The sequence below is a fragment of the Streptomyces sp. NPDC020597 genome, assembly GCF_044335095.1.
Lineage (GTDB): Bacteria > Actinomycetota > Actinomycetes > Streptomycetales > Streptomycetaceae > Streptomyces.
The window spans coordinates 335,889-391,047 of record NZ_JBIRUL010000004.1; the positions used below are offsets into that span (position 1 = coordinate 335,889).

The 55,159-nt window shown below is 71.2% G+C and carries 54 protein-coding genes, 3 tRNA genes and 1 pseudogene (2 of these 58 only partly in view); 30 read left to right on the forward strand and 28 right to left on the reverse strand.

All coding sequences use genetic code 11. The features are described from left to right. Both ACH4ZA_RS10100 and ACH4ZA_RS10105 read left to right on the forward strand, forming a co-directional pair. Positions 1-404, forward strand: partial view of a bifunctional DNA primase/polymerase gene (locus tag ACH4ZA_RS10100; RefSeq protein WP_319277054.1) — the 3' portion only. 262 nt of this gene lie to the left of the window's left edge; 404 of the gene's 666 nt are visible here — the last part of the coding sequence; its start codon lies beyond the left edge, outside the window; the stop codon is at positions 402-404. Positions 405-460: 56 nt separating this feature from the next. Further along, positions 461-1,123 (forward strand): hypothetical protein, encoded by a 663-nt coding sequence (locus ACH4ZA_RS10105; protein WP_398428778.1) that lies wholly within the window; start codon positions 461-463, stop codon positions 1,121-1,123. A gap of 277 nt (positions 1,124-1,400) precedes the next feature. Here ACH4ZA_RS10105 and ACH4ZA_RS10110 read toward each other — a convergent pair whose 3' ends face one another. The 3 genes from ACH4ZA_RS10110 to ACH4ZA_RS10120 all read right to left on the reverse strand — a co-directional run bounded on the left by ACH4ZA_RS10110 (position 1,401) and on the right by ACH4ZA_RS10120 (position 4,356). Next, positions 1,401-2,366 (reverse strand): DUF5926 family protein, encoded by a 966-nt coding sequence (locus ACH4ZA_RS10110; RefSeq protein WP_319282608.1) that lies wholly within the window; start codon positions 2,364-2,366, stop codon positions 1,401-1,403. Between the two features lie 297 nt (positions 2,367-2,663). Then, complete coding sequence (locus ACH4ZA_RS10115; RefSeq protein WP_319282612.1) at positions 2,664-3,302, reverse strand: ATP-binding protein; 639 nt, start codon at positions 3,300-3,302, stop codon at positions 2,664-2,666. A gap of 217 nt (positions 3,303-3,519) precedes the next feature. After that, the gene (locus tag ACH4ZA_RS10120) at positions 3,520-4,356 is read right to left on the reverse strand and encodes a glycerophosphodiester phosphodiesterase (protein ID WP_319282605.1); all 837 of its coding nucleotides are present in this window, start codon (positions 4,354-4,356) and stop codon (positions 3,520-3,522) included. Between the two features lie 245 nt (positions 4,357-4,601). Here ACH4ZA_RS10120 and ACH4ZA_RS10125 point away from each other — a divergent pair, with 245 nt between their 5' ends. After that, on the forward strand, positions 4,602-6,266 hold the full coding sequence (locus tag ACH4ZA_RS10125) for a S1C family serine protease (protein WP_398428779.1): 1,665 nt from the start codon (positions 4,602-4,604) through the stop codon (positions 6,264-6,266). 182 nt (positions 6,267-6,448) lie between these two features. On the opposite strand, the gene ACH4ZA_RS10130 is transcribed toward ACH4ZA_RS10125, so the two are convergent. The 3 genes from ACH4ZA_RS10130 to ACH4ZA_RS10140 form a co-directional block, all read right to left on the reverse strand. Continuing rightward, positions 6,449-7,009 (reverse strand): hypothetical protein, encoded by a 561-nt coding sequence (locus ACH4ZA_RS10130; RefSeq protein WP_319279647.1) that lies wholly within the window; start codon positions 7,007-7,009, stop codon positions 6,449-6,451. A 29-nt stretch (positions 7,010-7,038) separates the two neighbouring features. Then, positions 7,039-7,947 carry an amidase domain-containing protein gene (locus tag ACH4ZA_RS10135; RefSeq protein ID WP_398428780.1) on the reverse strand — a complete coding sequence of 303 codons (909 nt, stop codon included), beginning with the start codon at positions 7,945-7,947 and terminating at the stop codon, positions 7,039-7,041. A 493-nt stretch (positions 7,948-8,440) separates the two neighbouring features. Beyond that, on the reverse strand, positions 8,441-9,076 hold the full coding sequence (locus ACH4ZA_RS10140) for a hypothetical protein (RefSeq protein ID WP_398428781.1): 636 nt from the start codon (positions 9,074-9,076) through the stop codon (positions 8,441-8,443). A gap of 513 nt (positions 9,077-9,589) precedes the next feature. On the opposite strand from ACH4ZA_RS10140, the gene ACH4ZA_RS10145 reads away from it, so the two are divergent. Further along, positions 9,590-9,674: transfer RNA gene (locus ACH4ZA_RS10145), tRNA-Ser, on the forward strand. 136 nt (positions 9,675-9,810) lie between these two features. Here the strand turns inward: ACH4ZA_RS10145 and ACH4ZA_RS10150 are convergent. Then, positions 9,811-10,113: a hypothetical protein gene (locus ACH4ZA_RS10150; protein WP_398428783.1), complete on the reverse strand. Its 303-nt coding sequence runs from the start codon at positions 10,111-10,113 to the stop codon at positions 9,811-9,813. A 194-nt stretch (positions 10,114-10,307) separates the two neighbouring features. Here ACH4ZA_RS10150 and ACH4ZA_RS10155 point away from each other — a divergent pair, with 194 nt between their 5' ends. Next, positions 10,308-11,018, forward strand: coding sequence for an LAETG motif-containing sortase-dependent surface protein (locus tag ACH4ZA_RS10155; protein ID WP_398428784.1), 711 nt, complete (start codon positions 10,308-10,310; stop codon positions 11,016-11,018). 55 nt (positions 11,019-11,073) lie between these two features. On the opposite strand, the gene ACH4ZA_RS10160 is transcribed toward ACH4ZA_RS10155, so the two are convergent. Further along, positions 11,074-12,045, reverse strand: coding sequence for a bifunctional DNA primase/polymerase (locus tag ACH4ZA_RS10160; RefSeq protein ID WP_398428786.1), 972 nt, complete (start codon positions 12,043-12,045; stop codon positions 11,074-11,076). A 178-nt stretch (positions 12,046-12,223) separates the two neighbouring features. Between ACH4ZA_RS10160 and ACH4ZA_RS10165 the strand changes: the two genes are divergently transcribed. The 5 genes from ACH4ZA_RS10165 (at position 12,224) to ACH4ZA_RS10185 (ending at position 17,235) form a co-directional block, all read left to right on the forward strand. Then, on the forward strand, positions 12,224-13,126 hold the full coding sequence (locus ACH4ZA_RS10165) for a bifunctional MaoC family dehydratase N-terminal/OB-fold nucleic acid binding domain-containing protein (protein ID WP_319279641.1): 903 nt from the start codon (positions 12,224-12,226) through the stop codon (positions 13,124-13,126). Further along, positions 13,123-13,518 carry a MaoC family dehydratase gene (locus tag ACH4ZA_RS10170; RefSeq protein WP_319279639.1) on the forward strand — a complete coding sequence of 132 codons (396 nt, stop codon included), beginning with the start codon at positions 13,123-13,125 and terminating at the stop codon, positions 13,516-13,518. Before ACH4ZA_RS10165 ends, ACH4ZA_RS10170 begins: the two co-directional genes overlap by 4 nt. Then, a complete protein-coding gene (locus tag ACH4ZA_RS10175; RefSeq protein ID WP_398428788.1) occupies positions 13,515-14,684 on the forward strand; it encodes a lipid-transfer protein in 1,170 nt (389 codons plus the stop codon). The genes ACH4ZA_RS10170 and ACH4ZA_RS10175 overlap by 4 nt, the downstream gene beginning before the upstream one ends. A gap of 203 nt (positions 14,685-14,887) precedes the next feature. Continuing rightward, complete coding sequence (locus ACH4ZA_RS10180; protein WP_306950374.1) at positions 14,888-15,436, forward strand: SigE family RNA polymerase sigma factor; 549 nt, start codon at positions 14,888-14,890, stop codon at positions 15,434-15,436. 119 nt (positions 15,437-15,555) lie between these two features. Beyond that, entirely contained in the window at positions 15,556-17,235 is a 1,680-nt protein-coding gene (locus ACH4ZA_RS10185; RefSeq protein WP_319279637.1) for a long-chain fatty acid--CoA ligase, read from the forward strand. 397 nt (positions 17,236-17,632) lie between these two features. Here the strand turns inward: ACH4ZA_RS10185 and ACH4ZA_RS10190 are convergent, their stop codons facing one another. Both ACH4ZA_RS10190 and ACH4ZA_RS10195 read right to left on the reverse strand, forming a co-directional pair. Beyond that, a complete protein-coding gene (locus ACH4ZA_RS10190) occupies positions 17,633-22,168 on the reverse strand; it encodes a PAS domain-containing protein (RefSeq protein WP_398428790.1) in 4,536 nt (1,511 codons plus the stop codon). Between the two features lie 271 nt (positions 22,169-22,439). Beyond that, complete coding sequence (locus ACH4ZA_RS10195) at positions 22,440-22,994, reverse strand: SSI family serine proteinase inhibitor (protein WP_398428791.1); 555 nt, start codon at positions 22,992-22,994, stop codon at positions 22,440-22,442. A gap of 158 nt (positions 22,995-23,152) precedes the next feature. Between ACH4ZA_RS10195 and ACH4ZA_RS10200 the strand changes: the two genes are divergently transcribed. Both ACH4ZA_RS10200 and ACH4ZA_RS10205 read left to right on the forward strand, forming a co-directional pair. Beyond that, positions 23,153-23,243, forward strand: a tRNA-Ser gene (locus ACH4ZA_RS10200). Between the two features lie 204 nt (positions 23,244-23,447). Then, a tRNA-Arg gene (locus tag ACH4ZA_RS10205) sits at positions 23,448-23,520 on the forward strand. A gap of 80 nt (positions 23,521-23,600) precedes the next feature. On the opposite strand, the gene ACH4ZA_RS10210 is transcribed toward ACH4ZA_RS10205, so the two are convergent. From ACH4ZA_RS10210 to ACH4ZA_RS10265, 12 genes are all read right to left on the reverse strand, one after another. Continuing rightward, positions 23,601-24,881 (reverse strand): tyrosine-type recombinase/integrase, encoded by a 1,281-nt coding sequence (locus tag ACH4ZA_RS10210; RefSeq protein ID WP_398428792.1) that lies wholly within the window; start codon positions 24,879-24,881, stop codon positions 23,601-23,603. After that, positions 24,881-25,078, reverse strand: coding sequence for a helix-turn-helix domain-containing protein (locus tag ACH4ZA_RS10215; protein ID WP_398428793.1), 198 nt, complete (start codon positions 25,076-25,078; stop codon positions 24,881-24,883). The genes ACH4ZA_RS10210 and ACH4ZA_RS10215 overlap by 1 nt, the downstream gene beginning before the upstream one ends. Positions 25,079-25,256: 178 nt before the next feature. Further along, on the reverse strand, positions 25,257-26,414 hold the full coding sequence (locus ACH4ZA_RS10220) for a DUF3631 domain-containing protein (RefSeq protein ID WP_398428794.1): 1,158 nt from the start codon (positions 26,412-26,414) through the stop codon (positions 25,257-25,259). Continuing rightward, positions 26,411-26,593 carry a hypothetical protein gene (locus tag ACH4ZA_RS10225; protein ID WP_398428795.1) on the reverse strand — a complete coding sequence of 61 codons (183 nt, stop codon included), beginning with the start codon at positions 26,591-26,593 and terminating at the stop codon, positions 26,411-26,413. Before ACH4ZA_RS10225 ends, ACH4ZA_RS10220 begins: the two co-directional genes overlap by 4 nt. 167 nt (positions 26,594-26,760) lie before the next feature. Continuing rightward, positions 26,761-27,690: a bifunctional DNA primase/polymerase gene (locus ACH4ZA_RS10230; RefSeq protein ID WP_398428796.1), complete on the reverse strand. Its 930-nt coding sequence runs from the start codon at positions 27,688-27,690 to the stop codon at positions 26,761-26,763. Between the two features lie 90 nt (positions 27,691-27,780). Further along, positions 27,781-29,565 carry a MarR family transcriptional regulator gene (locus tag ACH4ZA_RS10235; protein WP_398428797.1) on the reverse strand — a complete coding sequence of 595 codons (1,785 nt, stop codon included), beginning with the start codon at positions 29,563-29,565 and terminating at the stop codon, positions 27,781-27,783. Positions 29,566-29,859: 294 nt separating this feature from the next. Next, a complete protein-coding gene (locus ACH4ZA_RS10240; RefSeq protein ID WP_398428799.1) occupies positions 29,860-30,237 on the reverse strand; it encodes a DUF6251 family protein in 378 nt (125 codons plus the stop codon). Between the two features lie 15 nt (positions 30,238-30,252). Continuing rightward, positions 30,253-30,594, reverse strand: a complete 342-nt coding sequence (locus tag ACH4ZA_RS10245; protein ID WP_398428800.1) for an RRQRL motif-containing zinc-binding protein — start codon at positions 30,592-30,594, stop codon at positions 30,253-30,255. Further along, positions 30,594-31,604 (reverse strand): DUF2637 domain-containing protein, encoded by a 1,011-nt coding sequence (locus tag ACH4ZA_RS10250; protein WP_398428802.1) that lies wholly within the window; start codon positions 31,602-31,604, stop codon positions 30,594-30,596. The genes ACH4ZA_RS10245 and ACH4ZA_RS10250 overlap by 1 nt, the downstream gene beginning before the upstream one ends. Next, on the reverse strand, positions 31,601-31,897 hold the full coding sequence (locus ACH4ZA_RS10255; protein WP_398428803.1) for a DUF6303 family protein: 297 nt from the start codon (positions 31,895-31,897) through the stop codon (positions 31,601-31,603). Before ACH4ZA_RS10255 ends, ACH4ZA_RS10250 begins: the two co-directional genes overlap by 4 nt. After that, on the reverse strand, positions 31,894-32,151 hold the full coding sequence (locus tag ACH4ZA_RS10260) for a DUF6284 family protein (protein WP_398428804.1): 258 nt from the start codon (positions 32,149-32,151) through the stop codon (positions 31,894-31,896). The genes ACH4ZA_RS10255 and ACH4ZA_RS10260 overlap by 4 nt, the downstream gene beginning before the upstream one ends. 105 nt (positions 32,152-32,256) lie before the next feature. Further along, positions 32,257-32,676 carry an NUDIX domain-containing protein gene (locus tag ACH4ZA_RS10265; RefSeq protein WP_398428806.1) on the reverse strand — a complete coding sequence of 140 codons (420 nt, stop codon included), beginning with the start codon at positions 32,674-32,676 and terminating at the stop codon, positions 32,257-32,259. A gap of 465 nt (positions 32,677-33,141) precedes the next feature. Here ACH4ZA_RS10265 and ACH4ZA_RS10270 point away from each other — a divergent pair, with 465 nt between their 5' ends. The 3 genes from ACH4ZA_RS10270 (at position 33,142) to ACH4ZA_RS10280 (ending at position 35,011) form a co-directional block, all read left to right on the forward strand. Next, complete coding sequence (locus ACH4ZA_RS10270) at positions 33,142-33,918, forward strand: GntR family transcriptional regulator (protein WP_398428807.1); 777 nt, start codon at positions 33,142-33,144, stop codon at positions 33,916-33,918. A gap of 14 nt (positions 33,919-33,932) precedes the next feature. Next, on the forward strand, positions 33,933-34,481 hold the full coding sequence (locus ACH4ZA_RS10275) for a UTRA domain-containing protein (protein WP_398428808.1): 549 nt from the start codon (positions 33,933-33,935) through the stop codon (positions 34,479-34,481). 353 nt (positions 34,482-34,834) lie between these two features. Beyond that, complete coding sequence (locus ACH4ZA_RS10280; RefSeq protein WP_398428809.1) at positions 34,835-35,011, forward strand: hypothetical protein; 177 nt, start codon at positions 34,835-34,837, stop codon at positions 35,009-35,011. A 247-nt stretch (positions 35,012-35,258) separates the two neighbouring features. Here ACH4ZA_RS10280 and ACH4ZA_RS10285 read toward each other — a convergent pair whose 3' ends face one another. Further along, complete coding sequence (locus ACH4ZA_RS10285) at positions 35,259-35,495, reverse strand: hypothetical protein (protein ID WP_398428810.1); 237 nt, start codon at positions 35,493-35,495, stop codon at positions 35,259-35,261. Between the two features lie 161 nt (positions 35,496-35,656). Continuing rightward, positions 35,657-35,789, reverse strand: a pseudogene (locus ACH4ZA_RS10290) (DUF3631 domain-containing protein); the annotation flags it as partial. A gap of 200 nt (positions 35,790-35,989) precedes the next feature. Between ACH4ZA_RS10290 and ACH4ZA_RS10295 the strand changes: the two are divergent. After that, positions 35,990-36,862 (forward strand): helix-turn-helix domain-containing protein, encoded by an 873-nt coding sequence (locus ACH4ZA_RS10295; RefSeq protein WP_398428811.1) that lies wholly within the window; start codon positions 35,990-35,992, stop codon positions 36,860-36,862. 69 nt (positions 36,863-36,931) lie between these two features. Here ACH4ZA_RS10295 and ACH4ZA_RS10300 read toward each other — a convergent pair whose 3' ends face one another. Further along, the gene (locus tag ACH4ZA_RS10300; protein ID WP_398428813.1) at positions 36,932-38,173 is read right to left on the reverse strand and encodes a PP2C family protein-serine/threonine phosphatase; all 1,242 of its coding nucleotides are present in this window, start codon (positions 38,171-38,173) and stop codon (positions 36,932-36,934) included. A gap of 447 nt (positions 38,174-38,620) precedes the next feature. Further along, entirely contained in the window at positions 38,621-38,884 is a 264-nt protein-coding gene (locus ACH4ZA_RS10305; RefSeq protein WP_398428893.1) for a hypothetical protein, read from the reverse strand. A gap of 824 nt (positions 38,885-39,708) precedes the next feature. Here ACH4ZA_RS10305 and ACH4ZA_RS10310 point away from each other — a divergent pair. The 8 genes from ACH4ZA_RS10310 (at position 39,709) to ACH4ZA_RS10345 (ending at position 46,434) form a co-directional block, all read left to right on the forward strand. Further along, positions 39,709-40,362 carry a DUF5994 family protein gene (locus ACH4ZA_RS10310; RefSeq protein WP_398428814.1) on the forward strand — a complete coding sequence of 218 codons (654 nt, stop codon included), beginning with the start codon at positions 39,709-39,711 and terminating at the stop codon, positions 40,360-40,362. Positions 40,363-40,367: 5 nt separating this feature from the next. After that, positions 40,368-40,568 carry a hypothetical protein gene (locus tag ACH4ZA_RS10315; protein WP_398428816.1) on the forward strand — a complete coding sequence of 67 codons (201 nt, stop codon included), beginning with the start codon at positions 40,368-40,370 and terminating at the stop codon, positions 40,566-40,568. A gap of 6 nt (positions 40,569-40,574) precedes the next feature. Beyond that, a complete protein-coding gene (locus tag ACH4ZA_RS10320; RefSeq protein WP_398428817.1) occupies positions 40,575-41,084 on the forward strand; it encodes a DUF5994 family protein in 510 nt (169 codons plus the stop codon). Positions 41,085-41,613: 529 nt separating this feature from the next. Continuing rightward, positions 41,614-42,909: an ice-binding family protein gene (locus ACH4ZA_RS10325; protein WP_398428818.1), complete on the forward strand. Its 1,296-nt coding sequence runs from the start codon at positions 41,614-41,616 to the stop codon at positions 42,907-42,909. A 216-nt stretch (positions 42,910-43,125) separates the two neighbouring features. Continuing rightward, positions 43,126-43,758 carry a DUF5819 family protein gene (locus ACH4ZA_RS10330; RefSeq protein ID WP_398428894.1) on the forward strand — a complete coding sequence of 211 codons (633 nt, stop codon included), beginning with the start codon at positions 43,126-43,128 and terminating at the stop codon, positions 43,756-43,758. Then, positions 43,748-44,944, forward strand: a complete 1,197-nt coding sequence (locus tag ACH4ZA_RS10335) for an HTTM domain-containing protein (RefSeq protein WP_398428820.1) — start codon at positions 43,748-43,750, stop codon at positions 44,942-44,944. Before ACH4ZA_RS10330 ends, ACH4ZA_RS10335 begins: the two co-directional genes overlap by 11 nt. Before the next feature lie 522 nt (positions 44,945-45,466). Next, a complete protein-coding gene (locus ACH4ZA_RS10340; RefSeq protein WP_319279630.1) occupies positions 45,467-45,634 on the forward strand; it encodes a hypothetical protein in 168 nt (55 codons plus the stop codon). A gap of 134 nt (positions 45,635-45,768) precedes the next feature. Beyond that, positions 45,769-46,434 (forward strand): DUF2637 domain-containing protein, encoded by a 666-nt coding sequence (locus ACH4ZA_RS10345; protein WP_398428821.1) that lies wholly within the window; start codon positions 45,769-45,771, stop codon positions 46,432-46,434. A gap of 32 nt (positions 46,435-46,466) precedes the next feature. On the opposite strand, the gene ACH4ZA_RS10350 is transcribed toward ACH4ZA_RS10345, so the two are convergent. Then, positions 46,467-47,285, reverse strand: a complete 819-nt coding sequence (locus ACH4ZA_RS10350) for an SGNH/GDSL hydrolase family protein (RefSeq protein WP_398428822.1) — start codon at positions 47,283-47,285, stop codon at positions 46,467-46,469. 218 nt (positions 47,286-47,503) lie between these two features. Further along, positions 47,504-47,941 carry a MarR family transcriptional regulator gene (locus ACH4ZA_RS10355; protein WP_319279627.1) on the reverse strand — a complete coding sequence of 146 codons (438 nt, stop codon included), beginning with the start codon at positions 47,939-47,941 and terminating at the stop codon, positions 47,504-47,506. Positions 47,942-48,247: 306 nt separating this feature from the next. On the opposite strand from ACH4ZA_RS10355, the gene ACH4ZA_RS10360 reads away from it, so the two are divergent. From ACH4ZA_RS10360 to ACH4ZA_RS10385, 6 genes are all read left to right on the forward strand, one after another. Beyond that, entirely contained in the window at positions 48,248-48,676 is a 429-nt protein-coding gene (locus ACH4ZA_RS10360; protein ID WP_398428823.1) for an HGxxPAAW family protein, read from the forward strand. Further along, positions 48,594-49,541: a DUF2797 domain-containing protein gene (locus tag ACH4ZA_RS10365; RefSeq protein ID WP_398428824.1), complete on the forward strand. Its 948-nt coding sequence runs from the start codon at positions 48,594-48,596 to the stop codon at positions 49,539-49,541. The genes ACH4ZA_RS10360 and ACH4ZA_RS10365 overlap by 83 nt, the downstream gene beginning before the upstream one ends. Before the next feature lie 260 nt (positions 49,542-49,801). Continuing rightward, positions 49,802-50,542 carry a response regulator transcription factor gene (locus ACH4ZA_RS10370; RefSeq protein WP_319279624.1) on the forward strand — a complete coding sequence of 247 codons (741 nt, stop codon included), beginning with the start codon at positions 49,802-49,804 and terminating at the stop codon, positions 50,540-50,542. Beyond that, positions 50,539-52,161: a sensor histidine kinase gene (locus tag ACH4ZA_RS10375; protein WP_398428825.1), complete on the forward strand. Its 1,623-nt coding sequence runs from the start codon at positions 50,539-50,541 to the stop codon at positions 52,159-52,161. Before ACH4ZA_RS10370 ends, ACH4ZA_RS10375 begins: the two co-directional genes overlap by 4 nt. Before the next feature lie 14 nt (positions 52,162-52,175). After that, positions 52,176-53,822 carry a glycosyltransferase gene (locus tag ACH4ZA_RS10380; protein WP_398428826.1) on the forward strand — a complete coding sequence of 549 codons (1,647 nt, stop codon included), beginning with the start codon at positions 52,176-52,178 and terminating at the stop codon, positions 53,820-53,822. Then, on the forward strand, positions 53,819-55,159 hold the 5' portion of the coding sequence (locus tag ACH4ZA_RS10385) for an ArnT family glycosyltransferase (protein ID WP_398428827.1). Its footprint extends 888 nt past the window's final position; the window shows 1,341 of its 2,229 coding nt (coding positions 1-1,341); its start codon is at positions 53,819-53,821; its stop codon lies beyond the right edge, outside the window. The genes ACH4ZA_RS10380 and ACH4ZA_RS10385 overlap by 4 nt, the downstream gene beginning before the upstream one ends.

Consider the following 55,159-nt stretch of genomic DNA (forward strand, 5'->3'; position numbering starts at 1 on the left):
CGGCCGCACCGATCATCCTGGCCACCGGGGGCGCCGCCCCCTGCGCGGTCAGCCTCCCCGCCCTCGCGGCGTCGCGCGCGCTCGTGGCGCTCGACCAGCAGGGCATGCGCCTCGGGCCGGTCGTCGCCTCGCCCACGCGCTGGTCCATCCTCGTCCGGCCGTACTCGATGGAGCAGCTGGGCGAGCTGCTCTACGCCAAGGACTTCGTGCCGGGCTCCCTGCGCTTCCACGGCGAGGGCGGCTACATCGCCCTGCCCCCGTCGGTGACGGGCGGCGGGGACATCCGCTGGGAGCGGGCTCCGCTGCCCGGCTCGGCCTCGCCCTGGGTGCCCGACGTCGAGGCCGTGGTGGACGCCGTCGTGGACGCCCTCACTCGTACGGGTGTGAGCGCCCCCGAGTTGTAGGGGTGTCGGGCGCGCGCCGGCCGGGGCGTCCGCGTTCGCCCTCTATCTTCCGCTACATGAACCTTCGTCTGCTCGCCCTCGGGGGCGCCGTGGCCTGCGCGATCGCCCTGCCCCTGGCCATGGCGTCCGCGGGGCCGGCCGGCGAGGGCGGACACGCGCCCGACCGGGCCGGCGTGCCGGCGGACGGCAGGCCCCTGTCCGACGCGGCCGGCGGGCCGGCCGAAGGCGAGGCGGACCGGCCCACGGGTCCTGCCGTCGGCGCGGCGGGCGCCGCCGGCGCGGCCCGCGATCTGCGCGCGGCCGGCGAGGAGGACCCCGAGGCGACGTCAGCGGCGCCCTCCGGGCCGCCGCTGACGCTGGGCCTCGGCCTGGCCACTGCCGCCCGCTGCGGCCCCGAGCTGGCCTCCCCCGACGGGGTGGAGGCGCAGACCTGTGTGCTCTCCCGGGGCGAGGACACCTGGGCGCGTACCTACTACCGCAACGCCACGGGGCGCGCTCTGGACGCCTTCCTGAGCCTCATGGGCCCCGCGGGCCGCACCGTGCAGACGAGGTGCGCGGTGGCCGCCGAGGACGAGCCGGAGTCCTGCGAGACGCCCCACGAGCCGAGCCACGGAAAGCAGGCCGCGTACACGGCGGTCACGGAATTCGCCGAAGCGATCGCAGACGGCCCGCTGCTGTTGCGCTCCGGCAGCAACTTCCCTTCGGATACGGGCAGTTGACGTGCGGCGTCGATGCGTGAGCGGGACCGGAAACAGAAGAACCCGGTTGCTGGCGACGGGGGATGCACCAGCAACCGGGCTACTCGAACGGTAACAAGAGAACGGCGCTACGCAAATTCGATCTCTTGTTTTCATCGGCTTTCCGGACACCGGCGAATCGCCGCCCGAGGCCTCGACTCGCCTTGTTTCGGGGGCAGTTGTGAGCGGGCTCACGCCGGCCCCCGGTGTCCGGGCTGCTGACCGGCCGGTCAGCGCGGCCGTCTTTCGTACCTGTGCGTCAGCTGAGCGTCACCTGTCGGTTGGTCAGGCCGCCGCGGGCGCGGCGCTCGTCGGCGGTGAGGGGCGCGTCCGAGGCCAGCGCCCCGGCCAGGCGCTCGGCGAACTCGGCGGCCGGCTTCTCCACGTCGTCCGCGGTGACCGCGCTCGGCAGGTCCCAGACCGGCACCAGCACGCCGTGCGCCCGGAACGAGCCCACCAGACGCGTGCCCTCGCCGAGGCCGGAGGCGCCCGCCGCGTGCAGCCGCGCAAGGGCGTCCAAAAGCCGCTCCTCCGGGTGCGGCATGACCCAGCGCAGGTGGTTCTTGTCCGGCGTCTCGCACCAGTACGCGGCGTCGACGCCGGTCAGCTTCACGGTCGGGATCGCCGCGGCGTTGGCGCGCTCCAGGGAGGCGGCGACGTCCGGCACGGCGTTCTCCGGGTCCGGGACCCAGAACTCGAAGCCGCTGTGCACAACTGGCTCGAACGCGCCTTCGGCGTCGAGCAGATCCTGCATCCGCGGACCGTCCGCCGGGGCGCGCCGCGCCTGCACGGGAGTGCCGGGGTCCGCCTCGAGCGCCCGCTGCAGGGTGTCCGCCAGGTCACGGCTGAGGTCGCCCGACGGCGTGTCGTTCTGCAGGCCGAGCAGCACCGAGCCGTCGTCGCGGCGCAGCGCGGGCCAGGCCATCGGCAGGACGGTGGCGAGCGTGACGGACGGGACGCCCTCGGGCAGGCCGCCCTTCAGGGTCAGCTCCACCGTGGCGGCGGGCACCAGCTCGCGCAGCGCCACCCAGTCGCACTCGCCGGGCAGGCCCTCGAAAGGACGCTGCACCAACTCGGTCACCGCGTGCGCCGCGGCCCGGCCGTGGCAGGCCTTGTAGCGGCGGCCGCTGCCGCACGGGCAGGGCTCCCGCGCGCCGACGACCGGGATGTCCGCGTCGGTGGGCTGCGGCCGCTTGGCCGTCGTCTGGGGTCGCTTCTTGGCCATCTGGGTGTCTCCCGGTTACGGCTCGTCTGGTACGGCGGGAGCCTAGCCGTTCGTACGCTCCGTCACGGGAACCCGTGGGCGACGCGGCGGTCGTGCGCGACGCCCCGCGCCGCGCTCCGGGACCGCGCGGCGACCCCGGACCCCGCGATCCCGCCCCTCACGCCCGGTCGTTGCGCGTCCTGCTCCCGGCCGCCCGGGTCGTCCGCGCCCCGTTCTCGGCGCCCCGGCTCCCGCCGTCCCGGTTCTCGCCGTCCCGGTTCTCGCCGTCCCAATTCTCGGCGTCCCCGGTCCAGGTGGTCAGTCCAGGTCGTCGAAGGCGTCGGCGAAGTCGAGGCCGGGGATCGAGGCCACCGGCGGGGCGGCGACCCGGCTCGCGAAGTCGTCGCGCCGACAGCCGGCGTCCGGGTCGTACACGTCCGCGTGGACGACGGCCCACACCGTCACCTCGCCGCGGGCGTCGTCCCGGACGCCCCAGTCGTCGGACAGCGCCGTGATGATGTTGAGCCCGCGGCCGCCGTGCGCGGTGACCGACGGGGTGGCCGGCGCGGGCCGGGTCGGGCCGCCGCCGTCGGTCACCTCGACCACCAGTCGGCCGCCCGGGTCGACCCGCCACGCGGCCCGGACGTCGCCGTCCCCGGCCAGGTCGTCGCCCAGCGGTCTGCCGTGCTTGCAGGCATTGCTCAGAAGTTCGGAAAGGATCAGTACGGCGTCGTCGATGACCGATTCCGACACCCCGCCCCTGCGCAGCTGATCGCGCATGCGGTGTCTCGCGTTTCCCACGCCCGCAGGGCCATGGGATACGGCCATGCTCGACGACGCGGGCACCTCCTGTGCCACCACCAACGCCACCCCCGAGACCTCCTTCGCCCCACGCCACGGAGTGGATGCCCCATTGGCCTGTACCGGAAACCGGCCAATGCAGGTCCGGCGACGCATTCGGGACGGCCGAACACGCAGCGAACGCGCCGGAGCACTCCCTGTGAGCGCCTGTTCAGTGCGTGGCTGAATTTGGACGGTATGGCTGGAACGGAGAATGCTGTAGGCGTGCTGTGTGGTCAAGAGGTGTGGATGGGGCTTGTGGGACTTCTGTGACTTTCTCCGAATGGACATCGGCCCGTTCTGAGCTCGGAGCGCGGGGGTGTACGGGCCGGGATCAGCGGCCCAGTCGACCGAGCACCGCGCGCGGACGGTTGGTGATGATGGCGTCGACGCCCAGTTCGACGCAGACGTCGACGTCGCCGGGCTCGTTCACCGTCCACACGTGCACCTGGTGCCCGGCCCGCTTCAGCCGCTCGACGTAGCCGGGGTGGCTGCGCACGATCCGCATCGACGGGCCGGCGATCCCGACGCCCGCGGGCAGCCGTCCGTCGCGCAGGCGGGGCGAGACGAACTGCATCAGGTACACCGTCGGCATCGTGGGAGCGGCCGCGCGCACCCGGTGCAGGGAGCGGGCCGAGAAGCTCATGATCCGCACCGGGGACTCGGCCGCCGAGGACGGGGCGTCCAGGCCGAACGTCTTGAGGAGCGCCAGCAGCCGCTCCTCCACCTGTCCGGCCCACCGCGTCGGATGCTTGGTCTCGATGGCCAGCTCCACCCGGCGTCCCGCGTCGGAGACGAGCTCCAGCAGCCGCTCGAGGGTGAGGACGGAGGTCTCCTCGCGGTCCTCGGGCCGGACCTCCCAGTCCGGGTCCTCCTCGCGCGCCTGCCAGGCGTCGCGGGCCTCCTTCGTCTTCCAGGAGCCGAAGTCCAGCGCCGTGAGATCGGCGAGCTCCAGGGCGGAGACCGCGCCGCGGCCGTTGGACGTACGGTTGACGCGACGGTCGTGCACGCAGACGAGATGACCGTCCGCGGTCAGCCGTACGTCGCACTCGAGGGCGTCCGCGCCGTCTTCGATCGCCTTCCTGTACGCGGCCAGGGTGTGCTCGGGGGCGTCCTCGGAAGCGCCTCGGTGAGCGACGACTTGAATGTGGTGCTGCCGTGCGTGAGTCACCGCGTCATCGTGCCACCGGCACGCACTCGTCTGAGAACCCTCTGAGATGTTTCGATGATGCGCGCTTATTGTGCGTAATACCCCTTATAAAGAATGGCCAAGGACCCACAGCCACCGCTTATGGTGCTCTGACGGCCCGTGGGAAAAGCTGAGACGTACACAGGAACACCTGTACCGCTTCAGCGCGCGACGAGCGTGACCTGAGTACGACCGACGACAACAGCCGTGGATCGAGGAGAAGAGCTGTGAGCACCGAGAACGAGGGCAAGAACGAGGGCACCCAGGTACCCCCGGCCCCGTCCGCACCCCCCGTGCCGGTGGATTCTCCCTCGGCCCCCACGCAGCAGCCCGCGCCGGACGCGGCCGCGACCGGCGCCGAGTTCCCGGCGGCGTCCGTACAGGCGCCGGAGGCGCCCGCCCACGCGGCGAGCGCCGCCGAGGCCGGCTGGCCGCCGCCCGCCGCGCCGCAGGGCGCACCCGCCCCGACGGACGGCGACTGGCCGCCGCCGGCCCCGTCGCAGGCGCCCCCGGCCCCGCACACCGCCGCGGCCCCACCCGCCGCCGCCCCGCACGGCTATCCGGCCGCCCCCGAAGGAGACCGGCCGGGCCACGCCCCGGCCGCGCCGGTGTACGCCGACGCGGGCACGCACGCGTACGGCGACGGCGGCACGCACGCGTACGGGGACAGCGGCACGCACGCGTACGGGGACAGCGGCTCCGCGGCTGCCGGCGGCGCCGGTGGAAGTGGGACCGTCTGGGGCGCGTCCTATCAGCAGCCCGCGCCGAAGTCGGGCCGGGGGCGTGGCGGGCTCGTCGCCGCGATCCTGGTCGCCGCACTGGTCGCGGGCGGCCTCGGCGGCGGCCTCGGCTACACACTCGCCAAGAACGACGACGACACCGGCTCGACCACCGTCTCCTCCTCCACCAACGGCGGCGAGGTCAAGCGCGACCCCGGCACCGTCGCCGGAGTCGCCGCGAAGGCCCTGCCCAGCACGGTGACCATCCAGGCCGAGTCCAGCAGCGGCGAGGGCGGCACCGGCACCGGCTTCGTCTTCGACACCCAGGGCCACATCGTCACCAACAACCACGTGGTCGCCGAAGCAGTCGAGGGCGGCAAGGTGACGGCCACCTTCCCGAACGGGAAGAAGTACAACGCCGAGGTCGTGGGGCACGCCCAGGGCTACGACGTCGCCGTCATCAAGCTCAAGAACGCCCCCTCGGACCTGAAGCCGCTCACTCTCGGCAACTCCGACAAGGTGGCGGTCGGCGACTCGACGATCGCGATCGGCGCGCCCTTCGGCCTCTCCAACACGGTCACCACGGGCATCATCAGCGCGAAGAACCGCCCCGTGGCCTCCAGCGACAGCACCGGCAGCTCGGCCTCCTACATGAGCGCGCTGCAGACGGACGCCTCCATCAACCCGGGCAACTCGGGCGGTCCGCTGCTGGACGCCTCGGGCAACGTCATCGGCATCAACTCCGCGATCCAGTCCACCGGTGGCGGCGGCCTGGGCGGCACCACCCAGTCCGGGTCGATCGGCCTCGGCTTCGCCATCCCGATCAACCAGGCCAGGTATGTCGCCCAGCAGCTGATCAAGACCGGCGAGCCCGTCTACGCCAAGATCGGGGCGTCGGTCTCCCTGCAGGACTCCTCGGGCGGCGCGAAGATCACGGACACGGCCGCGGGCGGTGCGGCCGCGGTCGAGGCGGGCGGTCCGGCGGCCAAGGCCGGACTGAAGCCCGGCGATGTCATCACCAAGCTCGACGACATGGTGATCGACAGCGGTCCGACGCTCATCGGCGAGATCTGGACCCACCAGCCCGGCGACAAGGTCACGATCACCTACGAACGGGACGGCAAGTCGCACACCGTCGACCTGACCCTCGGCTCCCGCAAGGGCGACAACTGATCGTTTGCGGTTGCCCCCGGCCGCCCGCGCGCGTGACACCCGGTTCCGACGCCGACCCTCACGCGCGCGTGCGGCTCGTGGTCGTCCCGCCTGGCCGCCCGCCGGTCCTGCCGTCGATCAGCTGGCGCAGGACGTCCGGGTGGCCCTCGCACATGGCGTCTCCGTCGCCCCAGGACCTGCGGTCAGCGGACGTTCTTCATCGTGGAGCCGGCTCCGCCCGGCTCCTTCGGCGCCCACGCGGGAGCACGGGTCGCGTCCTTGAAATCGGACGACTTCATCAGAACCCGCCAGCCGTCGTCGCCCGCGTCCCCGTCGAGCCGAACGGTGAACTCCTTGACCTGACGGCTGTCGTGGAAGTACAGGACCACGACCTGGCGCTCTGAGCCGGCGTCGTAGAAATCGCCTGTCACACGACCCCGGGCGCCGGCGCCGAAGCCCTTGGCCCAGTTCTCGGCGGTCTTCCGGGCCTCCGTTCCGCTGCTGTCGCCGGTCGCCAGCTTGCGAAGGTCGTCCGTCCTGCCGTCGGCGATGTCCCACACGAGCTGCTGCACCACCAGCAGCGAGCCGGTGGAGGGGTAGCCGACCACGTGCAACGGCTCGTGGTCGGCATACGCCTGCTCGTAGGACGCCCCCTGCCCTCCGGCGTCGGCAGTGCTGCTGTCGAGGACAGCACATCCAGACGTCAGCAGCCCTGCTGCCGCCAGCCATCCGGCCGCCATGCGGCGCTGCTTCAACCGGGGCATCTCACATCCCTGCTCACCGCGGGTCTTCGCTAACCGCGGGTCTTCGGCCTGACGATCGTGACCTTCTCGATCGGGTTCGAGGTGTGAGCGTATCGATTGATCACCTCGTTGAGCGTGGTCTCGTTCTTCAGACCGTGCTGCACGATCCTCGCCCGCCCCTGCACCATGGCCGAGACGATCGCCACGTGGTTGTAGATCCTCTCCCTCTTCCACTTGAAGAAGACGAGGTCCCCCACCTTCGCGTCGTACTGGTGCGGAATCGTCTGGGCGTTCCGCCACTTGGTCACATGCCGCCGGAGGTAGTCGGCACTGGTCCAACTCCAGCTCTTGCCGAAGCCGTACCTGCCCTGCCACCAGGCGTTGTCCGCCTTGCGGCCGCCGGGACGCATCTTCATCCCGCCCCCGTTGTACAGGGCCTTGGAGACGAAGTTCGCGCAGTCGGTCCGGTACTCCCACCTGGTGTCCAGGTTGTTGTACGCCCAGTTGGCCGTTCCATGGCCGTTGATCGGCGCGGCGGCTGCTGCGGCCGCGGCAGCCGAATCCGCCGAATCCGCCGCCGCGGGCGCCGGGTTGGCGTCGGGACCGTAGACGCTCTCGTCGATGAGCGGCTGCGGGTCCACCTTCTGGTCGGCGGCGATGTCGCCGTTCGCGTCCGGAAGATGCGGATCGGCTGACGGCGCGGGCCAACCGCCCGAGGTCCACACCGCATCGGGAACAGCCGCGGAGAAACTGTCGGGAAGATCTATGGAGGGGCTGTCGGCAACGTCTGCGGAGACGCTGTCGGCAGCTTCCGTGGTGACGTTCGCCGTCTCTGCGACGGCGCCCGAAGCGCCGGGGACGTCCGTGACGGCGTTCGCCGTCCCTGTGGTGATGACGCCGCCGGCGGCGAGGGCGAGCACTGCTGCGCCGGTGATCGTACGGCTGAGCTTGTTGCGCAAGAATCCGGTTCCTTCCCCCTGTGATGAGTCCCGGCCGCCTGGTCGTGAATCGGTGCGGCTTCGGGACTCGCGATCAGAAGGATGGGGAGGGAGAGACCCGGGTTCCCGGTCGGCTGTTCGAACGACATGTGAGCCGCAGCACCTGAGCGCGTGACAGCGTTCCTGTGGGCCCGGATGCCGACCACGCCGCAGGTCATAGACGTGCTGGTCAGAAGGGGTGCCTCTCACTGGAGGCACCCCTTCCGCGTGCGAGCTGTCTCACCTTGATCAGGCTCTGCCACGGTGTGACTCAGTGCGTGTGGACCGGACGCGGACCGGAGTCCGGCACAAGCGGACCACGTACCCGCTGGTCAGCACCCCTTGCGGTCTGGGGCATGGACCGTTGCCCAGAACCGCCTGAGGCCGGAGGTGCCGAGACGCGGCAACGAGCGGAGGCGGCCTGCCGGAAGTGTGGCTTCCGGCAGACCGCCTCCGCTCGTTGCGAGCTATCGGATCAGAGGAGCGCACCGTCGGTGATCTGAGTGGCTATGCCGTTCTTGACCACGACTTCGGCCTCCACGCCCTTCTTGGCGGCCTTCTCCAGGTCGGCCTCCTCGCAGGGGGCGTCCACCTTCGAGCCGGCGGTGCCGCAGATCTGGCCCCCGCCCAGGATCACGGTGTCCTCGGCGAGGAAGAACGCCTGCTGCTCACCGCCGGAGCCCTTGGCGGCAGGACCGTCGACCAGGTACTTGCCGGGCGCCATGTACCGCACGATGCCGTACCAGGTGCCGCTGACGCCCTTGCCCTTGTTGAGGCCCTCCACGACGGTCTCGCCGGAGTCGGATGTGCTCCCGGAACCGGACGTGCTGCCGCCGGACGTCTTCCCGGAACCGGACGTCTTGCCGCCGGACGTGCTGCCGCCGGACGTCTTCCCGGAACCGGACGTGTTGCCGCCGGACGTGTTCCCGGAACCGGAGGGGGATGCGGAGGAACCGCTGACGCCTGTGGCACCGGACTTGCTCGCCGCCGCAGACGCGTCGGCCTTGCCGGAGGAGCTGTCGGCGTCGCTCTGGTTGCACGCCGTCATCAGCAGGGTGCCGCCCAGGAGCGCGGCGGAGACAAGGAAGGCCTTGCGACGGTTGCGGATCATGTGTCAGTTCCCCTGCGTGATCTACTGGTTGGGGCTGAGGTGCGGGCGTCCCTCGGCACGTGCTTGATCATTATGAGGGGCGCAGGATCCGAGCGGATGCCTCGGTCCTTGATCCAGGACGACGCCGTAACGGTCCCGTGACATGATCAACTCAACTTCACTGAAACGGGCTTGATGCTCCCCGCCGAACGCCGGGGGCGTGAGGGTTGTCGATCAACTGTTCGGGGTGCTGGCGGAGTGCCGGCCGTCAAAGCCCGCTCGATCTGGTCGTTCGAGCGCTGTTGGTTGCGGTGAATCGCCTTGGCGTAGAAGCGGAACAGGACTGCGATGCCGTGGCCCGCCCGGCGTGCGAAGCTGCTTGCTGGTGCAGCACCGAAGTGGGGTGCCGCTCGTGCTCATGGGGAGGGCCGCACCCGAGACGCGAGCCTGTGGACCCCGTGTGGACCATGCTCCCCGCTTTGAGCCCGCGCCGGGTACTCTGTACCCGCTCCGCCCCAGGTGGGCCGGGGCGTGGGTGGGTTGCCCGAGCGGCCTAAGGGAACGGTCTTGAAAACCGTCGTGGCGCGAGTCACCGTGGGTTCAAATCCCACACCCACCGCAGCGCAGGTCAGAGACTTGCAGGTCAGAAGGGGTGCCTCTCTCCGGAGGGGCACCCCTTCCGCGTGGCTCCCTGCCACCCGGTCCGCCGGGATCCCATCCCTGACCGGTGCGGGCGGCCGGCCTGCGGCCAGGATTCACGGCTCGTTCGTCGAGCCGGTCGCGCTGCTGGGGAGGTCGTCGTCGTGGGTGTCGGCTATGAGTTCGGCGAGGGTGAAGTGGGCCTCGTCGTGCGACAGCCGGTTCTCGACGCGTACGACGTAGCTGCGCTCGGACACGCGGAAGACCCGTCTCTTCTGACGACTGCGCCCTGCTTCGGTGAGGGCCTCGGCGAAGGCGTCGACGATCCGCAGCATCTCGGCGAGGGCCTGCGCCTCGGTCCCCTCGAGTTCCCTGTGGACGGCGTACCGGAAGGCTTCCGCCTCTCCGTGAGCTTTCATGACGGCCCATCGAGGCATGGTGTTCTCCAGTCGGGTCGGGTCGGGTCAACGAACCTTTCACAGCCGATTCTTGACCGGCTGAGCGCCTGATCATGACCACCTGTTCGCGCTGCCTTGACCCGGGGCGATGTTCCTTTGGGAGGGGCTCCGAGGGAGCCGCTTCGTCGCATCGTGATCGATCGTGAAGGACACGCGTGTCTCGTTCATCCCACGCCGCCGTGGCAGTCCGCGGCATAGGCACTCTCGCGGCCGCGGCCGCTCTCGCCGTCGGCGGCGCGCACGCGGCGTTCGCGTGCAGCATCGGTGACTTCTCCGCCGTGGCCGTCTGCGACGGGGGCGGCCACGGCGTCATCCGCGTCACCGACCGCGACGCCTCGGGCACGCCGGCCCGGATCGACCTGTTCCTGCAGCTGAATCAGCCGATCAACAACCAGCGGCTCGTCGAGACCAGGACGCTCGCCCATCCGACCGCCCGAGGCGTCACCGTCGACTTCGTTCCCGAGTCCTGGTACGCCGGGGAGACGTTCCGGATCCACGTGAAGGCGGGTGACCTGGTCGACGACGACGTCCAACCCCTGGTCGTCGTGCAGGAGGACACGTGTGCGCCGGGCGGCCCTCCGGCGTCGGCCCCGGCGTCGGCCTCCCCCTCACCGTCGGCTCCGGCTTCGGCGTCGGCCCCGGCGTCCGCCCCGCCGTCCGACGAGGCGTCGTCGGAGTCCTCGGCCTCGGCATCGGCCTCGGCCGCTCCCGTGGCCGCCGCGTCGCCGGCGGGCGGCGGCGTCCGGCTCGCCGAGACCGGCGCGGGCGGCGGGACCACCGTGATCGCCGGGGTCGCCGCCGGGCTCGTCGCGGTGGGCGGCGGCATCGTTCTCGCGCTGCGCCGGCGTGCGGGCGTCAGGGGGTAGTGCTCCGGAGGCTGACCGGGGCCGCGTCGACGCCCGCGCCGCCGCCCGGGCGGGCTCACGGGGCCGGGCGGTGTGCCGTCATCCGGGCGGCCGACGCGATCGTCCCGCGGGCTTCCCGGGCCGTCAGACCGGTGTGGACGGCGGCGGTGACCAGGTCCTCGGTCAGTTCCGCGCCGATGCCGTTCTCGTGGGCCCGGCAGGCCGCCCAGAACAGCCGGGTGTTGCGCTGCCCCTCGTGGGCCGCCAGGACGAACTGGATCAGACCCCGGCCGTGCGAGCCGCCCGCCGGAGGCCGTCTGCCCGGGCGGGCGGAGCCCGGCGGCGGGACGAGCAGCCGCAGCAGGGAGGGCGGGCAGGGCGCGGGCGGGAGGTGCGCGCTGCCGGGGTCGGCGGTGTAGACGCCGTGGGCCGTGCGGGATCCGGGGCCGACCAGGTAGCCGCCGGCGCCGCGGATGTCGATGCCGGGGGCGAGCCGGCCGGCCGAGTTGGGGACGACGACGTCCGGCGGGCCGGTGAGCCACAGGTGCCGTCCGCCGGACGGCGTGAGGACGACGACCGTCGGCGGGATCGTGAAGAGGTGCCGCAGGGCCAGTTCGCGCAGGGCCGCCGAGGAGTCCGTGCCGGACTTGGTGTCCAGGTCGACGCCGACGAGGTGGTGCGGGGGCAGCCCGCAGGCGATGCCGTAGCCGGTGGCCCAGGGGGCGGCGGCGAAGAGTTCGCGGATGCGGTCGGGGTCGGTGGTGGCGTCGTAGACGCCGTGACCGGGGCGGCCGCACTCGCCGTGGCAGGGCGGGGCGGCGGGGCCGTCCGCAGGCCCGCCCCGGTGGTTGTCGCGCCCTTCCTGGGGCCCTCCCTCGCGCCCTGTGTCGCGGCGTTCGGCGGGGAGTTCGTCGCGGTGTGGGGAGCGCAGGGCCGGGAGCTTGGTCCTGGACAGCGGGATGACGGCCAGGCCGCGTTCGGCGGCCGACAGGGCGTGGGCGAGGGCCAGCGTGGTGGCCTGCCGGGGGAACCGGTCGGTAGTGGCCATGCCGCCATTATCGTACGCGTGTTCGAAATAAGGAAGAGGGCGAGCTGAGGCGTGGAGCGGCGGCATGCGCCGAGCGGGTGACCTTGACAGGATCCAAGAACTGACGGACAGTCAGAAACCGCTGGGCCACCGGTGGTCCTCACGCCACTCCCGCCCCGGTCCTGGAAGGAGTGCGGTCGTGGACGACGATCTCCACGCGCGGCTCAAGGCCTACGAGGGCCGTCCCGCCGCGGTCGCCGGCGCAGGCCGGGACCCCGTCAACGCGCCCATGATCCGGCACTGGTGCGAGGCGATGGGCGACCTCAACCCCGCGTACACCGGCCCCGGAGCGATCGCCCCGCCCACCATGCTGCAGACGTGGATCATGGGCGGCCTGAGCGGTCACCAGGGGCGCGCGCAGGCCTACGACGAGCTGCTCGCCCTGCTCGACGAAGCGGGCTGCACCGCTGTGGTGGCCACCGACTGCGAGCAGGAGTACCTGCGTGCGCTCCGGCCGGGCGACGAGGTCGCCTTCGACACGGTCATCGAGTCGGTCTCACCGCGCAAGACCACCAAGCTCGGCGCCGGGCACTTCGTCACGACCCGCACGGACGTCCGGGTGGCCGGCGAACTCGTCGGCACGCACCGCTTCCGCATCCTCAAGTACGCCCCGGCCGGGCGGACTCCGCGGCCGCGCGAGCGCCGTCCCCGCCCCGTCGTGAACCGCGACAACGCCGGTTTCTGGGAGGGCGTCCGCGACCGCCGCTTCCTCATCCAGCGCTGTGCCGGCTGCGACGCCCTCCGCTTCCCTTGGCTGCCCGGCTGCAACGCGTGCGGAGCGGCCGAGTGGGACGTCGTCGAGGCCGGCGGCGAGGGCACGGTCTTCTCGTACGTCGTGATGCACCACCCGCCCTTCCCGGCGTTCTCCCCGCCCTACGCGGTGGGTCTGATCGAGCTCGCCGAGGGCGTCCGGGTCATCAGCGACGTCGTGGACGTCCCGTACGACAAGGTGCGGATCGGCATGCCGGTGGAGCTGGAGTTCCGCACGTACGACGACGAGTTGACGCTGCCCGTGTTCCGCGCGCGGGAGGGAGCCGTATGAAGGCCGGTGACGTGCTGCCGCCGCTGGAGATCGACATCACCCGCACCCTCATCGTGGCCGGCGCCCTCGCCTCGCGCGACTACCAGGACGTCCACCACGACCCCGAACTCGCCCGGCAGAAGGGCTCGCCCGACATCTTCATGAACATCCTCACCACCAACGGCCTCGTCGGCCGCTACCTCACGGACTGGTTCGGCCCGACGACCGTGCTGCGCAAGGTGGCCATCCGGCTCGGCGCGCCCAACTACCCAGGCGACACCATGGTGTTGCGGGGCCGGGTCGAGGAGGTCGAGGGGGACACCGCCGTGGTGCGGGTCACCGGGGACAACGGCGTCGGCCGCCATGTCACCGGCACGGTCACGCTCACGGTGCCGGCGGGCGGCGTGCGATGAGCGTGCGGGAGCGCGACCGCCTCGGCGGGCTGGCCGCCGTCGTCGGGATCGGGGCGACGGAGTTCTCCAAGGACTCGGGGCGCAGCGAACTGCGGCTCGCGGCGGAGGCGGTACGGGCCGCACTGGACGACGCGGGGCTCGCGCCGGCCGACGTGGACGGCATGGTGACCTTCACGATGGACACCAGCCCGGAGATCACCGTGGCGCAGGCCTGCGGGATGGGCGAGCTGTCGTTCTTCTCGCGGGTCCACTACGGCGGCGGTGCGGCCTGCGCGACCGTGCAGCAGGCGGCGCTGGCGGTGGCGGCGGGCGTGGCCGACGTCGTCGTCTGCTACCGCGCCTTCAACGAGCGTTCGGGACGCCGCTTCGGCTCGGGGGTGCAGCACCGGGAGCCGTCGGCCGAGGGCGCGGCGCTCGGCTGGTCGCTGCCGTTCGGGCTGCTCACCCCCGCGTCCTGGGTGGCGATGGCGGCCCAGCGCTACCTGTACGCCTACGGGCTGACCGCCCAGGAGGCGTTCGGCCCGGTGGCCGTCACGGCCCGTCGGCACGCGGCCGGCAACCCGGCCGCCTACTTCCACGACCGGCCGATCACGCTCGCCGACCACGCGGCCTCCCGCTGGATCGCCGAACCCCTGCGGCTGCTGGACTGCTGCCAGGAGACCGACGGCGGACAGGCCCTGGTCGTCACGTCGGTGGAGCGGGCCCGCGACCTGCCGCACCCGCCCGCAGTGATCGCCGCCGCGGCGCAGGGGGCGGGCCGGGCCCAGGAGCAGATGACCAGCTTCTACCGCGACGACCTGACCGGCCTGCCGGAGATGTCCGTGGTCGCCCGCCAGCTGTGGCGGACCTCCGGACTGGCGCCGGCCGACATCGACGTGGGGATCCTGTACGACCACTTCACCCCGTTCGTGCTGATGCAGCTGGAGGAGTTCGGCTTCTGCGCGCCGGGCGAGGCGGCGGGCTTCGTGGCGGGGGACCGGCTGCCGCTGAACACCCACGGCGGTCAGCTCGGCGAGGCCTACCTGCACGGGATGAACGGCATCGCGGAGGCCGTACGGCAGCTGCGGGGCACGTCCGTGAACCAGGTGCCGGGCGCCGCACGGGCCCTGGTGACGGCGGGCACCGGCGTGCCGACCTCGGGCCTGGTGCTGGTCTCGGACGGCTGAGCTCCCGGGCCCGGCGCGCGGAAGGGCCACTGCCGGGAGCGCGAGGGCGGCGGCCGGACGGCCCAGGGGCATCCCTGACGGGTGGAGACGGCTCGTCCACCTGTAGGAGGTGGGGCAGGCACCACCCCTACAACCTGAGAGGGACGCCGCTTAGGGACCTGCGGCCGATCCCCCGCCGGGCAGCCGAACCTAGCGTGGAAGCCATGACCACACTCGTCTGCACCAGCGCGTCGAACGGCAGGACGCGGCCCGCACCGTATCCGTCCTTCGCGTCCTACGTCAGAGCACGTCAGCCGGTGCTGCTGCGCACCGCAAGGTCGCTGACGGCGAACCCGAACGACGCGGAGGACCTGCTGCAGACCGCGCTCGCCAAGACGTACGTGGCCTGGGAGCGGATCGAGGACCACCGGGCGCTCGACGGTTACGTGCGCCGTGCGCTGGTGAACACGCGCACGTCGCAGTGGCGCAAGCGCAAGGTCGACGAGTACATGTGCGACGAGCTGCCGGAGCCCGAGCCGGTCACCGGCGGGAACGACCCGGCCGAGCAGCAGGCGCTGCACGACGCGATGTGGCAGGCGATCATGAAGCTGCCCGCGCGGCAGCGCGCCATGGTGGTCCTCAGGTATTACGAGGACCTCAGCGAGGCCCAAACGGCCGAGGTCCTCGGCGTCTCGGTCGGCACCGTGAAGTCGGCCGTGTCGCGGGCGCTCGGCAAGCTGCGCGAGGACCCCGAACTGGGGCTTGTGCGATAGCGCGCCGACGTATTTGTTCTGACCGGGGCTCGAACGTGACCTGATCGATCACCGCCTCCTAGTGACATACCGAGCGGTATGTGCGCAGAATCAGCACAACCGTTACCACCGCGTAGGCAATGTCGCCGCCCTGGGAGGACGCCGTGCTGAGCACCATGCAGGACGTACCGCTGCTGATCTCGAGGATCCTGACGCACGGGGCCACGATCCACGGCTCGTCGCAGGTGACCACCTGGACGGGCGAGGGCGAGCCGCACCGTCGCTCCTACGCCGAGATCGGCGAGCGCGCCGCCCAGCTGGCGCACGCCCTGCGCGACGACCTCGGGGTGTCCGGCGACGAGCGTGTCGCCACCCTCATGTGGAACAACGCCGAGCACGTCGAGGCCTACTTCGCCATCCCGGCGATGGGCGCCGTGCTGCACACCCTCAACCTGCGCCTGCCTCCCGAGCAGCTGGTGTGGATCGTCAACCACGCCGCCGACAGGGTGGTCATAGCCAACGGGTCGCTGCTGCCGCTGCTCGCCCCGCTGCTCCCGCACCTCACGACGGTCGAGCACGTCGTCGTCTCCGGACCCGGCGACCGCTCCCTCCTCGACGGCTCCCACGCGCGCGTGCACGAGTACGACGACCTCGTCGCGGGCAAGCCGACCGTCTACGACTGGCCCGAGCTGGACGAACGCCAGGCCGCCTCCATGTGCTACACCTCGGGCACCACGGGCGACCCCAAGGGCGTCGTCTACAGCCACCGTTCGATCTACCTGCACTCGATGCAGGTCAACATGGCCCAGTCGATGGGTCTGACCGACCAGGACACCTCGCTCGTCGTCGTCCCGCAGTTCCACGTCAACGCCTGGGGCCTGCCGCACGCCACGTTCATGACCGGCGTGAACATGCTGATGCCGGACCGCTTCCTGCAGCCCGCGCCGCTCGCCGAGATGATCGAGAGCGAGAAGCCGACGCACGCGGCCGCGGTCCCCACCATCTGGCAGGGCCTGCTGGCCGAGCTCACCGCCAAGCCGCGGGACGTCTCCAGCCTCACCCAGGTCACCATCGGCGGCTCGGCCTGCCCGCCGTCCCTCATGACCGCCTTCGACGGGCTGGGCATGCGGGTCTGTCACGCCTGGGGGATGACGGAGACCTCCCCGCTCGGCACCATCGCCCGTCCGCCCGCCCATGCCATCGGCACCGACGAGGAGTTCGGCTACCGCCTCACCCAGGGCCGCTTCCCGGCCGGCGTCGAGGCCCGGCTCACCGGCCCCGGCGGCGAACGCCTGCCCTGGGACGGCGAGTCGGCCGGCGAGCTGGAGGTGCGCGGCGCCTGGATCGCGGGCGCCTACTACAACGGCCCCGACGCCGAACCCCTGCGCCCCGCCGACAAGTTCAGCGAGGACGGCTGGCTCAAGACGGGTGACGTCGGCACGATCTCCCCCGACGGCTTCCTCACCCTCACCGACCGTGCGAAGGACGTCATCAAGTCCGGCGGCGAGTGGATCTCGTCGGTGGACCTGGAGAACGCCCTCATGTCCCACCCGGACGTCACCGAGGCCGCCGTCGTGGCCGTCCCGGACGACAAGTGGGGCGAGCGCCCGCTGGCCACCGTCGTCCTCAGGGAGGGCTCCACCGCCGACTTCGCGTCCCTGCGTGACTTCCTCGCCGCCGAGGGCGGCATCGCCAAGTGGCAGCTCCCCGAGCGCTGGACGATCATCGAGGCCGTCCCGAAGACGAGCGTCGGCAAGTTCGACAAGAAGGTGCTCCGCAGGCAGTACGCCGAGGGCGGCCTGGACGTCACGCGCCTCTGACCAGGGAACGGACGGCACCCGCCGACCCCTGACCCCCGCCCCCCCCCGACGGCCGAACCCCCGCCCCCCGACGGCCGAACCCCCGCCCCCCGACGGCCGAACCCCCGCCCCCCGACGGCCGAACCCCCGCCCCCCGACGGCCGAACCCCCGGCCGCCGACCCCCCTGACCCCCGACCACGACCCCGACCCCGACCCGCTGGTCCGCCTGTCCGGCGGCTCGGCGGGTCGCGGGCGTGCTCACCGACGGCGGCCGGCCGCGGTCGCCCGATGACCGGGGCGCGGGCACCGCCGCGAAGGCCGGTCCCGGCACGGGAGACCGGCCGACGCCCCGGACCGGGGAACGGCAGCCGTGCATCCCCTGAGCGGGGCCGCCCGGACGGGACTCTCGAACCCGCCCTAGTTGGTGCCGATCCGCGCCAGCAGGTCCACGATCCTGGTCTGCACCTCCGGGCTGGTCGAGCGCTCGGCCAGGAAGAGGACCGTCTCGCCCGACGCCAGCCGCGGCAGGTCCGCCTGGTCGACGGCTGCCGTGTAGACGACGAGCGGGGTGCGGTTGAGCTGCCCGTTCGCCCGCAGCCAGTCCAGGATCCCGGCCTGCCGACGATGGACCTGCATCAGGTCCGTCACCACCAGGTTCGGCCGCAGCTGTCCGGCGAGCGCGACGGCGTCCGCGTCGCTCGCCGCACGGGCCACCTGCATCCCGCGCCGCTCCAGTGTCGAGGTCAACGCGAGGGCGATCTCGGCGTGCTCCTCGATGAGCAGCACCCGCGGCGGATGCTGCTCGCTGTCGCGCGGCGCGAGCGCCTTCAGCAGGACGGCGGGGTCGGCCCCGTACGCCGCCTCGCGCGTCGCCTGCCCGAGTCCGGCCGTGACCAGCACCGGCACCTCGGCGGCGACGGCGGCGGCCCGCAGCGACTGCAGCGCCGTGCGGGTGATCGGCCCGGTCAGCGGGTCCACGAACAGCGCCGCCGGGAACGCGGCGATCTGCGCGTCGACCTCCTCGCGCGAGTGCACGATGACGGGACGGTAGCCGCGGTCGCTGAGCTCCTGCTGGGTGCCGACGTCGGGCGCCGGCCACACCAGCAGCCGACGGGGGTTGTCCAGCGGTTCCGGCGGCAGCTCGTCGTCCAGCGGCTGCGGCCGCGGCGGATCCGCCACCTCGACGGCCCCGCCGGGCCCGTCCAGCGGTTCGGGTCCCTCGGCGGCGTTCTCGTCCGGGGCTCCTATGGCGTACGACCGTCCGGCCCCCTCGGTGCCCGTCCCACCGGCCACGAGCCGCGACTGGCCCGCGAGGGACGGCTGCGACGGCTGCAGCGGCGGCTGTGCCGACGGGACGGCAGCGGGCGCCGGCGAGGGCATGGGCGCCGCGACTGCGTGCGGAGCCGGAGCCGCCACCGCCTGCTGCGGGCCGGGCTGCGGGACGGCGCCCTGCTCGGCCGACGGGTGCGGCCGGGCCGTCTGTTCCGGACGCGTCGCCGGGTCGGGCGGAGTCCCCAGCTTGCGGCGCCGTCCGGAGCCGCCGGGAGTGTGCGGGGCAGGGGTGGCGGCGGTCGGCTGAGGGGACGGATGGGACGGCAGGCCGGGCTGAAGGCGCTGCGCCGACTGAGCCTGGTGAGCGTGCTGGACGTGTGGGATCTGCTGGACCTGGGCGGCCTGCCGGGTGAAGGGCACGCCCTGCCCCAGCGTCCGCACGCTGAAGGCCCGCCCCTGCGTCGAGTCGGGGTCGACGGGCAGGGCCGCGGCGGCCTCGGCGGGCAACGGCTGTGCAGCCCGCGGCTGTCCGGCGACGGCTTCGGGCGGAAGCGGGGTGCCCGTGCCGGGGGTCGACATGGCCGGCCCGGCCGGGGACGCCGCCGCAGGAGCCTCGGCGGGCAGCGGCAACGCCTGCCCGGGCGCCGGCTGCGCGACGGGAACGGCCTGCACACCCTGGGCCTGTGCCTGGGCCTGGGCCGGGGCGGCTTCCGCGGGCTGGCCGACGGCCCGTCGCCGGCGGCCGGTGGGCGCGCTGGTCGGGTGCGGCTGGGGCGGGGTGTGGTCGTCGGCCTGGTCGTGCGGAACGGCGTCGTGACGTCCGTGGTCGGCGCCGGCGTCCCCGAAGGGACCCGGACCCGCCACGGGCGGCTGCGCCTGCGCCGGAACCGGAGCCTGCGCCGGAACGGGGGCCTGCGCGGCCGCGGGCGCCTGCCCGGGCGCCTGGACCATGCCCGGCGCCTGCATCACACCCGGAACCGGTACCGGAACGGGACCACCGGGCTGCGCCTGTGCCTGGACCGGCGCCTGTCCCTGCGGCTGGACCGGCGGCTGCGGCTGGACCTGAGCCGGTCCGACCGCGGGCGTCATTCCGGGACCGTCGGCGAGGCCGACGCCGGGACCGTCGGAAACGGGACCGCCGACTGGGCCGCCGGAAACGGGACCAGCAACGGGACCAGTAACGGGAGCGGCACCGGATCCGGGGCCCGAAGCGCCGGAAGCGGGGTCCATGCCGGGAACGGGGCCGGGAACAGGTCCGGAAACGGGGCCGGGAACGTTTCCGGCGACGTCCGTCGTCCGGTCCGCCTCCGCGGGCGGCAGGGCGAAGACCGTGCGGGGCCCCGCCTCCTGCGCGGCGGCACGCTCGTTCGCGGCGGCCAGGGCACGCCTGCGGCGCCCGGTCGGCTGTCCGCCCTCCGCCTCGGCGTCACCCGGGTAGCCCGCTCCCGTACCAGGACCGGAGGCTGTCTCGGCCGACGGACCCGCGAGGGCCGGCAGCGCCGGCGGCAGGGCGTTCTGCGCCTGCTGACCGTCGGGCGCCTGCAGGGCCCGTCGTCCGTCCGGAGCCGGTACGCCCTGCGGCGGAACGGTGCCGCCGAGTCCCGTCCCCGAAGCCGCCGTCCCCGCCGCGTGCTCCGCGGCCATGACGACCGCACCCTCGCTCACCCCGGAATCGGCCCCCGCCACGGCGAGCTCGGCGGAACGCCCGCGCCGCCGTCCGGTGCCGCCGGAGCCCTCCGGTCCCTCGGCCTCGGCCACCGCCGGCGGCAACTCGCCCGGCGTCTCCACGGCGGGCGCGCCACGCCTGCGCCGACGTCCGGTCGGAACCCCCGCGTCGGGGTCGGCGCCGGCCTCCGCCTCGGGGACGTCGCTCTCCAGGAAGGCGTCCACGGAGGACCGCCGGGCCCGCCGCCGCCCACCGGGGCCCTGCTCGCCCCGGCCCTCGTGCTCCACGGCTCCGCCGCCCACCGGCAGGGCGGGCAGTGCGGCGGCCGGCGGAGCCGCGACGGCCCCCGCCCCACCGCCCAACGGCACCTCGAGCACGTACGCGCTGCCGCTCATGCCCGGCACCTCGTGCGTCTGCAGCACGCCGCCATGGGCCCGGACGATCCCCCGCACGATCGGCTCGTGCACGGGGTCGCCGCCGGCGTACGGCCCGCGCACCTCGATGCGCACGACCTCGCCGCGCTGGGCGGCCGCCACCACGACCGTGTTGTCCATGTAACCGCCCGCCGAGACGGGCGCGTTGCCGGTGGCGTCGACGCCTGCGACGTCCGCGACGAGGTGCGCGAGCGCGGTCGCCAGGAGCCGCACGTCCACCTCGGCCTCGATGGGCGGCGCGTGCACGGCGAACTGGACCCGGCCGGGCCCGATGAGCTCCACCGCGCCGTCGACGCCCGCCGCGACGACCGCGTCGAGCATCACCTTCGTCCGGACGACGGTCTCCGCCCCGGTGTCGAGCCGCTGGTACCCGAGCACGTTGTCGATCAGGGTGGTGATCCGCGAATAGCCGGCGGACAGGTGGTGCAGCACCTGGTTGGCCTCCGGCCAGAGCTGTCCGGCGTCGTCCGCGGCGAGCGCGGCCAGCTCCCGGCGCAGCTCGTCCAGCGGTCCGCGCAGGGATCCCCCGAGCAGGGTGAGCAGCTGCTCGTGCCGCCCGGCGAGCGCTTCGTACCGGTCCTTCTCCCGCTCGCCGAGCGAGGCGTAGCGCTCCTCGCCGGCCGCGATCTCCTCCTCGTGCAGCTCGCGCAGCTCCTCGAGCTCGGCGACGTGCTGCTGGCGCAGTGCGGTGAGGTCGGAGGCGTGCTCCTCGGAGAGCTTCTCCAGCTCCTTCGCGTGCCGCTGCTCGACGGACTCCTTCTCCTCCGCCAGGGCGTCGTAGGGCCGGCGGTCGGTGAAGGTCATGACGGCGCCGACGAGTTGGTCGCCGTCGCGCACGGGGGCGGTCGTCAGGTCGACCGAGACCCGGTCACCGCTCTTGGACCACAGCACCTGGCCGCGCACCCGGTGCTTGCGCCCGGAGCGCAGGGTGTCGGCGAGCGGCGACTCGTCGTACGGGAACGGCGAGCCGTCCCCTCGCGAGTGCAGCACCAGGGTGTGCAGCTCCTTGCCGCCGAGATCGCTCGCCCGGTATCCCAGTATCTGGGCGGCTGCCGGGTTGACGAGCACGATCCGCCCGTCGGTGTCGGTGCCGACGACGCCCTCGGCCGCGGCCCGCAGGATCATCTCGGTCTGCCGCTGCGAGCGCGCCAGCTCGGCCTCGGTGTCGACGGTGCCGGAGAGGTCGCGTACGACGAGCATCAGCAGCTCGTCGGAGGCGGAGGAGTATCCGTAGCCGTCGTAGGCCTGCTGGCCGTTCTCCAGGTTGGCGCTGGTCACCTCGACCGGGAACTCGGTGCCGTCGGTGCGGCGCGCCATCATCCGGGTCGGCTTGGTCCGGCCGCGCGGGTCCATGTGGTCGGGGCGCCGCATGGACCCCGGGATCAGCTTGGAGTCGAACTGCGGCAGCAGATCGAGCAGCCCCCGCCCCACCAGAGCCGTACCCGGCGTCTCGAACGCCTCGAGCGCGATGGTGTTCGCGTTGACGACCGTCCCGTTGGCGTTGACCAGCACCAACGCGTCGGGAAGCGCGTCGAGTATGGCTGCGAGGCGAGCAGCGCCTCGGGATGGCCTGCTGCTCACGAGTCGCTTCCTCCCTGTTACCGCACTCTGCCGACCGCTCGGGCCATATTGCCAACCGGTCCGCAGCGTGTCACGCGAGGGAGTCTAAGGGCTGGGGTCCCGCCGGTGACGCCGGATGAGAGCGACCTCGCACGACGAAGTGACCCAGAACGTATGTCCTGGCCCGGCGTGACCGGTCCCCGCGCACGTCGGCCCGCTCCCGGTCGGGTCCCCGGCGCCGCCCGACTTCGCGAGACCTCCTTGCGACCTCCGTGCGACTTCCGTGCGACCTTTACGGAACCGGTGCCTCCGCCACGCCCCCGCCCGACGCCGGCCGCGGGCCGGGAAGGAGCGGCACGAACCGGTCCCACCGCTCGATCTGGCAGCCGTTGCCGCGGTCGAACGTCGCGTCGACGGGACGTCCGGCCCAGCGGCCGGTGACCTGGGCGGTGGCCGGCCCGCCGTACCGCATCGTGCAGAGTTCGCCGCCCGCCACGGGCGCGAAGGCGTCCCGGCCCCACCGGGTGTTCCGGTCCACGGCCCCGCAGGCGCCGTCCGGGTCGGGGTGGCTGCCGCGGGCGGGGTGGCAGTGCACCTCGAACGTCCCGTCCGCCCCACCGCCGGCGTGCCGGACGGTGACCGTGAGGTGATCGTCGCCCGCCCGGTCCTCCTCCCGGACCGGCGGCGGCGCGAGCGGGACACGTCCGCCGGCCGCGGCGGCGCTCCCGGGCCGCGCGGGCTGCGCGGGCTGCGCGCTGACGGGGCCCGCGGCCGACGGGGCGATCACGGCGGCGCAGACGGCAAGGGCGGTGACGACGAGGCGTCGAAGCGGGGTGACCTGGAACATGCCGGGACTAACGCCGCGCCGTCGGCGACGTTGCGCCCGGGGAAGTGCTTTGCCCTGCGACCCGACTGCCTAGTACCGTGGACGTCGATTGGTGACGCGGTGCTCGACTGTGTCATCATCTGCACGCAACCACTCGCACGCACGCGAGCGGTTGTGCTGGAGGCGTCGCCTAGTCCGGTCTATGGCGCCGCACTGCTAATGCGGTTTGGGACTTACATCCCATCGAGGGTTCAAATCCCTCCGCCTCCGCTCGATCACCGAAGCCCCGGTCCACGCGATCGGGGCTTCGTCGTTCCCGACCTCACCCGCAGACCCACTTCAGGCCGTTTCTGCAGGTCACAAGGGGTATGGCTAACGGATTTCACATGTCGGCGGCAGTCATGTAATGTTCTTCCTGTCGCCGCGAGCGGGTCGCAAGGGCCGGGAAGCGAAGACAGAAAAACCGAATAACAAGCACTCGTAGCTTAACGGATAGAGCATCTGACTACGGATCAGAAGGTTGCAGGTTCGAATCCTGCCGAGTGCACACACGTCAAAGGCCCCCCGGGATCATTCCGGGGGGCCTTTGACATCAACGGCTGACATCAACGCGGCCAGAAGCGCCGATCACTCGTCGGTGTCCGGCTCCTGCTCGCCGCTGGATTCTTCCTCCGGCTCGTCGAGTCCGAGGGCGTCGTCCATCCGATCGGCGGCGGCCTTGAGCGTCGTGCTCATGACGTGCGCGTAGGTGTCGAGCGTCATCGTGATCGTGCTGTGCCCGAGGGTTTCCATGATCGTGCGGGCGTCCACGCCCTGAGCGAGCAGGAGCGACGCGCACGTGTGCCGGAGGTCGTGCACACGCACACGCCGTACGCCGGCGTCCCGGCACAGGATGGTGAGCATTCGGTTCAGGCTGCGCGGGTCCGTGACGCGACCGGTTGTCGTCGTGAAGATCAGCCCGTCCGGGTGCCCCGGGGCAGGCTGCCACTTCTTCCCCGCGACCATGCGTTCCCGCTCCTGCTGCGCTCGGTGCTGCGTGAGCGCCCGGATGCAGTGCTTCGGGAGAGACACAGTGCGAATGGAGCGCATGGTCTTGGGGCTGCCGAAGATCAGCTCTCGCCGGATGCGCTGGACGTTCCGGCGGACGCGGAGCTGACTGTTCGTGAGGTCGACGTCTGCCCATGTGAGGGCGAGTGCCTCGCCCCGCCGCAGGCCCGTCGACACGAGCAGTAGCCACAGGGCGTAGAGACGGTGGGATCGGGCGGTCTTGAGCATGAGGCGAGCCTCTGCGGCGTCCAGCGGACGCACCTCCTTACGGGTGACGGTGGGGGTTTCCACGATCCGCGCGACGTTCCGCGCGATCAGCTCCTCCCGGATCGCCTGCTGAAGCGAGGACCGAAGAACGGCGTGGATGTACTGGACGGTGCGGGCCGACGGGCGACGCTTGCAGCAGCGACCCATGGCGCAGCACGAACGCTTGCCCTCGGGGCGCTCCTGGTCCGCACCGCGCAGGCAGCAGAGGCAGGCGTCCTTGAACTCCGCCAGGAATCGACGCACGTCCGCCGGCGACAACCGGTTCAGCCGCTTCTTACCGAGGGCGGGGCGGATGTACAGGCGGGTCAGACCCTCGTAGCTGTTGAGGGTGGACGGCTTCAGCCGTGCCGGTGCGATGGTGGCGAGCCAGTAGGTCAGGTAGTCGCCGAATGCCATGGTGGACTCGGCGGCAGGGATGCCCTGACGGGTCTTCTCCAGCAACTCCGTGAGTTTCTCGGCGACTTCTTTCCGGGTCTTGCCGTAGACGAACTTTCGGGTGCGGGTTCCATCGGGGCGGTAGACGTAGGCGGCGGCGTGATAGCGGCCGTCCGCGCGCTTGCTGATCGTTCCCTCGCCGTTGGCACGCTGGGCCATCAGTTGTTCTCCTCAATGCGGTTGCGCATGTACAGGCGTACGGCGTCGACCGGGACACGGCGAGCGCGTCCGGCCGTGAAGCTTTCGAGCTGCCTCGAGCGAATCAGGTCGTAGACCTTGCTGCGGCTGAGACGCAGAGCCGTCATGACTTCCGGGACCGTGAACGCTTCGGGGGCGTTCGGGACGGCGGTCAGCACGTCAGAACCTCCGAGGGTGCAGACGGGGCCTTGTGGCCCCCTTCTGGGAAGTCCGCTACATCCGCTACGCCGCTACATCGCAGGTCAGCGGCGTGTTTTGTGTAGCGGAGAGGTGCGATGTAGCGGCTACGGCCGTTTCGGGGGCGCGGGACCGTAGCCGCTACATCGGGAGTTGCCGCTACAGATTCAGGGGCTCTGAACTGGGATGTAGCGCTGTAGCGGATGTAGCGGCCCTCGGGGGAGGGCAGTAGCGGGACCACGCGTCTTCGAGGTCTTTGGCGAAGAAGCCTTTGAGGACTCCGCCGGCGGTGCGGATGTTGCGGGAGACGACGGGGTCGCCGTCGGCGGTGACGTAGTCGCTGAGCATCCGGGAGAGCCGGCGGTTGTCGAGCGGCTTGCCGTTGAGGTCGGCCCATGGGGCGTCGTCGAGGGCGTTGAGCCGGTCGAGGATGGCGACGGTGGGCAGGCGGTCGATGCCGATGAGGACGTGGTCGCGCAGGTCCGTGAGCAGGCGGATGCCGACGCTGCCTTTGTCGTTGGCCTGCGAGGCTTTGACCAGGGTCAGGCAGGCAGCGCGGGCCCGGCGGGGCCAATCGCCCCCGGCCGCGTCCGCGACGGCGAGCAGGGGTTCCCACACGTCGGCCGGCCGGTCGGTGACCCCGTCGGGCATCTCCGGGAAAACGCCCGTGATGCGTTCCTGCACGCTCTCGGCCCACTTGGCGAGCCGGTCTCGGAGCTGGTTGCCCTCCCGCACGTGGATGCGAGTGCGGAAGGGTTCCACCCGCTCGTTCCGGGCCCGACGTCGCATGCGGATGATGACGGAACGGGTCAGGATCGTGTCCGGCAGCGAGCCGAGGCCGGCGACCGCGACGGCGCAGAACGAGGGGAAGCCCTGTACCTGCTGGTTGGAGCCGTCCCCCACACACCGGTACATCGGGCGTCCGCGTGCGTGACCGGCGTTGATGAACCCGCGGAGCTGTTCGTTGTCCCCGGCTTTGGGGCCGAAGATCGTGTCGATCTCGTCGAAGAGGATGGTGGGCCGGCCGCCGTCGATGCCGGACACGGACCGGAACAGCGCTGCGGCGGAAGCGTCCGCAGCCGCCATGGAGCGCGGCACGAGAGTTTCCACCACGTCCAGCGCGCGAGACTTGCCCGACCCCGGCTCGGGCGAGAGGAACGCGAGACGGGGCGTGGAGTCGAAGCAGTCGAGCAGGTGGGCGTGTGCGTCCCACAGGGCGACGGCGACGAACGCGGCGTCGGTGGGGAAGACGTTGAAGCGGCGGTGGAAAGCTTCCACCTCGTTGAGCAGCGCGGCCCCGTCGATGGCGGTGGTCATGCGGCGGCCCTCCCTTCCTGGGGGGTGCGGAGCGGGCAGGTGTCGCGGTGGGCTTCGTGGTCGGTGATCAGGGCGAGCACTCGGGCGTGGCCGACGGCGCTGCGGTCGCGTCCGCACAGGCACTTCGAGGTGGCGGTGGGCACGGTGCCGCGCGGGGCGCAGATGTGCAGCCACGCCACGGGGTACCGGCCGTCGCCACGGCTCGCGTCAAGGCGAACAGCAGTGGGGACGCCTTCGGCGACGCCCTTCGGGTCGCCTACGGCCGGTGCGTCCACAGGCTGTGGAGCGGCATGCGGCCGAGCGGGGGGAAGGGATGAGCAATCCAGGGCGGGGGGAGTCAGGGCCTTCATGCCGCCTCCCGTGGCGTGGCGTGGGCGATGACCCAGTCCAGAGCGCTGCGGATGGTCGTGCGGCACTCGGCCGGCGGGAGTCCCGTCGACTCCCCCGCCCCCTGGATTGCCTGCTCCACCACGTGCCGGGGGATGTCGCCCCACGCGACGAACCGCGCGACCTTGCAGGCGCTTCGGTGGAGGGTGTTGTTGCGGCCGTGCGGCCCGCCCTCGGTAGCGGCCCGGATGACGGCGCACTCGCGGTCCAACGCGGTCCGCGCCGCGCGGGTGCCGTCCCGCACCGGAGCCAAGTCGACGGTGAGGGGCTTGGGTTGCTCGGTGAGCAGTGTGGCCAGCCATGCGGGCAGCGGCGCTACCGGAGCGTCGTCGGTGACCTCGTATGTGCCGTCGGAGGTGGCGCTGCCGGGGGCGACGACGTATCCGCCCCATGCGCGGGTGTCGATGTGGGGCCCGAGCCGGTTCGCACTGCACCTGAGCCGCACCTCGGAGGGGGCGGTGAAGTACAGGTGTTCTCCGCCGCGCGCGGTCCGCACCCGGTAGGTGGCCGGGACGGTCTGCCCGGTGCGCTCGCAGAGCGCCGCAAGGGAAGTCGCGCCGTCAGGCGCTCCTTTCGGCTCTTCGGGCTTGAGCACGTCCAGGTCGATGACGAGCAGTCCGGCCGGACCGGTCGCGATCCCGACGTTGTAGGGGCGCGTGCCCCATGTGGCGTGGATCAACTCTCGTTCGGTGGTGGCGCGCTGTTCGGGCTTGCGGTGTCCGCTCGCGCACCGGCCGGTTCCCGGGCAGGCGCGTTCGGGGTGTCCGGCCGGCCGCTTGGCCCGAGGGTGCAGGGGGATGACGGGCCAGTTGCGGGAAGCGGCGGTCAGCGCGGAGGCGAGTAAGGGCAGACAGGCCGGGTCGGTGATGATGCTGCCGGGTTGGGGCATGCTGGATGTCTCCAGTTCGTTGAGCATGCTGGATTGGCGGCGGCCCCGGTTCTTGGTCGGATGGGGGCCGCCGCCGTCGTGGGTGATGGGTCAGGCGGCGGCGGTGTCGTCGCCGCGCGTGGCGGTCAGGCTGCCGTCCAGCGCGCGGACGACCGTGCCGCCGGTGGTGAGGGTCTTGACGGCCTTGGACACGGCTCCCTTGGACAGGCCCGTGATCGTGGCCAGGTCCTTCTGCAGGACCGGTTCGGCGGCGGTCTCGATGGCCTTGAGGACGCGAGACACGGCGCTGTCCGTGGCGGGCTCACCCGGGGCCGTCGCCTTGACGAGCGTCAGCGTCGGGGCCCCCGCCGCTTCCACCGGGGCAGCGACGGAACGCGACCACGGGGTGCGCTCGGGCAGAGCGATCACGACGGCCTTGTCCATGTACCGGACCTTGACCGGGTCGGGCTTGCGCTTGCCGTCCCGGATCAACGCCACACCCGGCACCGGGAGTTCGTCCGCGTTCCAGCCCTTGGCCTGCGCGTCCTCCCCGAGCACGACACGGGCTTCGGCCGGCGTGCGCACCGAGAGGCAGATGGAGACGCCGATCTGCGGGGCGATCTGCTTGGGGATGCCGTCGCCGATGGTCGGCTTCTGCGTCATCCACCACAGGTCGATGCACGCTGCGCGGCCCATGCGCGCGATGGACTCCAGGCCCGGCAGGGCCGACCGGTTCACGGTGCGGGTCTTGCCGTCGGCGGTCTCGGTCTCGTAGGGGACCTTGTCGGCGGCCGTCATGACCTCGGCTCCCTCGTCGACGACCACGGTGATGCGCGGCCGGTCGGGGGTGGGGGTCCAGGTGTCCTGTCCCTTGGGCAGGATGCTGAGGCGTTCCAGCATCTCCGTCTCCAGCTCGTCGACGACGTCGATGACGTCGCGGGGGGTGGAGGCGACGCGGGCGCGGTGGTCCCACAGGCGGCCTTCGACGCGCTTGAGGTCGATGATGACGAGCGCGTTCGTCGGACCCTCGGACGCGTCGAACAGCAGCGGCCGGGAGGCGACCGACTTTCCGGCGCCCGAGCGACCGGCAATGAGCAGCCGTTCCCCGAGCGGCACGGTGACCTGCTCGCCGGTGACGGTGTCGACCCCGAGGGAGCGCCGTTCGGGCGTCCAGGTGAGGTCGTCGCCGTCGGCCGCGCTGCGGGTGCGCAGGGTGAGTTCGGCCCAGCCGCCTTGCTTGCCTGCCTTGATCTGCATGCGCAGGGTGGTGCGGGCCCCGAGCAGGTTGCGGATGTGGTCCTCGGCGGCGCGGAGCTTGGTCGCCGTCCACGTGCCGTCGAGGCGGACGGCGCACACGATCCCGGCTTCGGTCAGCCGGGGCCGGCCGGTCAGCGTGCCAGTCAGGCCGCGCTGTTCGGCGTGCTCCTTCCAGTGCAGCGGCTGAAGTCGCTTGAGCAGCGCGGCCTCTTCCGCGTTCGGCTTGAGGCCGCTGTCGTCGCGACCCCGGACGACGGCCCACACGATCGCGGCCGTGATGGCGGCGGCGACGGCGACGGCCGACCACACCCACACCCGCGTCGGCACCGCCGGGAGCCAGATGTATCCGGCGACGGCCGCGCCGATCGCGGTCTTGGACGCGAACAGCCACAGCGGGTCGGGCACGCGCCGCTTGGCGGTGCGCAGTTCGCGTTCCGCGCGGTGGCGGATGGGGGTGACGCCCTCGGGGTCGATGGCGCGGGCGGTGGCGAGCGCGCGGCGGGCGTCGCGCACGAGTGGCTTGCGGTCGGCGCGCAGAGCGCGGCGGCGCTCGGCTTCCTTGCGCCAGTGATCGGCCGTCCAGCGGGCGGCGGTCGCTGCGTACTGACGGTGGGTCCGCCAAACTGACGTGTGGCTCACGGAGTCCTCTTTCCGGGATGGGTGAGTCGGACGGTGGCGGGCCCTGGCCGGCCTGCCACCGTCACGGTGTGTAGTGCGGTTTCCGGTTTCCTGGTTTCCGGGATGCCCTCTACGCGTGCGCGCGCGAGGACGGAAACTTCCCTCACGGAGCGTCGCTACGGGGCCTGTTGCGGCCGAACAGCCGTCGGGGGGTGTCAACCCACACGGAAGGGGTGTCGGACGCTGTAGGGGCCGTCTACGGCTTCCGCCCGTTTCCGGGTCGGGCGGGGAGGGCGACGGAGGGGCGCGGGGGCGTCAGCGACCGCGACGCATCCGCTTGGCGGCGGCCTTGCCGTCACTGCCGCCCACCGAGCGGACGACGGTGACCACGCCCCAGGTCATGACGGCGGCCAGCAGCGCGAGGATCGCGAGATTGGCCGCGATCGCGGTGAGCACACCGACGAGCAGCGGGCCGAAGTAGACCCCGGCGGCCACCGCACCGGCCCCGACGCCGGAACCGAGCGCCATGCGCTGCACCGTGCGGTCAGGCGGCGCGTGGTGGATGTGCTGGATCACCGTCGGCGCAGGCTGAGCGGGCGGCATCGGGACAACGGGGGCGGGGGTGTCGTTGTAGACGTAGCGGCCGTCCGGGAGGCGGACGACGCCGGGCACGGGCAGGTTCTCGGGGTCCACCGGGGGACCTCCCATTCAGTTGGAGTCGGCGCAGGGAACGCACGCACCGAGCGAGGCGGGGATGACGTAACCGGCATCGCGCCGGCATGTGGGGCAGATCCGCCGGGCACGGTTCGCCGCAGCGAGCGCGGCCCACCGGCCCGGCGTCATCGGCCGGACGGGCTCCGCTCGGTCGACGCGGTAGAGGTAGGCGACCAGCGGGCCCCGACGACGGCGGGGACGCTGGAGTTCGGCGACCACGTCCTGACCACCCGGACGCAGCCCCATCGCGCGGAGCTGACGGCGGGTGGCCAATCCGTCAGGGGCCAGCCGCCACCGGTACACAGGCAGCGAGCCACTCACGGGTGCGGTGGTCATCAGCGGCCCGTCCCGGAGAGATCAACCGGGACGCCGTTGACGGGCCCGCGCAGTTCGGTGTACCGGGTCGAGACCCAGCCCACCGACCAACCGCACAGCTCGGCAGCGGTCCGCACCGACATGCCCTCGGCACGGGCGGCGGCCACGATGGCGCGCGCGTCGTCCTCGGGGAGCTTGTCCGTGGCGGGACCGGCGGACAGCAGCGCGGCGCGTTCACGCGCGGCCCGCTCCTCCCGCACCGCCTGTTCACGACGCTCACGCTCGGCACGCTCCCGCTGCTCGCGTTCCGTGCGTTCGGCGGCCTCCCGCTCACGGCGTTCACGCTCGCGCTCACGCTGTTCACGCTCACGCTCCGCGCGTTCACGCTGCTCGCGCTCGGCACTCTCCCGAGCCTGCTCCCGCTCGCGTTCCTCGCGCCGCGCGGCGGCCTCCCGCTCGGCCTGTTCACGGGCCATGCGCGCTTCGTGCTCACGCTGTTCACGGGCCAGCGCCGCCGCGTGCTCACGCTCCTCGCGCTCCCGCCGCGCGGCCTCCTCGCGCCGCTCGATCGCGGCGCGTTCACGGGCTTCCCGCTCTGCCTCCCGCTTGGCTTCCAGCGCCACAACAGCGGCGGTGATGGCCCGGCGGTAGGCCAGTCCGGTCTCCGCCGTGACGATCAGCAGCAGCGGCGCGACCGCGTGCACGGCCACGCCCACCAGGTCGTTCTTCAGCGCGGAGTCGGCGACGTTGAGAGCGAGCGTCATACAACCGGTCATCCACCGCAGCGCGATGGGCCACCGTCCACCGTTGCCCCCGAGCCGCGCGAGCACCGCGTCGAGGCGGACCACGATGACCACGGCCGCATCCACCACCAGCGGCAGAATCGGGGCCGTCCAATCCCACCGGTCCGACGTGTGCGCGGCGGCGAGCGGCGTGACCGTGAGGATCGAATAGAGCATCGCGCCCGCCACGATCAACCAGGTGCCGGCCGACAGAGCCCGCTCCGCTGAACGGATCTGAACGCCGTTCACGCGCTCACCCCCGACCATGAACGGACCCGGATCGCAGCAATCAGCACGACCGGGGAAGCGGGGTTGTCGGGGATCTCGCTGTCCTCGGTCCACGTCCACTCGGCACCCGGAACCGGCTCGAACCCGAGCACGCTGAGCGCTTCCGTACGCTCCGTGAACGTCGGGATGGAGCGCCCGAACCGGTGTTGCGGCCACTGCTCGGTGGTGTTCATCAGGGCCACGTACAGACGCCAGCGACCGTCACGAACGGACATCAGCGCGGCGAACTCCCGCACGGTCTGCTGTCCGCTCACGCCGCACCGCCCCGGTGCGCGTCCACGTGCTGGTGCGCCAGCGCGGTGAGCAGCCGACGGCGGGCCCGGCGGATCCGCCGGACGTCCAGCTCCGTCGGGGTGCGGTCCATGGTGATGATCTGCGCGTCCAGCAACTCGACGCCGGCCAGGATGACCGGCATCTCCCGCTCGATCGCGTCCAGCTCGGCATCCGTCGGCTCCATGAAGTCGGCGAACGCGGTAACGGCGTCCTGAACAGTGACGATGTTCTTCATTGGGTCGTGGTTCCTCTCGAAGGGTGAACGGCCCGAACAGCACCCCCGGAGCGCCTACTCCGGGGGTGCGCGCCGTTTCAGGTGGTTGGGGGTGGGTCTTGCCCGTCAGATCAGGGCGACCGCAGCGAGGATGTCGGCGTGGTCGAAAGCGAGCGGCGGCAGGTCGCTCAGGGGCCACCACTGGGCGTTGGTCGCGTCGTCGCCGGCCTCGACGATCGTTCCGGGGATGACGGTCAGGCGGTAGGCGACGGTGACGTACCTGCCGCGCGGGTCACGGTCGGGCTGGTCGAACGTGCCGATTTGGTCCAGCTCTTCCGGTGCCGCGTGCACGCCGGCCTCTTCGGCGAGTTCACGGGCGGCGGCGGCGCGGCTCGTCTCACCCGGGTCGACGTGGCCACCGGGCAGAGCCCACTGACCCTTGAACGGCTCCCATCCGCGCTCGATCAGCAGGACGTACCCGTCGGTCGTGGTGACGACGACGTCGGCGGTGTAGCGGACGGCCTCGAAGGTCTCGGTGCAGGTCATCTCGGTTCCCTTCGCTGGTTGGAGTCGGTTCCGGCTCCCCTCAGCACCGCACGTGCAAGACGTGCAGTGGAGGCAACCGGCCGCAGCGAAGCGCTGCGGAGGCTGGTCACGCAGTCGCACGGGCGAGCCCGTACGCATCCGTCCTCTTGTAGGCAGGGGAGGGACGGCCTCCCAGGCACGCTGTTGAGTTCTCAATCAATCGGCCCTCCCTTCGTACTCACCCCCTCGGGCTTTCCTCCGGTGCGCCTGTCCGGAGCAGCCCAAAGAGGGCCCCTCCTGTCGCTCCGCTGAACTAGTTCTGCGGTGCGCTGTGACGATTAAGGCACGCTCTGGAGCGGGCGTCAATAGAACTAGTTCAGAGAGTCTGCGGCGTGCCCGATCGGTCCCGAAGTGATCCCGGCTATCCTTCTAGGACTAGTTCTGTAAGACTGGGGGCGCGTGAGGCACACATCGAGGGAGCCAGGCATGGAGGAGACCAAGGTTCCGAAGGTTCAGCGGCTAGCCGCTGAGCTTCGGACGAAGATTCGAGAGGGGGCGTACCCCCCGGGTTCTGCACTGCCGAAGGTTCGGGAACTCCAGGAATCCGCAGGTGTCGCCTACCAGACCGTCCGCGACGTGTACCGGGTGCTGGAAGACGAAGGGCTGATCATTTCTCGCAGGGGCGAAGGCACCTTCGTGTCTCCGATCCTCGGGAAGATCCACCGCGACGGAACGGGTCGCTACATCAAGTCGGCCCGAGAGGAGGCCGGCGCGCGCGGTGCGTTCGCGGCTGAGATTGCCAGGCTCGGGATGACGTCGAGCGCGTCCACCGTGATCAGCCGGGAGCGGCCGCCGAAGCGAGTTGCCCAAATCCTGGGCATCCACCACGCTGCGAAAGCTGTCGTCAGGGCTCGAGTCATGCGCGCTGATGCCACCGTCGTGCAGGTGGCGACCTCGTACTTCCCGGGCGATGTGGCGTTCGATACGCAACTTGAGCAGCAAGACACCGGGGACGGCGGCAGCAAGTCCCGCCTTGCTGAGCTCGGGTACCAGCAGACCCGTATCAGGGAGTCCGTGGACGTGCGGCCTCCTAGCAAAGAGGAAGCCGAGTCGCTTGGCGTTTCAGCCGACAGGCTGGTCTACGAGATCACCCATGTCGGCCTGACCGAGAGCGGCAGGGCCGTGGAAGTCTGCGTCCACGTCATGCCCATCACCCTCTGGTCACTCAGCTATGAGTGGCCCATCGACCAGCCCGCCGTCTGAGAGGAAAGACCGACGTGAGCAGCAACACCGCCATCGTCCGCGACGCCACTGAGCGCTACCGCACGGCGCGTCGCGAGGCCGGCGAAAGCCGTGGTGCGTTCGAGACCGAGATCAAGCGGCTCGGGGGCACTCCCCGTGTGGAAACCGCGATTCGTCGCGACACCGCGCCCTCTCAGGTCGCCGAACTCCTCGGTATCGAGCGCACAGATCAGACCGTGATCCGCGCCAGGCACATGTACGACGGTGACCGCCTGGTCCAGCTCGCCGACTCGTACGTACCCGTGGATGTGGCAGAGGCCGCGAGCATCGAGAACCCGGACCCGGGTCTCGGCGGCATCATCAGCCGGATGCGCGACGCGGGGTACGAGCAGACCGAAGCGATCGAAGAGATCACGCTGTACGCGGCGACCTCGGTCGAGGCAGAGGCGTTCGGCGTCGAGGTCGGCAGCAACCTGCTTCAGATCACGCACACCGGTTACACGAAGGCCGGTCGCGCCGTTGAGGTCACCGTCCACCGGCCCAGCCCCGGTTGGGTTCTGCGTTACAGCGCGCCCATTAGCTGATTTTGCGAATATCGACGGCCCGCACCATCGGTGCGGGCCGTCGCCGTTCCTGCGCCGCTGTTGGCTCCGCTGACATCGACAGCCACGTACGCCGGCACACGTCACGGACCCACACCCCTGCATGAGGCCACAGACTGCCGAGGTCAGGGGAGGCCTTGTGCACCCATCGGTGTCATCGTGCGTACGCATTTGGGCGTGAGTGCGTGTTAGCAACTCCGTTGACCCCCTCCCTGCATGAATGTAAATGTCCACAATGCGTCGACTGTGGGGAATGGGAAACTGTGAGCGGTTCCACTCCGAGCCCTACCCGGAACTTCGTCCGCGTACATGCCAAAGCTGTCTTCTCGGCCCTGGTGAGCGCCCTGATCGCCTTCCTGGCGTCACTCGCCACCGCGCTACAGGGAGAGAACACAGGGTTTGGCACCATCACGGACGGTCAATGGGTTACTGCCGTGCTGGCCTTCTTTGTTGGGCTCGGGGTTACCGGTCAGGTGACCAACAAGACCGAAAACAAAGATCCCTTGCTTTGACATCAACACCTGACATCAACAGCCACGCACACCCGCACACAGCGGTGGCCCGACAACGGTCCACGAGCGTGGACTGTCGGTGCTGAATGGCTGGTCGGCGTCATGCGCATTCGGAGTGAACGCGCCTACGGATCAGAAGGTTGCAGGTTCGAATCCTGCCGAGTGCACACGGGTCAAAGGCCCCGCCGGTTCATCCGGCGGGGCCTTTGACGTGAACGGGTGACGTCAACGCCACGGAACGGGCTGTTCAGCCGCCGAGGATGCCGTTAGGCAAAAGCGTGCTGATGGCGTTACCGCTCTGGACGCCCGACAGGATGTTGCTGACCTGCGGGAGCAGGCTCTCCAGAAGACCGGAGCCAGCGGCCGGGGCCAGAGCGTCGGCAGCTTGGGCGCCCACGACGCCGACGATCAAGAGTCCCGCTGTGAGACCGGCGACTGTCGTCGTGCGTACCGTGATCCGCCGCGCGGTGGTGAGGGTGGCCATCTTTCCTCCATGTGGTTGCAGGTCGCCGGGCGTCGACCGGCCAACCTGATCAACCTGACAACTGTGGGGCGCGCCACGGGTTACTCCGGACTTCGGCTGACTCTCAGACCCGGGTCCGGGCGTGGCCCTGATCCGGGTGGCCCGGGGCGGGCTGTCACTTGGTCGGCGCGGGTGGCCTTGACCAGGGTCAGGCAGGCTTCGCGGGTCCAGCCGGGGCCGGTCGCCCCGGCTGCGTCCGTGACGGCGAGCAAGGGTTTCCCACACGTCCTCCGGACGGTCGGTGACCCCGTCGGGGTGTCCGCCCCTCGGGTTCCTCCTCGCCCGCAGGGGACGCCGGCTGCTCATCGCGGGGGTCTTGTGGCCAAGGCAATTGCCAACGTAAAAGTCCGTTTCGGCTGCCGGCGATCACGGCGGCATTGCGCATCACCGCCAACCCTCGTGCCATGGCAACCTGCGTGCCGACACACCCGTTTGGACCCGGAGGTACACCGCGCGTGGCGGCGAAGACCAATCCCACTGTCAGGAGACGCCGTCTCGGCGCCGAGCTGCGCCGGCTCCGCGTGCTTCGTGGGTTGAAGAGCACAGAAGTGGCCGAGCGGCTCATGGTCTCTCAGCCCAAGATCAGCCATCTGGAGAACGGCAACCGTGCCATCAGCCCCCGTGATGTGCGCGACCTGTGCGTGATCTACGAAGTGACGGACCAGCAGGTCATCGACTCCCTGATGGAGATGGCCAGGGAATCCGGTGAGCGGGGCTGGTGGCACCCGTATGGCGAACTCTCCGGCAGCGTCTACATCGGCCTGGAGACGGACGCCGCTTCCCTGCACATCCACGCGCCCATGATGGTGCCCGATCTGCTGCAGACCCCTGGCTACGCCCAGGCAGTCATCGGGGAAACCATCCCTCGGCTGTCTGCCGAACAATCCGCCACGCAGCTCAAGGTGCGGCTGCGCCGCCAGCACCGGATCTACGACCTGGCCTGCCCGCTGCGCCTGTGGGTGGTCATCGACGAATCGGCCCTGCGCCGAGTCGTCGGAGGCCCGGACGTCATGCGTGAACAGCTGGAGCACGTGAAGGCACTCAGCGCGGAGTCCCACATCACGGTGCAGGTCCTTCCCCATACGGCCGGCGCCCATCCGGGTCTGTCAGGGCCGTTCACCATCCTGCGGTTCGCCGACAGTCCCGAGGCGGGGGTGGTGCACATGGAGCGGTTCGGCAGCGATCTCTGCCTGGAGAAGCCGTCCGACGTGCGGCACTACCACGTGAGGTACAGCCACCTCCAGGCGCAGGCCCTCACCCCGGACAGCAGCCGCGACTTCATCACCGACATCGCCAGGACGTACGTCGACGCGCCGATCCCGTCCTGAGCGACCTCGCGTACGGACCACGGGGCAGCGGCAGGCTTCGATGAGGGAGCCGGCGGACGGTCGGCGGGCTCAATCGAGGGTGGCGAGGTGATGGGCGTCGCCGCCTCGCCACTCGATGAGGAAGATGGTCGCGTCGTCGGTCGTGGTGCCGCCGCGTTCCCGTTTCAGGGCGTGGGAGAGCGCTCGTACCACGGCCCGTACCTGGGGGCGGTCGCGGAGGATCCGATTGGTCCACTCGATCAACTGTTCCTCACCGAACTGTTCTCCACCGGCCTGGTGCTCCTCGAACAGGCCGTCGGTGAAGCACAGCAACCGGTCCCCGGGTTGCAGCATCCGCTCGCTGACCACCGGCTCCTCACCGCCGAAGCCGACCGGCAGCGTGGTCGGACTCTCCAGCCGGTCCACCACTGCGCGGTCACGGATCAGGAAGGGAGCCGGGTGGCCGGCGTTGACCCACTGCAGCCGGCCTGTGGTGACGTCGAGGATCATCATCTGAGCGGTGACGAAGTGGTCGGAGCCGAACTGCTCATTGATGGCCCTGTCCATGAACGCATACACCTGGGACAGATCCGTATGGGCCCGTCGCGTGTGGCGATAGGCGCCGATGGCCACCGTCGCCATGGTCGCCGCGTCCAGTCCGTGGCCCATCGCGTCGATCATGGCCACGTGCAGGATGTCGCCGTTGAGGGCGTAGTCGAAGCTGTCGCCGGCCACGTCGTAGGCGGGCTCCAGGATGCCGGCCACCTCGACCTGCGGCACCGTCATCGACAGCGGGGGCAGCAACGACCACTGGATCTCCGCGGCCACACTCATCGGGGCACTGCGGCGGGCCTGGAAGAACTGGTCGGTGTAGGCGTCCTTGGTGACGATCATGTCCGCGACCAGGCCGGCGAGTCTGCGCAGCAATCGCCGGTCGTCGTCATCGACGCTGTCCAGGGTGACGGCCATCACCCCGATCTGGTCGCTGCCGTCCAGCAGCGGCAGGTACATCCGCACACTGCCGGCCTGTGGCACCTCCACGGTTCTGCGGCTCAGGAACGCGTCGCCTGCGGGGGAGTTCTCGACCGGCTCGGGGCCGCCGAGCTTCAGCCTCCGGCCCGGCAGCGGCACCAGCAGCACCTGCTCGTAGTCCTGCAGGAGGATGGAGACGTCCCGTCCCCCGACCCTGGCCACCTCTTCCGCGACGAGTGGGGCGATCAACTGCGGCGGCATCTCGTGGGCGCGGTCCAGCAGCACTCCCAACAGCCGTTCGCCGAATCCCTCCGACCGGTCCACCCCGACCCGGTCCGGCTGCCGCCCACCGTCCGTCATCGCTGTCTTCTTTCCTTCGTCCCGGACAGGGGGTATCACGGAGTGGCGGCGAGCAGCGCGGCACGACGCAGTCGACCGGCACAGGCTCGCATCGCCGACCGGCGCGACGAGCCGATTACGCCATGGGGCGGCATGTCGCCCCGAACACAGGTCACCGCAAGAGCCTTGGGCGGCTGGGGGTGGGGCGGGGCCGGGGCGGGAGCACGTCGACCGATGAGCGGGCCAGGTCAGGGAAACCGGTCTTGATGGAACGGGCCGGCGGTGGCCATGGAGCGGAGCGGATCATGCACTGCTCCCAGCGGCGGTGTCCGTCGTGCTTCAACGACCCCGGCGTAGAGACACCGGGGTCGCCCTTACGGGCCGATCGCACGTGAGCGTGTGCCGACCCGCTTTCATGGTAGCCCTGGTGCACATTCAGGGCATATGGCGCTTTTCGGTTCTCGTCGGTCAGGTTTCGTCGGTCTGCGTACGGCCGTTTCCGGAGGACCGACTGGTGATCAGCCAGGAGCGTGCAGGCTCGGCTGCGCGAGCGGTGTCCACCGTGAGGTGGAGGCGGGTTCCGCCGGCCACCGTGCCGACGGGATAACTGCGCTGCTCCGACGAGGCGAAGCAGCGGCGGAGAACCTCCGCGACCTGGCGCGCGGCTTCCGGGGACGAGGCGACGAGACGCACGTCGACGTTCCCGGCAGGGGGCGGGTCCGGTGACTCCACGGCGTGAAGCCGTTCCTGCCCGCTCACGGCTTCCCTCGGAGAGCGGGCCGCGTCATCCGCGGTGCCGCCCTGCTCGGCGTCGTCGACAGCGGGCGACGCGGAAGGCTTCGCCGCTCGTCGGTTCTTCGCCCACAGGCGGCCGGTTCCCGGCAGCGCCTCGCTGTAGTGGTACGCCGCGATCCTTGCGTCGTGCTGCGCGTTGAGCTGATGGATCAGGACGATTCCCATGGCGATCACGGCGATGATCAGTACCGCTGTGACGACGATCTCCACGTCCTCACCTCCCTCGGGCCGAGCGCGCCGGGGCGGTCCTGTTCGGTGGGGGTCGTACCTCCGCTGGTCGCGGTCATGGCGCGAACCTGTCCCCGGGCTCGTCCTGGACGTTCCGGTCCTGTCGCTCGCCGAGAACGGCACCGGCATGGAAGTCGGTGCGCGAAGTGCTCCCGGTACTTCGACCCTACTCCGCCCGAAGCCCCTGTGGGTGCGGGTGACCAGCCGTTCTCACGGGCGGTGCGCCGTCCGGGTCGCCGTGCGGGGACGTCGCCTCGATACCGGGCACCGTTTGCCGCGCCTCCGGCTGGGTGATCACTCGTCCTCTCCGGACAGCGCCCTTGGAGCGGGGCCGTGCGGGGCCGTGCGGGCCGTGCGGGGGAGGAGCACAGGGGGCGACGGTTTCCCCGCCGACGGCACGGGTCGTTCGGCGCGGCCCGGGAGTAGGCTCGAAGCACCGAGGATATTCCGCGCACCGGCTTCCATGCCCGTGTCGTTTTCGGCGATCGCATAGGCCGGGCCGACCGCGGTCGGCCCGGGGCAGGGTTCGCGTCATGACTGCGACCATTTCCCTCTCGCCGATACTCGATGATCGGCTGTCCTCCACCACTTCTTCCTCTCCCCGCCTGTCGCTGGCCCCCGTCGGTGCCGCGCCGGCTCTCCTGGACGGCGCATGGTGGCCCCGTTCCCGCGACCTGGCTGCGGAACTGCCGATCCTGACAGCGGTACTTGATCCGCTGTGGGGGCGGATCACCAGGGTCACGGTGAACCCCACCCAGTGGCCGGTCCTCCCGCGCAAGGTGCCCGTCGCCGGTCACGTCGTGAAGGTGGGCTGGTTCCTGGCCGAGCAGGACACGCACGAACTGCTGCTGCTCTCCTACCGCACGGGCCGCTGGAACCTGCTGGTGGTTCCGCCGTGGACGGACCCCGTCATGGCCTCCTGGCTGATGGCCGCCGCGAGTGACCCACGGGGCACGTCGACCGCGAGCCGGTTGATGGAGGAGGCCGCCGTACGCCTGCGGACGGCGCCCGAGACCGACCGCGCCAGGGACGAGACCGACCGCGCCAGGGAAGCGGTCTGGGACTCGGAGGGAGGGCAGGGGGCCCGCGTTCCGGCCGCGCGTCCGCGGATCCCGGGAGTCATGGCCGAGGGCGGCGTCGAGCCGTCGCACCCGTCGCGGCCCGGTCCTCTGCTGATGGGGATGTGAGGACCATGGAGACCTTCGTGACCCTGGTCGCCGTCATGGTGACGATCGCTCTGGGTGTGCTCATCGTCCACCTGGCGAACCGGCAGCACGCGATCGCACCGCCGCCTTCCGCCAGGACCGCCCCTGGGGCGACCTGGCGGAGACGCAGCACCTGGCGGAGACGCAGCACCTGGCGGAGGCGCAGCACCTGGAAGGGAATGAGGTGAGTTCCCGTGATCCCGACGATGCCCCTGCTCCCGGTCGGGCTTCCGGCGGACACCGGCAGGGAGCCGATGCTCCCCGGCACCGCGGTCCTGCGGATGGAGACGACGCCCCGGCGCTCGGGGACGTTCGACGGCGCGTGGTGGCCGCGTTCACGTGACCTCGGGGGTCAACTGTCAGGACTGCTCGCCGTGTTGAGCGCCCGGCTGGGTCCACTCGCCCGTGTCGGCCTCGATGCGGGCGCCTGGGACGAGAGGCCGGGCCGGCTCGTCGTCGACGGTCGTACCGTCCGCATCGACTGGTCCGCCGTCAGCGACGACACCATGATCGTCACTCGGGGCGACCAGGACCACTTCTTGTTCCTGGTGATCCCTCCGCAGACGGCTCCCTCGCAGGCTCGCGCCGCGATGGCCATGGCCGTACGGGACGACAACGACGCCTCGGCCGAACGGATTCTCGCCACCACCGGCGTCACCCCCGCCGACCGGACGCCCGTACTGCCCGGCGCTCCCGGTCGGTAGCCCGGCCGGTCGCACCTCGCGGGTTCGGTGCCGGAGGTCGCGCGCTCGGGGCGACGTAGGTGGAACAAGCCGACTCGGCGGCCCGCGACGCCTTCATGTCGTGGGGCCGGCAGGACATCGGGCTGGTTCGACAGCCGTCCGACCGGCAGTCTCTGCGGCCGTCGGACCCGTGGTGCTCCGAGCCCCGGTCCTTCCCCTCGGGCTCGAGCCGCATACGGACGCACACCCGGACGGTCTCGCCCACGAGAACCGCCTCCAGAGGCCCGGCTGAGGAACACCGCCCGTGCGGCGCCCGGCGTGGGCCATTCGGCTCCCCGGGCGCCGCCCGTTCGAAACCGACGCAGAGCCGGGATCACGAATCTCATGATTTACACAGCACTGTGCGCTGTCTGAATGAGGGGCGATTTTCCCCTGCCTGGTCATGCAATCGCGGAGATATTGCTGCGTAATATGCGGCGGCAGCGACACGGCATCCCGGGTGATCAATAGGGCCCGGTACGCCACTGCCCCCACAGGAAATGGCCTTTTGATGAAGCTGAAGATCCCTCAAGCGGCTGACCGCCGTACCCTGTCCGGCGTGCTGGCCTCCGCCCTCGCCGCGACCATCGCCACGGTTCTGGTCGCCCTGACGCCGACTCAGGCACTCGCCATCGCCACGCCGGTGCCGCTGGCCACGGCCGCGAGCTTCTCCGTTCTGGCGGGTCAGGGAGTCACCAACACCGGCCCCTCGCTGATCAGCCACGACCTCGGCACGCACCCGAACCCGGCCATCTCCGGATTCCCGCCCGGCCAGGTACTCGGTGCCGTGCACGCCGCCGACGCCGTCGCGCTTCAGGCCAAGGCCGACCTGGTCACGGCGTACAACAACGCGGCCGGCCAGGCCACGGACTTCGCCCTTCCGGCGGCCATCGGCAACGGACAGACGCTGCTTCCGGGAGTTCACACCGCTGTCTCCGGCGTCGGACTCACCGGCGACCTGATCCTGGACGCCGCGGGCAACCCGAACGCCGTCTGGGTGTTCCAGATCCCCGAAGCCCTGACGACGGCGACCTCCAGCCGGGTGCTCCTGACCAACGGGGCTTCGGCGTGCAACGTGTTCTGGCAGGTCGGGAGTTCCGCCACCCTCGGCACCACGTCCACCTTCGTGGGCACCATCATGGCTCTGACCTCGATCAGCGTGACGACGGGGACGAACATCGAGGGGCGGGCACTGGCGCGCAACGGCGCCGTGACGCTCGACAACAACCGGATCTTCCTCGGCGGGTGCGCCACCCCCGCCACCGGCGGAACGACGACGGGAACGACCACCGGCACCACGACGGGCACCACCGCGGGAACGACCACCAGCGGCGGGCTCCTCGGTGGCGGCCTCGTCAGCGGAGGCCTCCTGGGCGGGCCGATCGTCGGGACCGGCGGCACCTCGGGCAACGTGGCCGGCAACACGGCCGGGAACACCGCCGGTAACTCGTCCGGAAACACTGCCGGCAACACCGCCGGGAACACCGGAAACACCGCGGGCAACACCGCAGGGAACACCAACGGCGGACAGGGCGCCGGCGGGCACGACCATGCGCCGGGCGGACCGCACCACGAGGGCGGGCCCGGCAACCACGACCACGGCCAGGGGCAGGGGCAGGGTCAGGGTCAGGGGCAGGGTCAGGAAGGCCATGGCCAGGGTCAGTACGACCACCACGGCAAGCACGACCACGACAAGGATGACCAGGGCGACCACCACGACAAGGACGACCACGGCAAGGGCGACCACGGCATGCAGTCCGACGAGAACTACGGCTACGACGGGGTGCCGAAGGGCTACCAGGGCTAGGCGGCGCACGGCGGTCAGTCCGCTCACCGGATGACGGCGCGCGGCGGAAGTCTCAACGAGTCCGCCGCGCGCCGTCGGTGGCAGTCAGCGAGAAGCCGGGCGCGAACAGCTGATGGAGAAGGCAGGTAGGCGGTGTCGAGCGGAATCGACTCAGCGGACGTGGAGGAAATCCAGCAGTCCGACTCCGGTCCGGCCACACGGGAGTTTCCTCATGCCATGGCCACTTCCCCCGGGTTACCGAGAAGGGCCCGTGCACTGAAAGCAGGGCTGTACACCGCCGTGGCATTGTGTCTGGCAGCGAGTCTTCTCCACGTGGTTCTGGTGTTCCTCCACGTGGCGCCGGCCAACACCGTCTCGAAACGTTACAGCCCGCTGATCAATGCATGGGTATATCCGTTCTTCGAACAGAACTGGCGGCTTTTCGCTCCGGATCCCGAATCCGTCAACCGGCAGATTCTGGCGAGAACCGCGAAGACCGGCTCCGACGGATCGGTTCAGGTGAGTCCTTGGTTCGACCTGACCGCCGTGGACCGTTCAGCGGTCGAGCATCAGCCGTTCCCCAGCCACACCGCACAGAACATGCTGCGTCGCGCCTGGGCCGGCTACGTCGACTCGCACGGAGGAGACGACAAGGCGCGCACGGAGCGCGCGCTGATGATGCAGAAGTACCTGAGCGACATCGCCGCGGACCGGGCCGCCGCCCGCCAGGACGGCACCTTCGACTTCGTTCAGCTCCGTGTCGTGACGCTGCCCATCCCCGTGCCGGGACCGGCCGCCGGCAATCGCCCGCCCACGCCGGTGGAGAACCGGCTCCTGCCCTGGTGGAAGGTGACCCGCCGTGGAAACTGAGGCACCGAGGACCTCGTCCGCCGGCGTCGTCCCGCGGCTCGCCGAGCGGCTCACCGCCGTGTGGGCCCTCCTGACCGGCCGCCCACTGTCCCTGTACGGGGCGTCGGTGCTGCGCATCGGCTACGGACTGCTCTACCTGATCTTTCTGCTGCGCGAGTTCCCGCATCGTGACGAGATCTGGGGTCCCGGATCTCCGTGGACGCCCGCCCTGGCACACCAGCTCTTCGAGCAGACGGGCTGGTTCAGCGTTCTGGCCCTGTCCGACAGCCGCGCCTACTTCGAACTCTGCTACGCGCTGGCGCTGGTCACGGCCGCACTGTTCCTGCTGGGCTGGCGTACTCGTGCCGTGTCGGTCCTCTTCGCCCTCGTCGTGACCTCGTTCCACAGCCGGGCGATCTTCATGACGGACGGGGGCGACAATCTGGTCCTGCTGACGTCTCTCTACCTCGTCCTCACCTCGTGCGGCCGGCGCTGGTCCCTGGACGCGCGCAGAGACCGGCTGAAGACGCTTCGCGCGGCCGACGCGCCGGCCGCGGTGAGGAGCCACTTCGCCCGGCAACTCCGTGACGCCCGCACCACGTTGGTCACGGTGGTGCACAACTGCGGCATGTTCCTGATCGCGGCGCAGGTCTGTTTCCTCTACGGTTCAGCCGGCCTGTACAAGGTCCAGGGAGCCTCCTGGGGCGGCGGCACCGCGCTGCACTACGTGCTGAACCTCGAGCTCTTCCGGCCCTGGCCCGCCCTCTCCCACTTCGTGGACGAGCACACGCTCGTGGTCGCCGTCGCCGGCTACCTGACCGTGCTCCTGCAGGTGGCCTTCCCGTTCGTGCTCTTCGGCAGGCTCAAGTATGCCGTCCTGACCATGCTGCTGGGCATGCACATCGGCATCGCCGTGCTGATGGGGCTGCCTCTCTTCTCCGGAGCGATGATCGTCGCGGACGCCGTGTTCCTTCCCGACCGCTTCTACGCTTTCCTGCCCCACCTCTGCCGACGCGCGCTGCGGCGGACGGACGGCAGCCGGTCGGCGCCCGGACCAGCGGCACGCCCCGGAGCCGTACCTGCGCAAGGAGGGCCGGGCGGCGCACCCGGCTCGAAGCATCGAGTCGTGCTCCCGGCGGGGCGGGAAGACACCACGCCTGCCGCCGAGCCCGCGCCCTCCAGGCCTCCCTTGACAACGGCCGACTGACCCCGCCACGGCGACACGGCGACAGGACCTGCGGCGGAGCGAGCCGCCTGAAGCAGCAGAGAAGCCGCCATAGGCGAGGAGCCAATCTGCACCGGCTCGGTCGGCCGTCCGGTCGTCCGGTCGTCCGACTGTCCGGCCGTCCGTCGTCCGGTCGTCCGGCCCTCGTGACCCCAGACGAACTCCCCTGCCCTCGCGCGGCGGCGGGACGCCTGTGTGGGTGAGGCCGTTCATAGTCGAGGGTGATGGCCGGGGAATCATATTTCTGATCGGAGGTCTGAGCGGAAAAGTCGCTCTGCTCATAAGGTGCGGAGTGCGTGAATGACATTAATGACGAAAGGCTCTCCCCAGTAATTCCCTTCACGGCGGTGTCACTCATTTGCCGCGCATCCGGAGGAGAGGTGCCGCCGTTAGCGGAATATGACGAAAGCAAGGGCGCAGAGTCTTCCTCGACGCAACGCGAGGATGGATAATCTGACTGCGGTCCATGATCTGGCAATGGGGAAATGTAGCTTTTCGCCCGGTGTGACATACTCCGCGGTCGCGGCGCAGGGCGTCGTGATCGAAGACGGTGTGTGGGCCGAGCGTCAGGCTGCCGAGCCGCTGCTCCGCGAGTTCCTCGCCCTGCTGGAGGGCATCAAGAAGGAACTCGATTCGCGGTGGAACGGCCAGGAACGCTCCGGCCGGCCGTGACGTGGACCTCGCCCGACGGGCGCATTCCTGTGAATCATGACTACGGGGAACCCGCCTTCGCGCGGCGTGAATGGTATTCCGACGCGTACTCCTACGGGCCGGGCACCGGATGGAACGGCGTACCTGCCGACAGCGTGCACACGGGGGTTCCCACGGCCGCGCCCGACCCGGGCTGGGATCCGGTGGAGGAACTCGCCTATCTCATGCAGGAGGCTGTCACGGCGGAGCAGGCGGCCAGGGTGCCGCCGCCTCGCGGCGAGTCCGCGCCCGGCGGTGACTTCATCGACCCGATGGAGAGCCTCGCGCAGATCACCGCTCAGGTGCCGCCGCCCCGCAACTCCGCGGCCGGCCATCGCAAGATTGCCGCCCGAAAGCTCCGGCTCAAGTGGCTGCAGACGGGCAGTTTCGTGATCGTGGCACTCGTTGCCGTCATCGTGGCGATGGTCAGCGTCTTCGGCGGCATGGTGGCTTACAGGCCTCTGCAGAACATCACGTCCGGAGGGGACCACGGAATGGTTCCGTCGTGGCCTCTCCTCGTGTACGGCCCCTGGATGGTGGCCTCTCTCTCCATCCTCCGGACCGCTCTGCACCGGCGTCGAGCCGTCCACTCGTGGTTCATCGTCCTGCTCTTCTCCTCCGTCGCGATAATGCTGTGCATCGCGCAGGCGGACAGAACCTTCACCGGAATCGCCGGGGCTTCCCTGCCGGCCCTCGCGTCCCTCGCCTGCTTCCAGCAGCTCGTCCGGCAGATCACCCTGACCCTGCCACCGCGGCAGACCACGCGCCGGCACCGCCAGTAGCCGCCGAGCGGGCCGGGGGCGGGATGTCGTCTCTACGGGGATTCCCGGCGACCGGTGTTCGCGGCGGAGCCGGGCGGGAGGACTACGGGCAGGAGCTGGGGACGTCTGGCGGTACGGCCGTCGCCGGAGGACTGGCCGCGCAGACGGCGTCCGAGCCAGGGACCGAGGTGGGCGGCCGCCCAGCGCAGTTCGGCTTCCGCGGCCTGCCGACGCGAGGGGACCCGCTGTGGCGGGAGGGGGAGGGTCCAGGCGTCGTCGGTTCCGGGCAGGCGGATGGCCTGGGCGAGGGCTGCGGCGATCCGTTCATGGCCCAGGGAGCTGGCGTGCAGGCGGTCCGCGGTCCACATCCGCGGGTCGGTGGTGACGGCCTGTCGGCCGGTCTCGGCGACCGTGACCCCGTGGCGGGCGGCGGCGGCGCGGATGCGGGTGTTGAGGTCGAGGACGCGGGATCTGACGGGCCGGGCCAGAGGCATGATCTTTCCGACGTCGGGGAAGGTCAGCGTCAGCACGCGGGTCCCGGCGGCCGTGAGCGCGGCGAACATCTCCTCCAGGTGGCCCGCGACCTCCGTGGCGTCGTACCGGGGCCGGAGCAGGTCGTTGACTCCGGCGACGACGGTCGCCAGGTCGGGGCGCAGGGCCAGGGCGGGCCCCAGCTGTTCGGTGCGGACCTGCCCGGCGGTGCGTCCTCGTACGGCCAGATTGGCGTACTGGAGACCGGGGTTGACGGCTGCGAGGTGCTCGGCGAGCCGGTCGGCGAAGCCGCGCAGGCCGACGGTGTCGTCTCCGTCGCCCAGTCCTTCGGTCTGGCTGTCGCCCAGGGCGACGTAGCGCAGGTAGTGCCCGCTCGGCATGAGTCGTCCGCCTTTCCCGCATGTCGCCGCGGCGAGGAACACCTCTTCGTCTTCCCTTTCGAGGTTACTCAAAAAAATGACTAGTCGCATCATTGAATAGGGAGAGAGGTGAAGGCGGCACGGGCCCGCGCTGGGGGTGCTCGTGGACGGCGTCGACGAAGTCGAAGGGGCCGGGGCGCCGTTGACGGTTGCCGGTCGTCCCGGAACGGCGCGGGGCGTCACTCGCTCGGGTCGTGCCGGAGGCGCAGCTCCTCGCGGTAGGCGTTGGCGAGGGCGGTCGCGCGGGTGAACCAGTCCGTGAGGACGGCGATCTCCTCCGGCGAGTAGTCGGCGAAGAGGGCGTTCAGGCGGACGTAGTGCGGCTCGTAGAGGGCGTAGGCCCTGGCCACCGCCGCGGGGACGGCCGCGACGCGGACCCGGCGCCGGTCCTGAGGGTCGGCACGGCGGGTGACGTAGCCGGCGCGTTCCAGACGGTTGAGGATGCCGGTCACCGCGCCGGTCGTGACCTGGACGCGGGCCGCGAGCTCACCGGCCGTGAGGAGGTTTTCGCCGGCCTGGAGGACGTAGGCGAAGCAGGTCAGGTCCGTGACGTTCAGGCCCAGGCGCTGGGCCATCTCCTGCTGCCCGATCATGCTGGTCGCGATGAGGTCGTCCATCGCCGAGAGTGCTTGGGCCGGGGTGGCGGCGGGGCGGGGGGACGGGTGGGGGGACGGAGGCGGCGGCTCGGGTGTCATCGCGGGGCCGGTTCCTCTCCGGGGTGTTCGGGTGCGTGGGCCGCACTGCGTCGGGCGGTGTCTCGGATGACCGCCGACAGTCGGCAGCCGAGGGTTGGCGGGTGAGGGCTGAGGGCTGAGGGCTGACGTGCGGGTGGCGGGTTCGTGCTGGGTCCTTGTTATCTGCTTTCCGTTTGTCTTACCTTGTAAGAGGTTTCCAACCTGAACTTCTTAGATGGTGAGGGATTCATGGCAGGGCATGGATACGACGAAGGGCACACGATCGCGGGATGGACCGGCGTGGCCATCGTGGCCGTCGGGGGTTCCGCGATGGGCGTCGGCGTGTGCGTCGGCTCGGCGCTCGCGCTGGTAGGCGGAGGCGTCGTCGTCGGGTTGAGCGCACTGGTCACCTGGGGTCTGCATCTCGCCGGGTGGGGCAAGCCGCCCGGGGTGCGCCCGAGGTCGGAATGGGGGATGCGGGTACGGGACCCGTGGGCCCGGGACGGCCACCCCGGGTGCGTCGGGTGCCGGCTCGCCGGGCGGGGGCGTCCGGCCGTCGCGGCGTTGTCGGCGGCGGGGCCTACCGTTGCGGGTGATGGCACAGGCATGGAAGTGCGCGGGGTTGCGGTGGTCGTCGGCGGAGGGGCCGGCGCTGATCTGGGACGGGGCCCGTCCTAGCCCGCTGACCTGGGGCAAACGGGTCTCGTTCGGTGTGGTGGCGGGCGGTGTGCGGCAGTGTGTCGGGGCTCGGGGGCACCCGTGTCCCGTGCGGGCCGCCGTGCCGGGGAGGAGCATGGGTGCCCGGTGCGAGGAGTGCGCGCGGCTGGACCGGGCGCACTCCGTCGCGGCGGACGGGATCGCCGACGACCCGCGCCCGTACCGGGTGTACCTCGCCTGGTTCGGGCCCGGGCTCGTCAAGGTCGGGATCACGGCCGCCGAGCGGGGGCCGGTGCGACTGCTGGAGCAGGGCGCCGTCTGCTTCAGCTGGCTCGGGATCGGGCCGTTGATGGCCGCCCGCCGCACCGAGGAACTGCTGCGGGCCGCACTGCGTGTCCCGGACCGTGTCCCGTACGCCGTCAAGCGGGCGGTGCGGTCGGCGCTGCCCGCGGGGGAGGAGGAACGGGCGGGTGAGCTGCGTGAGGTGTACGGCCGGGCCGTGCGACTGGGCGGCTGGCCGGAGTCGTTGGAGCGTGAGCCGTTCCAACCGGTCGATCACGTACGGGCCTTCGGGCTCGCCGAAGCACCGGCTGCGCTCGGCGAGGTGAGCGAACTCGTGCCCGGCGGCTCGGTGAGCGGCGAGCTGGTGGCGGCCGCCGGGCCCGACCTGCATCTGGCCGTCGACCTGCCCTCGGCCGCCCGTCCGCCCTCGGTCGCCGAGCTTGCTTCCGCCGCCGACCCTCGTCCCGCCGGCCGGCGTGGAGTCGTCGTGCTCGACACACGGTTGATGCGGGGGTGGCGGCTGGTTCCCGCGGGGGGCGACGAAGTGAGCTTCCCGGTCCGGCAGTTCAGGGTGGCCGAGCATCGCCAGGACGGCCTGTTCTGACGCGCGCGGCCCCGACGGGTGTGGCCCTGGTGGGCGCGGCCCCGACGGGCGTGGCGCCGCGTAGGTTCTCGGTGCACCGCGAAACTGTGCGTCGTCCAGGTGGATCACCGCCGGGCTGCCCTATCGGGCTTACGACGCCGCTTTCGGAATGCGCCCCCAAGGGTTTCCCAGGTGCTCCCTGAGAGGCGCCTGTGCGTTTCTCAGGCAATTCACAGACAAGTGAAAGAGTGCTCTCAGCAGGCCCCGACAGGGTGGCCACCATGACCACGACCTCGCCCCAGGGGCGCACCGAACTGCTGAGGCCGGACGGGAGCCCCGTCCGCGTGCTTGTGGTGGACGACGAGCTGTCGATCACCGAACTGCTCTCCATGGCCCTGCGCTACGAGGGATGGCAGATCCGGAGTGCGGGAGACGGCACCGGTGCCATCCAGACCGCTCGGGAGTTCCGCCCCGACGCCGTCGTGCTCGACATGATGCTGCCGGACATGGACGGTCTGACGGTCCTGGGGCGGCTGCGGCGTGAGCTGCCGGACGTCCCGGTACTGTTCCTGACGGCCAAGGACGCCCTGGAGGACCGTATCGCCGGTCTCACCGCCGGCGGCGACGACTACGTCACCAAGCCGTTCAGCCTCGAAGAGGTCGTGGCCCGGCTGCGGGGGCTCATCCGGCGTTCCGGCGCGGCCGACCGGCGGTCGGACTCCGTCCTCGTCGTCGGCGACCTGACCCTCGACGAGGACAGTCACGAGGTCTCGCGGGGCGGCGACAACATCCATCTGACCGCCACCGAGTTCGAGCTGCTGCGCTTTTTGATGCGCAACCCGCGGCGGGTGCTGAGCAAGGCGCAGATCCTGGACCGGGTGTGGTCGTACGACTTCGGCGGTCAGGCCAACGTCGTCGAGCTGTACATCTCCTACCTGCGGCGCAAGATAGACGCCGGCCGCGAGCCGATGATCCACACCCGGCGTGGGGCCGGCTACCTGATCAAGCCCGCCGTGTCATGAGCGGACGACGACGACCGCGTCCGCGGATGAGACGAGCGGGGAAGCCGCGCACCCTGCGGACCCGGCTCGTCGTCGTGTCCGTCACCCTGATCGCCGTGGTCTGCGCGGTGATCGGCACGGTGACCACTCTGGTGCTGCGGGACCACCTGTACGGGCAGCTGGACGGGCGACTGGGCGAGGTCGCGGCGCGTGCCGCGCCCCACGGCGACTTCGACGGGCTGCCCGGCCGGGCGAAGAACGACGCCGGCACGCCCAGCCGGCCACAGGGCCAGAGGCAGCCGCTCACGCCCGCTCAGTTGGTCCAGGGCCCCCAGTCGGACAGCACCATCGCGGCCATGGTCGTGAACGGCACCATCACCGAGACCGCGCGCGGCGTGAAGTCGCAGGACTTCTCGATGAACAGCAAGAAACTCACGACAGCCCAGAGCAAGGTGCTCAACTCCGTTTCCCGGGACGGGAAAACGCATACCGTGACGATTCCCGGTCTGGGCGACTACCTCGTCACGTACGCGAGCAACGACACCTCCGCCTACTACGTGGCCATCCCCACGGCCGACGTCGACAACACCATCAACACCCTGATCATCGTCGAGATCAGCCTCACCGTCGCCGGTCTCGTCGCGGCCGGTCTCGCGGGCATCGTCATGGTCAACGTCGCCACCCGCCCCCTGCGCAAGGTCGCCGCCACCGCCACCCGCGTCTCCGAGCTGCCCCTGCACACCGGCGAGGTCAACCTCAGCGAGCGGGTGCCGGAGTCCGAGACCGATCCGCACACCGAGGTCGGGCAGGTCGGCGCGGCCCTCAACCGGATGCTGAACCACGTCCACAGCGCGCTGCACGCCCGCCAGGAGAGCGAGATGCGCGTCCGGCAGTTCGTCGCGGACGCCAGTCACGAGCTGCGGACGCCCCTCGCCTCCATCCGCGGCTACGCCGAGCTGACCCGGCGCGGACGCGAGGAGGTCGGGCCCGACACCAGGCACGCGCTCGGCCGCATCGAGTCCGAGGCCGGCCGGATGACCTTCCTCGTCGAGGACCTGCTGCTGCTCGCCCGGCTCGACGCGGGCCGCCCACTGCAGTTCGAGCAGACCGACCTCGTCCCCCTGGTCATCGACACCGTCAGCGACGCCCGCGCCGCCGGACGCGAACACGTCTGGCGCCTCGAACTCCCCGACGAGCCCGCCCTGGTGTCGGCCGACTCGGCGCGGCTGCAGCAGGTCCTCGTCAACCTGCTCGCCAACGCCCGCACGCACACCCCGCCCGGCACCACCGTCACCGCACGCGTGCAGCGGCGCGGCCCGTGGCTGTGCGTGGACGTCCAGGACGACGGTCAGGGCATCCCGCCCGACCTGCTCCCGCACGTCTTCGAACGGTTCGCGCGCGGCGACTCCTCGCGCTCCCGCGCGTCCGGCTCGACCGGCCTCGGCCTCGCCATCGTGCAGGCTGTCGCGACCGCGCACGGCGGCGCCGTGACCGTCGACAGCGTGCCCGGACAGACGGTGTTCACCGTGCACCTGCCCATGCTCGGCCCGACCCCGCCCCAGCCCGCCCCCGAAACGAACTGGCAACTCGACTCACAGGTCGAGCACAGTGCCACCACATGGGTGCGACAGGGCGCCTGACGAGAGTCGACGACATGCGAACCGACTCTTCTCCCGGCACCCTGCCGGCGCGGGAGCACCTCCCGGCCGCCACAGCCGGTACGCCTGTCCTGGACGTAGTGATCCCCGTCTTCAACGAGGAGAAGGACCTCCAGCCATGCGTCCAGAGACTGCACGACCATCTGACGCGTACGTTCCCCTACTCCTTCCGCATCACCGTCGCGGACAACGCGTCGACCGACACGACCCCTTCGGTGGCACGCCGACTGGAGGCGCGGATCCCCCAGGTGCGGAACGTCCGGCTCGAGCAGAAGGGCCGCGGCCGAGCCCTGCGGACCGTCTGGTCCGCCTCGGACGCCCCGATCCTCGCGTACATGGACGTGGACCTGTCCACCGACCTCAACGCGCTGCTTCCGCTGGTGGCGCCGCTCATCTCCGGTCATTCCGACCTGGCGATCGGCTCCCGGCTCGCCCGTGACTCGCGGGTGGTGCGCGGGCCGAAGCGGGAGTTCATCAGCCGCGCCTACAACCTGATCCTGCGCGGCTCACTGCAGGCCCGCTTCTCGGACGCGCAGTGCGGGTTCAAGGCGATCCGGCGTGACGTCGCACAGATTCTGCTGCCCCTGGTGGAAGACACCGGCTGGTTCTTCGACACTGAGATGCTGGTGCTCGCCGAGCGCGCCGGCCTCCGTATCCACGAGGTGCCGGTCGACTGGGTCGACGACCCGGACTCCACGGTGCACATCGTGAAGACGGCGACCGACGACCTGAAAGGGGTGTGGCGCGTGGGCAAGGCCCTGGCCACCGGTTCGCTGTCCCTCGACCGGCTCCGCCGCCCGTTCGGCGACGACCCGCGCGACCGCGAGATCCAGGACGTGCCGGGAGGCCTGGCCCGTCAGCTGGTCGGGTTCTGCGTCGTCGGCGGTCTGTCCACCCTCTTCTACCTCGTTCTCTACAGCGGTTTCCGACAGTTCGGCGGCTCGCAGATCGCCAACGCGCTCGCCCTGCTGGTGTCCGCGGTCGCCAACACCGCCGCCAACCGGCGGCTCACCTTCGGAGTGCGGGGGCGCGGCGGGGCCGTCAAGCACCAGGCTCAGGGGCTGGTCGTCTTCGGCATCGGCCTGGCGCTGACCAGCGGCTCGCTCGTCGCGCTGAACGCGGCGACCTCCGATCCCGCGCATCTCACCGAGCTCGCGGTCCTCGTCGCGGCCAACCTCGCGGCGACGGTGCTGCGCTTCCTGCTCTTCCGCGTGTGGGTGTTCCCCGACCGGCGCGATGGCGAGGACGCGGCGACGACGACCGGCACCGCCGGCACCCCCGCCCCCGCCGGGACCCCCGCCGCTCCAGCGGGCTCGTCCGCAGCGACGTACCCGACCGCGGACGTCGGCCCGTCGACGACGCCTCCCGCGACGTACCCTCCCACCACGCCTCCCGCGACGTACCCGCCCACCACACCCCCGACGACGTACCGGACGACGACGTCCGCGCAGGCCGGTGACCACTTCGGCCCGCTGCCCCAGCGCTCGGGCCCGACGCAGCGGCCGGTCGCCCGTCCGCACGGCACCGCACGCCACGCGACCCGTTTCCGCGCCGGTGAATCCGCGGACGGCGCCTGGGCGGACCCCACCCTGCGGACGCAGCCGGTGCGCCCCCACGACACCGACCCGGGGGACGCCCGATGACCACCCACCTCGATCAGCCGGCGGCCGCCTGGGGCGCGCCGCCCGAGAGCTCCCCGACGTCCACGCGGGAAACCGTCGTCCCGGCCCCCGGCTCGGGTGAGCCGAGGCAGCCCCTGTTCCGCCGGCTGTGGCGGGGCCGCCCCGAGGACCCGCGCTGGGCCCGCCCGGCCTTCCTCGGTCTGCTGGCCGCCACCCTCCTCCTCTACCTCTACGACCTGAGCGCCTCCGGCTATGCCAACTCCTTCTACTCGGCGGCCGTCCAGGCCGGCAGTCAGAGCTGGAAGGCCATGTTCTTCGGCTCGCTGGACGCGGGCAACGCGATCACCGTCGACAAGCCACCGGCCTCGCTGTGGCCGATGGCGCTGTCGGTGCGGATCTTCGGCCTGAACTCGTGGGCTATCCTCGCGCCCGAGGTGCTGATGGGCGTCGGCACGGTCGCCGTCGTCTACGCCTCCGTGCGTCGCCGGTTCAGCCCCGCGGCCGGTCTGATCGCCGGCACGGTGCTGGCCCTGACCCCCGTCGCCGCGCTGATGTTCCGGTTCAACAACCCGGACGCGATGCTGGCCCTCCTGATGGCCGTGGCCTGCTACTTCACGGCTCGCGCGGTCGAGGACGGCCGGACGAAGTGGCTGGTGTGGGCGGGGGTCGCGATCGGCTTCGCGTTCCTCGCCAAGACCCTCCAGGCGTTCCTGATCCTGCCGCCGCTCGCGCTCGTCCACGCGGTCTGCGCGCCGGTGCCGGTGAGGAAGCGGCTTGGTCAACTGGCCGCCGCCACGGGCGCGTTGATCGTGTCCGGTGGCTGGTGGGTCGCGGCCGTCGAGCTGTGGCCGGCCTCCTCCCGCCCGTACATCGGCGGTTCGCAGAACAACTCCTTCCTGGAGCTGACCTTCGGCTACAACGGTCTCGGCCGTCTCAACGGCGAGGAGACCGGCAGCGTCGGCGGCGGTGGTGGCGGCGGGAACACCGGCCAGTGGGGCGAGACCGGCTGGGACCGGATGTTCAACTCCGAGATCGGCGGCCAGATCTCCTGGCTGCTGCCGGCCGCGCTGGTCCTGCTGGTCGGCGGTCTGGTGGCGACCCGGAAACTGGGGCGGACGTCGACGACCCGGGGCCTGTTCCTGGTCTGGGGCGGCTCCCTGCTGATCACCATGGCCGTCTTCAGTTACATGGCGGGCATCTTCCACCAGTACTACACGGTGGCCCTCGCCCCCTACATGGCGGCCGTGATCGGCATGGGCGTCGGCGTCCTGTGGGAGAAGCGGTCCGAGATCTGGGCCTCGCTCACCCTCGCGGCCTCGGTCGTGGCGGCGGCGGCCTGGAGTTACGTCCTGCTCAAC

Bases quoted from the DNA above. Each gene is read 5' to 3' on its own strand.
- ACH4ZA_RS10105 (WP_398428778.1), top strand. From the start codon at position 461: ATGAACCTTCGTCTGCTCGCCCTCGGGGGCGCCGTGGCCTGCGCGATC.
- ACH4ZA_RS10110 (WP_319282608.1), bottom strand. From the start codon at position 2,366: ATGGCCAAGAAGCGACCCCAGACGACGGCCAAGCGGCCGCAGCCCACC.
- ACH4ZA_RS10115 (WP_319282612.1), bottom strand. From the start codon at position 3,302: ATGCGTCGCCGGACCTGCATTGGCCGGTTTCCGGTACAGGCCAATGGG.
- ACH4ZA_RS10130 (WP_319279647.1), bottom strand. From the start codon at position 7,009: ATGCCCCGGTTGAAGCAGCGCCGCATGGCGGCCGGATGGCTGGCGGCA.
- ACH4ZA_RS10140 (WP_398428781.1), bottom strand. From the start codon at position 9,076: ATGATCCGCAACCGTCGCAAGGCCTTCCTTGTCTCCGCCGCGCTCCTG.
- ACH4ZA_RS10150 (WP_398428783.1), bottom strand. From the start codon at position 10,113: ATGAAAGCTCACGGAGAGGCGGAAGCCTTCCGGTACGCCGTCCACAGG.
- ACH4ZA_RS10160 (WP_398428786.1), bottom strand. From the start codon at position 12,045: ATGGCCACTACCGACCGGTTCCCCCGGCAGGCCACCACGCTGGCCCTC.
- ACH4ZA_RS10170 (WP_319279639.1), top strand. From the start codon at position 13,123: ATGAAGGCCGGTGACGTGCTGCCGCCGCTGGAGATCGACATCACCCGC.
- ACH4ZA_RS10175 (WP_398428788.1), top strand. From the start codon at position 13,515: ATGAGCGTGCGGGAGCGCGACCGCCTCGGCGGGCTGGCCGCCGTCGTC.
- ACH4ZA_RS10180 (WP_306950374.1), top strand. From the start codon at position 14,888: ATGACCACACTCGTCTGCACCAGCGCGTCGAACGGCAGGACGCGGCCC.
- ACH4ZA_RS10185 (WP_319279637.1), top strand. From the start codon at position 15,556: ATGTCGCCGCCCTGGGAGGACGCCGTGCTGAGCACCATGCAGGACGTA.
- ACH4ZA_RS10195 (WP_398428791.1), bottom strand. From the start codon at position 22,994: ATGTTCCAGGTCACCCCGCTTCGACGCCTCGTCGTCACCGCCCTTGCC.
- ACH4ZA_RS10210 (WP_398428792.1), bottom strand. From the start codon at position 24,881: ATGGCCCAGCGTGCCAACGGCGAGGGAACGATCAGCAAGCGCGCGGAC.
- ACH4ZA_RS10220 (WP_398428794.1), bottom strand. From the start codon at position 26,414: ATGACCACCGCCATCGACGGGGCCGCGCTGCTCAACGAGGTGGAAGCT.
- ACH4ZA_RS10230 (WP_398428796.1), bottom strand. From the start codon at position 27,690: ATGCCCCAACCCGGCAGCATCATCACCGACCCGGCCTGTCTGCCCTTA.
- ACH4ZA_RS10245 (WP_398428800.1), bottom strand. From the start codon at position 30,594: ATGACCACCGCACCCGTGAGTGGCTCGCTGCCTGTGTACCGGTGGCGG.
- ACH4ZA_RS10260 (WP_398428804.1), bottom strand. From the start codon at position 32,151: ATGAAGAACATCGTCACTGTTCAGGACGCCGTTACCGCGTTCGCCGAC.
- ACH4ZA_RS10265 (WP_398428806.1), bottom strand. From the start codon at position 32,676: ATGACCTGCACCGAGACCTTCGAGGCCGTCCGCTACACCGCCGACGTC.
- ACH4ZA_RS10270 (WP_398428807.1), top strand. From the start codon at position 33,142: ATGGAGGAGACCAAGGTTCCGAAGGTTCAGCGGCTAGCCGCTGAGCTT.
- ACH4ZA_RS10285 (WP_398428810.1), bottom strand. From the start codon at position 35,495: ATGGCCACCCTCACCACCGCGCGGCGGATCACGGTACGCACGACGACA.
- ACH4ZA_RS10300 (WP_398428813.1), bottom strand. From the start codon at position 38,173: ATGACGGACGGTGGGCGGCAGCCGGACCGGGTCGGGGTGGACCGGTCG.
- ACH4ZA_RS10310 (WP_398428814.1), top strand. From the start codon at position 39,709: ATGACTGCGACCATTTCCCTCTCGCCGATACTCGATGATCGGCTGTCC.
- ACH4ZA_RS10315 (WP_398428816.1), top strand. From the start codon at position 40,368: ATGGAGACCTTCGTGACCCTGGTCGCCGTCATGGTGACGATCGCTCTG.
- ACH4ZA_RS10325 (WP_398428818.1), top strand. From the start codon at position 41,614: ATGAAGCTGAAGATCCCTCAAGCGGCTGACCGCCGTACCCTGTCCGGC.
- ACH4ZA_RS10330 (WP_398428894.1), top strand. From the start codon at position 43,126: ATGGCCACTTCCCCCGGGTTACCGAGAAGGGCCCGTGCACTGAAAGCA.
- ACH4ZA_RS10350 (WP_398428822.1), bottom strand. From the start codon at position 47,285: ATGCCGAGCGGGCACTACCTGCGCTACGTCGCCCTGGGCGACAGCCAG.
- ACH4ZA_RS10355 (WP_319279627.1), bottom strand. From the start codon at position 47,941: ATGGACGACCTCATCGCGACCAGCATGATCGGGCAGCAGGAGATGGCC.
- ACH4ZA_RS10360 (WP_398428823.1), top strand. From the start codon at position 48,248: ATGGCAGGGCATGGATACGACGAAGGGCACACGATCGCGGGATGGACC.
- ACH4ZA_RS10365 (WP_398428824.1), top strand. From the start codon at position 48,594: ATGGCACAGGCATGGAAGTGCGCGGGGTTGCGGTGGTCGTCGGCGGAG.
- ACH4ZA_RS10370 (WP_319279624.1), top strand. From the start codon at position 49,802: ATGACCACGACCTCGCCCCAGGGGCGCACCGAACTGCTGAGGCCGGAC.
- ACH4ZA_RS10375 (WP_398428825.1), top strand. From the start codon at position 50,539: ATGAGCGGACGACGACGACCGCGTCCGCGGATGAGACGAGCGGGGAAG.
- ACH4ZA_RS10380 (WP_398428826.1), top strand. From the start codon at position 52,176: ATGCGAACCGACTCTTCTCCCGGCACCCTGCCGGCGCGGGAGCACCTC.